Genomic DNA, 55,842 nt, shown 5'->3' with positions numbered 1-55,842 from the left:
AGATGAGCTTCTGTTCCTCGTAGTACCGCAGCAGCCGACGGGAGGCTCCGGTGCGCTCTGCCAGCTCTCCGATCCTCATGGGGCCGAGCCTATGACAGCGGTGACGGGGACCTCGCAGCCGCCGGTTTGACCTTCACATCGATGTGAGGGTCGGAGACTCGCAGAGCGGTTGGAACACAGCCGCTCACACCTTTGACGAGGAGTTCTCCCATGTCTTCGTTCGACGTTCCCGCCTTCTACGCGGAGTGGGCCACGCGCAGCGGCCAGATCTTCGACGCGGCCGCCGGGAAGGGGCCCGACAGCCTGGAAACCGTCCGGCTCGGCTACCGGAAGTTCTTCCAGGAGTCGTTCCCGCCGCCGGAGGGCGTGACCTTCGAGACCGTGGACGCGGACGGGGTGCCCACGGAGATCGCCGTCCCCGAGGACGCCGTTCCCGGCCGGCACGTGGTCTATCTGCACGGCGGCGGCTACGTCACGGGGGATCCGCAGGGCTACCGCGGCCTGGTCGGGACTCTCGCCCTGCGGCTGCGTGCCCGCGTCGTCGTGCCGGACTACCGGCTCGCGCCCGAAGCGGTCTATCCCGCCGCCGTCGACGACTCCGTGACGGCCTACCGCTGGCTGCTGGAGCAGGGGGTCGCGCCGCGGGACGTCGTGTTCGCCGGTGACTCCGCCGGTGGTGCGATGGCGGTCAGCGTCCTGGTCGCGGCGCGTGATCTGGGGCTCGCGCTGCCGGCCGCGTCGATAGCCGTCTCGCCCTGGGCCAATCTCGAACACACCGGGGCCACGATGGTCTCGCTCGACGGTGTCGACCCCTCCGTCAGCCGCGCGGGGCTGCGCCAGGCCGCGGATGTCGTCCTCGGCAACGCCCCGCAGAGCAGCCCGCTGGCCTCGCCGGTCTTCGCGGACACGCGCGGTCTGCCGCCGGTCCTGATCCAGATCGGCGGGCACGAGGTGATGCTCAGCGACGCGATCAGGCTCGCCGCCAAGCTGGCCGACGACGGCGTACCGGTCCGCCTGGATGTGGCACCGGGGATGGGGCACGTGTGGCATCTGGTCGTCGGCCACCACCCCGCGGCGGACAAGGCGGTCGCCGACGCCGTCGCCTTCGCCGAGGAGCACCTCGCGGCGGCATGACGCCCCGCGGCGGGAGGCCCGGCCCGTCGCCGTGCGGGCCTCCCGCCGGCCCTCCCCGTGAGCAAGCACGCCCGGGACACCGGGAGATGAGCACAACGCCTGGCACGCCAGGAGAGAGGCACACCGTTCATGACCGCCGTCCACGGCACCGCCCGGCCTCGTTTCGACGCCGTACGGGCCGCGTTGCAGGAGAACTTGGATTCCGGCGAGGAGCTGGGGGCCTCGCTGGTCGTCGACATCGACGGCGAGCGCGTCGTCGATCTGTGGGGCGGCCACCGCGACCGGGCCCGCACCCTCGCGTGGGACGAGCACACCGTCACCAACGTGTGGTCCGTCACCAAGACCGTCACCAGCCTCGCCGCGCTGGTGCTCGTCGACAGCGGCGACCTCGACGTCCATGCTCCCGTGGCCCGGTACTGGCCCGAGTTCGCGGCCAACGGCAAGCAGGACGTTCAGGTCCGGCACCTGCTCGCGCACACCTCCGGGGTCGCCGGCCTCGACGGGCCGGCCACGGTCACCGACCTGTACGACACGGAGGAGGCCACCGCCCGGCTGGCCCGGCAGGCGCCGTGGTGGCGTCCGGGCACGGCGTCCGGCTACCACATCTTCAGCTACGGGCATCTGATCGGCGAGCTGGTCCGCCGCACGACCGGCCGCTCCCTCAAGGAGTTCGTCGCCGAGGAGATCGCGGGACCGCTCGCGGCCGACTTCCGTATCGGGGCGGACGAGCGCGACCGGCACCGCATCGCCGAGGTGGTGCCGCCGCCTCCGCTCGCCCTGGATCTGCCGCCGGGCAGCCCCGCCGCCAAGGCGATGAACGGTCCGGCCGTGGACGCGGCCGTCGCCAACACCCCGCGGTGGCGGGCCGCGGACATCGGCGCTGCCAACGGCCACGGCAATGCCCGCTCCGTCGCCCGTATCCTCTCCGTCCTGGCCCGCGGCGGTGAGACCGACGGCTCCCGGCTGCTCGGCCCGAGGACCGTCGACACCGTCTTCAGCGTCCAGGCCGACGGCACCGACCTGGTGAACGGCCTCCCCCTGCGCTGGGGTGTCGGCTACGCCCTTCCCCGGTCGCAGGCCGTGCCCTGGATACCCGACGGGCGGATCGCGTTCTGGGGAGGCTGGGGCGGCTCCATGATCATCATGGATCTGGACCGCCGTATGACGATCTCCTACGTGATGAACCGGATGTCCGCGGGCATCCTCGGCTCCGCCCGCAGCGCCGCGTACGTCCGGGCCGTGTACGACGCGGTGGGCTGACGACCGCGGAGCGGGGCGGGCACGTGCCCGCCTCCCGCCCCGGCGCGCCCCGCCCGCACCGTGCCGGGGTCGACCGCGTCGGGGCCGCCCGGTGCGGGTCGTCGTCGACGTTCCCGCTACGGCCGCTCGCCCGTGGGCCAGACCACCGCCTGCGCGACGATGACGTTCTCCCCGTCGAAGGTGACGGCGGGCCCTTCGTGCAGTGTGTAGCCGAGGCTCAGCGCTTCGCTCACCCGGCGGCAGAACGAGGCGTCGTCGGGGCCGGTCAGGACGCGGTAGACAGGAAGTCCGTCGGGCGGTGTGCTCATGGGGAGAGAGTCTCAGATCGCGTGACCGCTCAGGTCGGCCGCCCCGGTCCGGCACCGTCCCCGCCGCGTTACGTTCGTAGCGTGAACACCACCCCGCCGCCCAGCTCCGCGCACGCCGCCGTCGGCCGTCTCGTCCTGCTCACCACCACGCACCGGGTCGCGCCCGGGCTGCTGTCCTGGCCGGCGTGGGAGGTGCTGCGCGCGGCGGACCGGGTGCTGTGTGCGGACGCCGCGCATCCGCAGTTGCCGTATCTGCGGGAGGCCGGGGTGCGGGTCGAGGTGCCCGACGGGGGGCTGCCGGACGCGCATGCGCTGGTCGCCGAGTGTGCGCGTGACGGGGGGCGCACCGTCGTCGTGGTGGCGACCGCCGAGGGGGAGCCGGGGCTGACCGACGCGCTGGCCCGGCTCGCCGGCTCCGGGCGGGCGGACATGCCGGACCTCGAACTGCTGCCGGGTTCCTACGATCTGCCCGGGGCACGCCTGCTGGATGTCGTCGAGGTCATGGACCGTATCCGCCTCGCGTGCCCGTGGAGCGCCCGGCGCACCCACCACGATCTGGTCAAGTACGGCGTGGAGGAGATGTACGAGCTGGTCGACGCCATCGAGGCGGGTGACCGCGGGGAGCTGCGCGAGGAGTTGGGCGACGTCCTGCTCCAGGTCGTCTTCCACGCCCGTATCGCCCAGGACGACGCGGACGAGCCGTTCGCGATCGACGATGTGGCCGGCACGCTCGTCACGAAGCTGGTGCACCGGCACCCGCACGTCTTCGGTGACGACGTGGCCGAGACCGCCGCCGATGTCGAGGCGCACTGGCGCCGCCGCAAGGCGGAGGAGAAGCACGAGCGCACCTCCGTCACGGAGGGGGTTCCGCTCGGGCAGCCGGCTCTCGCCCTCGCCGCGAAGCTGGCCTCGCGCGCCCGCGCGGCGGGGATCGCGGTGCGGCCGGAGGAGTGCGGGACGGGTGTCGGCTACCGGCTGCTGGAGATGGCGGTCGGCGCGGAGGCGGACGGCGTCGATCCGGAGTCCGCGCTGCGCGCCGCTGCCCACGTCTACCGGGACGCGATCCGCGCGGCGGAGGGCTGAGGCGGACGGTACGCCGGGGCCGAGGACCGGCCCCCTTCGGCAGGGCTGGCGGGTCACCACTCCCGGAGGCGGTCGCGGAGGCGGCGGGCCACCTGGGCCATGAGGGCCTCGGCGCCGGGCTGGCTGTCGGCCGGCACCTGGGACTCGGTGAGCACGGCGACGGCGAACACCTGACCGTCCGCGTGCTCGACGACGCCCACCTCGTGCCGCAGGTTGAGCAGGGTGCCGGTCTTCGACGACCAGGTCGCGGCGTCGGAGGCGAAGTCCGGGGCGAGACGGTGGCGCAGCAGGTTGGCGGCCATCAGTTCGCGGAGCCGCGCGGCGGGTTCCGGCGGGAGGGCGCGGCTCGTTCTGCCGGGCCGGGGTCCGGTGAGGACGGGCGCCCACAGCGCTTCGAGCAGGTCGACGAAGGCGCGCGCGGTGCCGGTGTTGGCGCGCGCGACGTCCAGTTGGGGGACGCGGTGGCCGCGTCCGCTGGTGCCGGCGCTGATCGCGAGGGCGTGTGCGAGGTGGGCGTCGGCGCTCTCGAACCGTTCGGCGGGTGTCTCGGACAGTTCCCGCATGGAGTGGCGGACGGTCAGATCACGGAACCCCCACTCCCTGACCATCTGTTCGACCTGGGCGGGCGGTGTGATCTCGAAGAGCGCGTCGGAGGCGGTGCCGTCGCTCACCGAGGTGCTCAGGTACAGCAGGTCGTCGACGGCGACGCGGGCCGGGTGCCGGAAGCGGCTGAGGCCCGTCGGGCCGGGGGTGGTGATCCGGCCGGGCGCGACCTCGATCTGCTGGGCGCCGTCGACCTCCCCGAGCCGGATGCGTTCCAGCGTGGCGAGGGCGAGGGGCAGCTTGACCAGGGAGGCGGTGGGCAGTTCGGTGTCCGGGTCGATGCCGAGTTCCTCGCCGGTGTACAGGTCGCGGACGAGGAACGAGCCGGTCAGACCGCCCTCGTGCAGCGCGTCGCGCAGTTCGCGCAGCAGACTCTCGGAGTTCAGCACGCCTGCGCCCCCTCTTCCGGGGCGCCGGGCTCGGCACGGGCGCCGGGCTCGGTCCCGGCGTCGGCCCCGGGCCCGGCTCCGGTCGCGGGATCGGGCCCGTGGTCGGCCGTGGCGCCGAGGGCCCGCGCGAGGTACGGCGCCAGCCGCCCGCGCAGACGTTCGGCGTCGGCCTCGACCGCGGCGTCCAGGACGTAGCCGCGGGCGAGCCGGAGTTCGCCGACGGGCCGCCAGTACAGGCCCAGTTCGGCGGCCTGCGCGGGGGAGCACAGCAGGAGGTCGTCGGAGGAGAGCACGTCGGCCGTGGCGGAGGTCAGGTCCGGTGCGACGGACAGCTGGGCGGGGCGCAGCCCGACGGCGTCGCGCAGCCGCGCCAGCCGGCCCTGGATGTGCGGAACATCGTCCTCCGGCTGGACCCGGATGCAGCGGGCGGGGCCGGGCTCGCCGCGGCGCAGGCGCAGCGACTCCACGAACACACGCCGGGTCTGCGGCTCGTCCGCCCCGGCGAGCCCGAGGGGGACGGCCCAGAGCGCCTGGTCGGGCGGTACGGCGAGCAGGCCGGCCCGCACCTCCTGGGTGCGGACGAGTTCGGCGCGCTGTTCCGGGCCGGCGGTCCGCACGTCGAGCCGGATGTCGCGTTCGCGGGAGTCGGCGACCAGGCGCGCGAGTTCGGCGGTCGTGCAGCTGGCGGGCACCGCGAGCCGCATGGGCCGGCTGCGGGCCGCCCGGGCCTCGTCCTCCAGTACGTCGGCGACGCGTACCAGCCGGCGGGCGGCCGGGAGCATGTCCCGGCCGAAGGGGGTGAGGGAGGGCCGCCGGGACGCCCTGTCGAACAGCCGCTCGCCGAAGTGCTTCTCCAGCGCCGCCACCCGCCGGCTCGCGACCGACTGCGACATCTGCGCCGCCGCCGCACCCACCGTGAAGCTGCCCCGCTCGCTCACCTTGACGAACGCGCGGCAGGCATTGACCACGTCCATGGCCCCGACTGTAAGCGGAGCCGCTCCCAGCAGGCATGTATTCCGTTTCCGCATGAACCGGCGCACTCGGGTCTTCGACCGTATGTCCGCACCGGGACGAGAGTGTTCTCGCAGCTCACGGCCGGGCCGCCCGCGTGCCCGGCCGTTCCGTCTTCCCGTGCGCCCCGGCGTACGGCACGGCACAGGAGGTCCGGACATGCGTATCCGTCCCACCCGTCGTCTTCTCCTCGGCGCGGTCGCGCCGCTCGCCCTCGTTCCGCTGGTGGCCTGCGGTCAGGCGTCGGGCTCCGAGAGCGCGGGCAGCAGCCCGGCCTCGGCGGTGCGGACGAGCGCACACGGCTCGGCGGACGCCCACGAGAAGGAGTTCCGGGCGCTGGAGAAGAAGTTCGACGCCACCCTGGGCGTCTACGCCATCGACACCGCCGACGGCCAGGAGATCACCCACCGGGCCGACGAGCGCTTCGCCTACGGCTCGACCTTCAAGGCCCTCCAGGCGGGCGCGATCCTGCGCAAGTTCTCCGAGACGGGCGCGAAGTCCGGCGGGGGCGCCGAGGCCGACGGCATGGACAAGGTGGTCCACTACGGGCAGGACGCGATCCTGCCCAACTCACCGGTGACCGAGAAGCACGTCGCGGACGGCATGTCCCTGCGCGAGCTGTGCGACGCCGTCGTGCGCTACAGCGACAACACCGCGGCCAACCTGCTCTTCGACCAGCTCGGCGGCCCGAAGGGGCTCAACGCGGTCCTCAAGCAGCTCGGCGACCACACCACGAGCATGGACCGCTACGAGCAGGAGCTGGGCTCGGCCGTCCCCGGCGACCCCCGGGACACCAGCACGCCGCGCGCGTTCGCCGAGGACCTGCGCGCCTTCGCCGTCGAGGACGGCGAGAAGGCCGCCCTCGCGCCCAACGACCGCGAGCAGCTGAACGACTGGATGAGCGGGAACGCCACCGGCGACGCGCTGATCCGGGCCGGTGTGCCGAAGGACTGGAAGGTGGAGGACAAGAGCGGCCAGGTCAAGTACGGCACCCGGAACGACATCGCCGTCGTCCGCCCGCCCGGCCGCGCGCCGATCGTCGTCTCGGTGATGAGCCACGGCGACACCCAGGACGCCGAGCCGCACGACGAGCTGGTGGCCGAGGCCGCCTCCGTCGTCGCCGACGGTCTGAAGTGAAACCCACGGTCGCGAACTGAGGCCGACGGCCCGGCAGATGTGGGGCCCGCGGCCCGACGCGTGGGCGAGGGGCGGCGGGGCGGGCCGTGGCAGCGGCCCCCTTGACCGCCCCTTACCCCTCGGTAACACTCCCGGTATGACGATCACGGGGCGGCGACTGCGCGAGGCGGCGGCGAGGGCGGCACGGCCGGGCGGCGGGCGGAGCGCGCTCGTCGGCTTCGGCGCGCTCGCCGCGGTGGACCTGTACGCGACGGCGAAGGCGCCCCGCGGCTGGAGCCGCGCCGCGAAGCCGCTGCTCATGCCGGCCCTGGCGGCGCACGTCGTCCGGGGCCGCACCGAGGCGGCGCAGCCCGTCCCCAAGGCCCTGCTGATCGGCCTCGCGTGCGCCACGGCCGGTGACACCGCGCTGCTGTGCGACGACCGCGGACGGCGCGAGCCCGCCTTCCTGACCGGCATGGCCGCCTTCCTCGGCACGCAGCTCGCCTACACCGCGGGGATGGCCGGCCGGCTCGGCGCCGTCGCCGGGCTGCGCGCCCGCCCGCGCCGTGCGGCGGCCGTCCTCGGCGGCTGGGCGGCGGCCAACGCCGTGCTCGCGCCCGCGCTGGAGCGGCGGCTGCGGCTGCCGGTGGCCGGCTACAGCCTCGCGCTGGCGGCGATGGGCGCCGCGGCGCTCGGCGTCGGCGGCAAGGTGGCGGCGGGCGCGGTGGCGTTCACCGTCTCCGATCTGCTGATCGGGCTCCAGGCCGGGGGCCGCGAACTCCCCGGCCAGGAAGTGCTGATCATGGCGGGCTATCTGCTGGGCCAGTACCTCATCACGGCCGGCTGGCTGGAGCGCATACCGTCGTAGGGTGCACGACCCGACCCCTGCGAACACCCCGACCTCTGCGGATGCCCCGGCCCCCGCGGACACCCCGACCCCTGCGGATGCCCCGGCCCCCGCGGACGCCGCGACCTCAGCGGACACTCCGGCCCCCGCGGACACCCCCGGGAACGCCCCGGCTCCCGAGAACGCGCGGACGCCCCCAGCGGCCGCCGGCTGCCCCGCGCACGGCGCCGCGCGCCAGCGGCCCCCGGCCCTCTTCGACCCGCGCTTCGCCGCCGACCCGTACCCCGCGTACGCGTGGCTGCGCGAGCACGCGCCGGTGCACCGGACGACGCTGCCGAGCGGTGTGGAGGCGTGGCTGGTCACCCGGTACCCGGACGCGCGCCAGGCGCTGGCCGACGCGCGGCTGAGCAAGAGCCCGCACCACCACCGCGAGCAGGGCGCACACGGCAAGGGCAAGGTCGGTATCCCGGGCGAGCGCAGCGCGAACCTGATGACGCACCTGCTGAACATCGACCCGCCGGACCACACCCGGCTGCGCCGGCTGGTCTCCAAGGCGTTCACCCCGCGCCGGGTGGCCGCCTTCGCCCCGCGGGTGCGGGAGTTGGCGGACGGCCTCATCGACGGGTTCGCCGCCCGCGGCACGGCCGATCTGATCCACGAGTTCGCGTTCCCGCTGCCGATCTACGCGATCTGCGACATGCTCGGCGTCCCCTCCCGGGACCAGGAGGACTTCCGGTCCTGGGCGGGCATGATGATCCACCAGCCGGGCAGCCCGCGCGGCGGTGTGGGCCGGGCGGTCAAGCGGATGCGCGGCTATCTCTCGGAGCTGATCGAGAGCAAGCGTGCCGGGCTGGCGGACGGCGCCCCCGGCGACGACCTGATCTCCGGCCTCATCCGCGCCTCGGACCACGGCGAGCACCTGACCGGCGAGGAGGCCGCCGCCATGGCGTTCATCCTGCTGTTCGCCGGCTTCGAGACGACCGTCAACCTCATCGGCAACGGCACCTACGCCCTGCTGCGCCACCCCGCCCAGCGCGCCCGCCTCCAGCAGGCCGTCACCGGGAACGCCGGGACCGCCGGGACCGACGGGCGCACCGACGCGTTCCTGGAGACGGCCGTCGAGGAACTGCTGCGCTACGACGGCCCGGTGGAGCTGGCCACCTGGCGCTTCGCGACCGAGCCGCTGACGCTGGGCGGACAGCGCATAGCGGCGGGCGACCCGGTGCTGGTCGTCCTGGCGGCGGCCGACCGCGACCCGGCGAAGTTCCCCGAACCGGACGTCCTGGACCTCACCCGCACCGACAACCAGCACCTGGGGTACGGGCACGGCATCCACTACTGCCTCGGCGCGCCCTTGGCCCGGCTGGAGGGCCGTACCGCGTTCGCCGCGCTCTTCGGCCGGCTGCCCGACCTGCGGCTGGACGCCGACCCGGACGAGCTGCGCTGGCGCGGCGGCCTCATCATGCGCGGCCTGCGCACCCTCCCGGTGGCCTTCACCCCGCACGGGGGCTCAACTTCCGTGTGAGAAAGGCGACATGGCGGCCGGGCGGCCCCGCACCGGCGCGGGAGTAACACCGCGACGCCCCCTGGCGCTGAATCAACGAAGGGCAGCTCAGGGGCGGTCCGGACTGACGTGGAGTCAGGTGCGTGACCGGCACGTGATGTCGGCGACACCGACTTGTGATGCCGGGGGTTCGCGGCTACTTTCGATCGCCAGCTTCTGCCCCCTACGAGAGGTCCAGCATGCGTTCCGGGAACGGTCGGCACCGCCGCCCTCGCCAGGCCCCCGCTCTGTTCGTCGCCGCGGGGGTGACCGGCGCCGGAATCGCCATCCCGCTGCTCGGTGCCACCGGCGCGCAGGCCGCCGACGCCGGCACCTGGGACCGCGTCGCGGAGTGCGAGAGCGGCGGGGTGTGGAGCGCCAACGAGTCCAACGGGTACTACGGCGGGCTCCAGTTGACGCTGGAGATGTGGGAGCAGTACGGCGGCACCGCCTACGCCGAGCGTCCGGACCTCGCCAGCCGCAGCCAGCAGATAGCCGTCGGCGAGAAGGTCCTGGCGGAGAAGGGCCCCGAGGCGTTCCCGCGCTGCGCGGCCTCCGCGGGGCTGACGGACTCGGCCGAGGACCCCGGCGTCGACCCGGGCGCCCTGCCCGGCCCCACCGAGGACGACCCGACACCCTCGCCGTCCGACGGCACCGACGGCACCGACGGCGCTGACGACACGGGCAGCGGGTCCGGCGGCACCGGCAACATCGCCGATCCGTCCCCGACCTCCCCGTCCGACGACTCCTCCCGGACGCCGTCCGACGACGCGTCCGGCCCGTCCACGCCCGACGAGGACCACGGCTCGCACCCGTCCGACCCCACCCCCGCGCCGGACGACTCCGGCAACTCCGACGGATCCGATGGTTCCGGCAACTCCGGCGAACCGGGGTACGGCAGCGGCACGGGCTCGTCCCACGACGGGCGGGGCGACGGCGACGGCGGTACCGGTCACGGCCGGGGCGAGGGCTCCGGCAAGCACCGCGGCAGCCCGGACGAGCGCGAGGACGCGGGACACCCCTCCCGCGACGACGGGCGCGAGGGCCTCGGCAAGCACCGCGTCCGCTCCGGCGACTCGCTCTCCGAGATCGCCGAGCGGCAGCACCTCCACGGCGGCTGGCCGTCCCTCTACGAGCGCAACAAGGACGTCATCGGCGACGACCCCGACCTCATCCTCCCGGGCCAGGAACTGCGCTACTGACACGGCTCGGCAACGATCTGCGGCGCGGCACCGCCCGCCGCTGTGACAAGGCTCTCCCGGTGTGCGGACCGGGAGAGCCTTCGCATTCCGGACGGGCGCGCGGGCGGCGGCACCCCCGACCGAGAAGGGCCGAGGCGGACCGAGGCGGACCGAGCCCTCGCCCCCGGCCCGGCCGGAAGCCCGCACCCTGTTCCGGCGGACCCGGCACCGCTTCCGAACACTCCCCGCGGCCGGAACCGTGTCCAGCGGCCCGGTGAGAAGCCGGGGCCGGGGCGAGAAGCCGGAGGCCGGACGAGAGGCCAGGGTCCGGACGAGAAGCCGGGGCCCCAACGAGGATCCGACGCACGCCCGCCCCACCGACCCCCGGAAGCACCCCTTCCGGTCCGTCGCACACACCCCTTCCGGGCCGCCGCGCCCGGCCCCGGCAGGCCCCCGCGCCCGGCCCCTCCGGGCCGCCGTGTCCGCCCCGTCCGGCCCGCTGCGGCGCGAGGACCCCGCGTCCGGCGCTCGGCCGACGGCACCGGACGGTTAGGCTCGGGTCCGAAAAGCCCGTCCACACGAAGGAGAACCTCGTGCCGTCCATCGACGTCGTCGTAGCCCGCGAGATCCTCGACTCGCGAGGCAACCCCACGGTCGAGGTCGAGGTCGGCCTCGACGACGGCAGCACCGGCCGTGCCGCCGTGCCGTCCGGTGCCTCCACCGGAGCCTTCGAGGCCCTCGAACTGCGCGACGGTGACGACGCGCGCTACGGCGGCAAGGGTGTCGAGAAGGCCGTCCTCGCCGTCATCGAGCAGATCGGCCCGGAGCTGGTCGGCTACGACGCCACCGAGCAGCGCCTCATCGATCAGGCGATGTTCGACCTGGACGCCACGGCCGACAAGTCCTCGCTCGGCGCCAACGCCATCCTCGGCGTCTCGCTCGCCGTCGCGCACGCCGCCTCCGAGGCGTCCGACCTTCCCCTTTTCCGGTACCTCGGCGGCCCGAACGCGCACCAGCTGCCGGTGCCGATGATGAACATCCTCAACGGCGGCTCGCACGCCGACTCGAACGTCGACATCCAGGAGTTCATGATCGCTCCGATCGGCGCCGAGTCCTTCTCGGAGGCCCTGCGCTGGGGCGCCGAGGTCTACCACGCCCTCAAGAGCGTCCTGAAGAAGCGCGGTCTGGCCACCGGCCTGGGCGACGAGGGCGGCTTCGCCCCGAACCTGGGCTCCAACCGCGAGGCGCTCGACCTGATCATCGAGGCCATCCAGAAGGCCGGTTACCAGGCCGGCCAGGACATCGCCCTCGCGCTCGACGTCGCCGCCTCGGAGTTCTACGAGGAGGGCGTCTACGCCTTCGAGGGCGAGAAGCGCTCGGCCGCCCAGATGACCGAGTACTACGAGCAGCTGGTGGCGGACTACCCGCTGGTCTCCATCGAGGACCCGCTGTTCGAGGACGACTGGGCCGGCTGGAAGACGATCACCGAGAAGCTGGGCGACAAGGTCCAGCTCGTCGGCGACGACCTGTTCGTCACCAACCCCGAGCGGCTCTCCCGCGGTATCGAGGAGGGTGCGGCCAACGCGCTGCTGGTGAAGGTCAACCAGATCGGCTCGCTCACCGAGACGCTGGACGCCGTCGAACTGGCCCAGCGCAACGGCTTCAAGTGCATGATGTCGCACCGCTCCGGCGAGACGGAGGACGTGACCATCGCGGACCTGGCCGTCGCCGTCAACTGCGGCCAGATCAAGTCCGGCGCCCCGGCCCGGTCCGAGCGCGTGGCCAAGTACAACCAGCTGCTGCGCATCGAGGAGATCCTGGACGACGCCGCCGTCTACGCCGGCCGCTCGGCCTTCCCGCGCTACAAGCGCTGACACCTGGCACCGGCCGGCGCGCGGCGGCACCCCCGCCCGCGCGCCGGCCGCCCGGTCCGGCAGCGTCCACGCGTCACACCGCCCAGCACGTTCACCTCGTGCGGTTCGGCACACCGACACCAGACCGACTGGCTCACCCGGCAGGGGAGAGGAATGGGAGCGGACCGGTTCTCCACGGCGACACGACTGCGCACGCTCGGTGCCCAGGCCGCGGCGCGGGTCTACCGCGCACAGAGCAGACGGGTGCGCACCCCGCGCAAGGGCCGGCTCACCGGCCGCGCCGCGCTGCTCGCCCTCGTCCTGTGCTCCCTCGTCGTGGCGCTGGCGTATCCGACGCGGCAGTACGTCACCCAGCGCTCGGAGATCGCCGACCAGAAGCGGCAGGCGGAGCGCACCCGCGACGAGGTGGACAAGCTCAAGGAGCTGCGTGCCCGCTGGCGCGACCCGGCGTTCGTCGAGCAACAGGCGCGCAGGCACCTGCACTTCGTACGCCCCGACGAGCGCGGCTACATCCTGCCGGACGGCACCGCCGACACCGGCCCGCGCCGTGACCGCGGCCCCGCGAACCGGGCGTGGTACGAGAACATGTGGGACGCCGTGGACGCAGCCGACGCAGCCGACGCAGCCGACGCCGCGGACGTCTCCGGCCGCGCCGACGCGAACATCGGCGCGGACGGCCACCGCCCGTCCACAGCGGCCCGCTGACACCCCGAGCCGCGCAGGACCGCACACCGCAGTACACCGGCCGCACCGCGCACCGCACACCCACCCCTGACAACAGAAGCGACGAAACTTCCCCTCATGGACACCCCACCGCCCAGGACCGAGCCGACCGAGCCCGTCCAGGAGGACATCGAGGCGTTCCGCCGGCAGCTGGGACGCCCCCCGCGCGGCCTGCGCGCCATCGCCCACCGCTGCCCCTGCGGACTGCCGGACGTGGTGGAGACCGCACCGCGGCTGGAGGACGGCACGCCCTTCCCGACGACCTACTACCTCACGTGCCCCCGCGCCGCCTCGGCGATCGGCACCCTGGAGGCCAACGGCGTCATGAAGGAGATGACGGCCCGCCTCCAGGAGGACGAGGAGCTGGCCGCCGCCTACCGGGCCGCCCACGAGGACTACCTGGCCCGCCGCGACGCCATCGAGGTCCTCGCTGGCTTCCCCAGCGCCGGCGGCATGCCGGACCGCGTCAAGTGCCTGCACGTCCTCGTCGCCCACTCCCTGGTGGCCGGCCCCGGCGTCAACCCGCTGGGCGACGAGGCGCTGGCGATGCTCCCCGAGTGGTGGCGCAAGGGCCGCTGCGTCCAGGTACCGGCGCCGGGCGAGGCCCCCGCCCCGGCCACGGCCGACGGCGGCACGGACTCCCCTGAGCACGCAGCCGCCGGGGACGGCACCCGGACCGACGGCGGCAGGGGCGGTGCCACGGACGGCGCCACGGACGGTGACGTGAACGGCGACACGGACGGAGAACGCGCATGACGGCGCAGCGGGTGGCCGCGATCGACTGCGGCACCAACTCGATCCGCCTGCTGCTGGCGGAACTCGACCCGGACACCGGCGACTTCCACGAGCTGGACCGCCGGATGGAGATCGTCCGCCTCGGCCAGGGCGTGGACCGCACCGGCCGGCTGGCCCCCGAGGCCCTGGAACGCACCTTCGGCGCGTGCCGCCGCTACGCCGCCGCCATAGCCGAACACGGCATCCGCTCCGACCATGTGCGCTTCGTGGCGACCTCCGCCTCACGCGACGCGGAGAACCGGGAGGACTTCGTCCACGGCATCCGCAACATCCTCGGCGTCGACCCCGAGGTCATCACCGGCGACCAGGAGGCCGCGTTCTCCTTCACCGGCGCCACCGAGGAGCTGGCCCCCGGCACCTTCGACCCGCCGTACCTCGTCGTCGACATCGGCGGCGGCTCCACGGAGTTCGTCCTCGGCAGCGAAGAGGTCGAGGCCGCCCGCAGCGTCGACATCGGCTGCGTCCGCCTCACGGAACGTCACCTCACCCAGGACGGCGCCCTCGTACCGACCCCCGCGCCCGCCCTGATCGAGGCCGTCCGCGCGGATGTGGCCGCGGCACTGGACGAGGTCGAGCGCACCGTCCCGCTGCGCCGGGCCCGCACCCTCGTCGGCCTCGCCGGGACCGTCACCACCCTCGGCGGCATCGCCCTCGGCCTGGACGCCTACGACCCGGCACGCATCCACCACGCCCGCGTGAGCCTCACCCAGGTCCGCGACATCACCCACCGCCTCCTGACCGCCACACACGACGAACGCGCCGCGATCCCCGTCATGCACCCGGGCCGCGTCGACGTCATCAACGCCGGCGCCCTGGTCCTCCTCGCGATCATGGAACGCACGGGAGCGGAGGAGGTCGTCGTCAGCGAACACGACATCCTCGACGGGATCGCGATCCACACGGCACTCGGTGCGCGGTAGGAGCGGAGGGCGCTACAGGTTCCGGTAGACATCCCGCCGGTCGCCCACCTTGACGACGAGGATGACGAGTTCGCCGTCGTTGACCTGGTACGCGACCCTGTAGCTGCCGACTCGGAGCCGGTAGAGCCCCGAGGGTCCGGTGAGCTTCTTGATGTCGGCGTCCTCGCGGTACGGATCGTCGCCGAGGGCGGTCAGTGCGGTCAGGATGCGCATGGCTTCGAGTCGGCCGAGGGCCCGGATCTGCCGCTGTGCTGCTGTGGTGAACCGGAACGCGTACTTCACGCGGCGCCTTCACCGCGCTCGCTGAACAGGTCCGCCAGCAGCTCGGCCATCGAAATTGTGGGCTCGCCGTCGGCCAGAACCGCTTCCGCTTCACGGGCCAGCAGCACGTCGGCCGCTTCTTCCAGCGCTTCGAAGTCGGCGATCGGCACGACCGCGGCAACCGGTGCACCGTTGCGTGTGATGACGGTCGGGGTGCCTTCCTCGGCCTGGTTGATGTGCTCCGCGAGGTGTGCGCGTGCGTCTCTGACGCTCGCGGTGTTCTCGGTCATGGAGCCAGTGTACGCATTCGCGTGTACACACTGCCAGGCGTAGGAGCCGCGCTCGCGAGCCCTCCTCGACGGGCATCGCCCGGACTGTGGCAGCGGCGGCGGGATCTGCTGCCCCAGGAACCCCGCTCCACCTGCTCGTGCCGCCCGGTAGCCGGGGGCTGCGTGGTCACTCCGCGTCGAGGAGAAGAGCGGGCAGCTCCTGGAGGCCGCTGATGGTCAAGTCCGGGCGCATGTCCGCGGAATCGGCCCACAGATGCCCCCAGGGGCCTCGCCGGATCAGGCAGGTGCGCAGCCCGGTGCGCGCTGCCGGGGCGATGTCGTTCGCGGGGTGGTCGCCCACGTACACCGTGTTCGACGGCGCGGAGCCCGTCGTCCTCAACAGCCGCTCGAAGAAGGCCGCTGCCGGTTTCGCCGTCCCCCACTCCTCGGAGGTGGAGACGCTGTCCACCGGCAGGCCGAGGCGGCGCAGAAGTGTGCCCGCGCGTGCGGTCTGGTTGCCCGCGACATGTACGGCGAAGCCCGCTGCGCGCAGTTGGGAGAGCCCGGTGCGTACATCCTCGTAGAGGTCGCTGTCGTCGAGCCGCTCGCCGAAGCCGGCGGCTGTCATGGCGGCCCGTTCGGCTGCGACGTCGACGTCGGGACGAATGAGCCGGATCGCCTCGGCGTTGTCCCGGCCCTGTGCCACGACGGCGCCCACGAGCGCGGAGAGCGTGTGCCGGGGGACACCGAGCTAGTCCGCCCACGACCCCCAGTACCGGTCGTCCCGGACCAGGGTCTCGCCGACGTCGAAGACCACGGTGGTAACCACCGTGGCAGCCTACGACCCGCGCTGCGCGACAGACCGCCCGCGCGGGAGCACACCCCTGCGTCCACGGCCAAGCGCCCACGCACGTCCGCGCTGGGTCCGTTCCTGGGCCTGCTGATGCCGTGCCGGCAAGCCGTGCACCCTGTCGGGCTCCCGCGCACCCGGGGCGCTGACCTGGCGATGCGCCCTCGCTCGGCCACGCGGCCGACGCGGCGCCACGGGGACGCTGCCCGGGACCTGTTGGAGGCGGAGAGGCGCGCGTCGGAGGAGGCGGCCCGCCCTTCCGTGGTGCGACTGGTCGGCCGGTTGCTGGAGCTGGTGCCGTCACCGGGGCCGGAGTTGCGCGGCCTCGCACAACGCTGTGGACTCCCCGCATGACGCGGCCCGCCCTCTATCTGATCGCCTGCGCGGCAGGCCCGGCCCAGTACGTCGACGACGGCGTCCGCGCCGCGCAAGCCGCGGAGTGGGACACCTGCCTCGTCCTCTCGCCGACCGCCGCGACCTGGTGGGGCCCACTGGTACAGGGACGAGCACCCGACTCATGTCCCTGCCGAGTCCATTTCCTGGCATGCTGATGCCGTGCTGAGGGGAGGGCGCGTCCGAAATGCCGGAGTCGCAGGAAGTGATGGAAATCCGCACTCCGGCCCCAGAAATCCCCAGGTCAGCAAGTGTGCTCCCCGCACGCGCGGGGATGGTCCCTGGCCCTCGGCCTTTTTGGCGAAGCGGAGACCGTGGTGCTCCCCGCACGCGCGGGAACGGCCCCCCGAACCGCCGAGGCCGGAGCAATACCTGCCGCGCTCGCCGGGCGCGTAGGTCGCCGGACCTTCCCTGGGAGCGCGGTGAAGGCTCCCAGGGAAGGGCTCCCGCCCCGACTCCCTTGCTCCGCACGGCACTTGAAACGCTCTCACTTGAGCGGCAGCGGACTCTGCTGATAGGTGTGGAGGGGGTCGCGGAGGGCGCCAGGGTCCTTTGGGGTAACTGTTTTCGTGAATTTCTTCACATGAGAAAGTGCCCGCTGGAGGGGTTCTCCGCCCCGGAATCCAAGGTTCCAGGGGGAGTTCGGGGGGTCGATTGCCCCGTCGGGTGGAGCGGCGCGAGGGAGAGGTGCGGTCGGCTCCGCAGTGGTTCAGTCGGGGGGTCCGGGATCCCTGCTGCTCAAGGGGTGCGTCAACGGCTCGTGGGGCCGAGTGGTTCCCCCGGCGCGCTGTGGGGTCGATCACGGGGCGGCGGAGTGTAGCAGAGGGTGGGGGCATCCTTGTGAAGGCCCTCACGAAGTGCGGTCGGGTCCTGGGTGGATACTCGATTCCATGAGCACCACGGAGCGTCCCCGAATCCTCGTAGTGGGTGGCGGGTACGTCGGTCTGTACGCGGCCAAGCGCATCCTCAAGAAGATGCGGTACGGCGAGGCGACCGTGACGGTCGTCGACCCGCGCTCGTACATGACGTACCAGCCCTTCCTGCCCGAAACCGCCGCCGGCAACATCTCCCCTCGCCACGTCGTGGTCCCGCTGCGACGCGTGCTCCCGAAGGCCGAGGTCCTCACCGGCCGTGTGTCCACGATCGACCAGGACCGCAAGGTCGCCACGGTCACGCCGCTGGTCGGCGAGGCCTACGAGCTGCCTTTCGACTACCTGGTGGTCGCGATGGGCGCGGTCTCCCGGACCTTCCCCGTGCCCGGCCTGGCCGAGAACGGCATCGGCATGAAGGGCGTCGAGGAAGCGATCGGTCTGCGCAACCACGTGCTGGAGCAGCTCGACAAGGCCGACTCCACGAAGGACGAGGAGGCCCGTCGCAAGGCCCTCACCTTCGTGTTCATCGGTGGCGGTTTCGCCGGCGCCGAGACGATCGGCGAGGTCGAGGACATGGCGCGGGACGCCGCGAAGTACTACCCGACGGTCAAGCGCGAGGACATGCGGTTCATCCTCGTCGACGCGGCCCCGGGGATCCTTCCCGAGGTCGGCCCGAAGCTCGGTGAGTGGGGCCTGGAGCACCTGAAGAAGCGCGGTATCGAGGTCTACCTCGGCACGTCCATGGACTCCTGCGTCGACGGTCACGTCGTGCTGAAGAACGGCCTGGAGGTCGACTCCAGCACCATCGTGTGGACGGCCGGCGTCAAGCCCAACCCGGTGCTCTCCCGCTTCGGTCTGCCGCTCGGCCCCAAGGGCCATGTCGACGTCGACGCCTCGCTCCAGGTCAAGGGCACGGACTACATCTGGGCCGCCGGTGACAACGCCCAGGTTCCGGACCTGGCGGCCGGCAAGGACGGCGCGTTCTGCCCGCCGAACGCGCAGCACGCGCTGCGTCAGGCGAAGGTGCTCGGGGACAACGTCATCTCCGGGATGCGCGGCTTCCCGCAGGGCAAGTACAAGCACGCCAACAAGGGCGCCGTCGCGGGCCTGGGCCTGCACAAGGGCGTCGCGATGATCGTCTTCGGCAAGAAGAAGATCAAGCTGAAGGGCCGGCTCGCCTGGTACTTCCACCGCGCCTACCACGGCATGGCCGTGCCGACCTGGAACCGCAAGATCCGGGTCTTCGCCGACTGGACGCTCGGTATGTTCCTCAAGCGCGAGGTCGTCTCGCTGGGCGCCATGGAGCACCCGCGCGGCGAGTTCTACGACGCGGCCGCACCGGTCACCGCCGCCGCCGCGGCGAAGGCCGAGGCCGCGAAGGCGGACAAGGACAAGGCCCAGACCGCCGACAGCTCGGCGGACGACCGGGCGGGCGCCAAGTCGGAGCCGGCGAAGGCGTCCTGACGGCACGTCACAACTGATCCGCGCACCGCAAGGGGCGTGAGCCATCCGTGGGGCTCACGCCCCTTCGGCGTGTCCGAGGGCCGGTGCGCTGGAAGGAGCCCGGGGCCCGGCCGGGCCGCCGCCGGTGCCGCAATCTTTCGGGAAACTCCGTCGGCCCGGTCCGGATTTCCGTGCACAGTGGGCATACAGCAGCCCCCAGATGCGTTACGTGTATGGGGAATCCACCCCTTCTTTCCACGGAGGTGTGTTCAATGTCCGGCGCAGCGCCACGGATCGTCGCACTCGCTGAGAAGGCGCTGGGAGCCCCGCTCCCCGTCCGCATCCGCGCCTGGGACCGCAGCGAGGCCGGGCCTCCCGGTGCCCCCGCTCTCGTCATCCGGCACCGCAGGGCGCTGCGCCGGGTGCTGTGGCGGCCCGGCGAGCTGGGTCTGGCCCGGGCCTGGGTGGCCGGGGAGATCGACGTCGAGGGCGATCTGTACGAGGCGCTCGATCTGCTGGCCGGAATGATCTGGGAGAAGGGCGAGGACCGCCCGGAGCGCGGCGTATTCGACATGGCGCGCGACCCGGCGGTCCGCGAGGCCGCCGTCGAGCTGGTGAAGCTCGCGGGGCCCGGCCTGCCGCCCCCGCCGCCGAAGGAGGAGGCCCGCCGGCGCACCGGGCTGCGCCACACCCTCGGCCGCGACCGCAAGGCCATCAGCCACCACTACGACGTGGGCAACGAGTTCTACGAGCTGGTGCTGGGCCCGAGCATGGTCTACTCCTGCGCCTACTGGCGGCCGGACGGGACGCTGGAGGAGGCCCAGCGCGACAAGCTGGATCTGATCTGCCGCAAGCTCCAGCTGCGCGAGGGCCAGCGGCTGCTGGACGTCGGCGGCGGCTGGGGCTCGCTGGTGCTGCACGCGGCGCGCGAGTACGGCGTGCGCGCCGTGGCCGTGACGCTCTCCCGCGAGCAGGCCGCCTACGGCCGCAAGCGGGTCGCCGAGGAGGGGCTGGCGGACCTGGTCGAGATCCGGGTGCAGGACTACCGCGAGGTGGACGACGGCCCCTACGACGCCATCTCCTCCGTGGGCATGGCCGAGCACGTCGGTGCGGCGCGGTACCGCGAGTACGCGGCCGATCTGTACGCGCTGCTGAAGCCGGGCGGCCGGCTGCTCAACCACCAGATCGCGCGCCGCCCGCTGGCCGACGAAGAGGGCTACGAGGTGGACGAGTTCATCGACGCCTATGTCTTCCCGGACGGTGAACTCGCCCCGGTCGGCCGCACCGTCGGCCTGCTGGAGGACGCCGGTTTCGAGGTGCGGGACGTGGAGGCGCTGCGCGAGCACTACGCCCGTACGCTGCGCGCCTGGGTCGCCAACCTGGAGTCGGACATGCCGCGCGCGGCCCGGCTCACCTCCCCGGGCCGCGCGCGCATCTGGCGGCTGTACATGGCGGCCTCCGCGCTCTCCTTCGAGCGCAACCGCATCGGCGTCAACCAGGTGCTGGCGGTGAAGACCCCGCAGGACGGCGCCTCGGGCCTGCCGCTGCGCCCGCGCGCCTGGACGGAGGAGGCCGGGAGCACGGGCGGCTGACGGCCGCGTACGGCGGCGCCCGGGGCGCGCGCCGCCCCGCCCGTACGACGAGGGCCCGCTCCGGAACCGTGCGTTCCGGAGCGGGCCCTCGACCGTGCGACCGTGCGGCGGCCGGCTACTCCGTCTTGATCGCGGCGAGCATGTTCAGCTTCGCCGCCCGCCGGGCCGGCCACAGCGCGGCGAGCACACCGACCAGGGCGGCCAGGGCGAGGAAGATCCCGATCCTGCCCCAGGGGAGCGTGAGCTGGTAGGTCTCCAGCCCGGAGCCGGCGATGAGTTCACCGGCGGCCCAGCCGAGGAAGACGCCGAGGCCGATGCCGAGCACCCCGCCGAAGAGCGAGATGACCAGCGACTCCAGCCGCACCATCCGCTTCACCGAGCGCCGCTCCAGACCGATCGCGCGCAGCATTCCGATCTCCTGGCCGCGTTCGAAGACGGACATGGCCAGCGTGTTGATCACGCCGAGGACGGCCACGATCACCGCCATCGCCAGCAGCCCGTACAGGACGTTCAGCAGCATGTTGATCATCTGCGCGACGCCCTCGGAGACGTCCTTCTTGTCCTCGACGAGGATCGCCGGGTTGTCGCCGAGCTGCTTGGTCAGCGCGTCCTTGACCTGGTCGTTCGCGCCGTTCTTCGTCTTGGCGAGCACCTGCATGTCGGCGGTCTTGGCCAGATGCGGGGTGAGGGCCGAGTTGTCGACCAGGATCCCCTTGAGCATCTCGTTGCCCTTGTACAGGCCGCCGACGGTCAGCCGGCCCTTCGCGCCGTCCTCGTAGGACACCTGGAAGGACGAGCCGAGCTTCCAGCCCTGCTGCTCGGCGGTCGTGGTGTCGACGACGACCTTCTTGCCGCCGCTCAGCCCGCTCCAGCCGCCCTCGGTGAAGTCCAGCGAGGTGAGCTTGCCGATGCTCTCGCCGTTGACGCCGGTCAGGTACTCGGTGCTGCCGCCGATGGTGGCCGGGCCGTTGCGCAGCGGGGAGGTCGCGGTGACCTCGTCCGAGGCGCGCAGCTTCTTGTCCACGTCCGGGGACAGCGGCGAGTAGTTCGCCATGGAGATCGTGTAGTCGGCCTTGAGGGAGTCCGTCGCCATCTTGTCGACGGCCTTCTGCACACCGGTCGCGATGACCGTCAGCCCGGTGATCAGCGTCAGGCCGATCATCAGCGCCGAGGCGGTGGCCGCCGTGCGCCGCGGGTTGCGGACCGCGTTGAGCCGGGCCAGCTTGCCGCTGACCTGGAAGAGCCGCAGGACCGGCGAGGCGGCGGCGATCAGCGGACGGGACAGCAGCGGCGTCAGCACGAACACACCGATCAGCAGCAGCGCGGCACCGGCGCCCATGGGGGCCTTGCCGTCGTCGACCTTGGTGCCCATGAGCACGAGGGCGACGCCGGCGGCCGAGAACAGGGAGCCGAGGGTGTTGCGCAGCACCAGCGAACGCGTGGAGGCGGGGGCGTGCACGCTGCCCATCGCGGCCACCGGCGGGATCTTCGCCGCGCGGCGGGCCGGCAGCCAGGCCGCCAGCACGGTGACGACGACGCCGACGACCAGCGAGGAGATCACCGCGGCCGGGGAGATCACCAGCGGCCCGTCCGGCATGGTGCCCATCTTCCCGATCAGGGAGCGCAGCCCGGCGCCGATACCGATACCGGCGGCGAGCCCGGCGACGCCCGCGACGGCGCCCACGAACAGCGCCTCGATCAGCACCGAGCGCGTCACCTGGCGGCGGCTCGCGCCGACGGCACGCAGCAGCGCCAGCTCCTTGGTCCGCTGCGCGACCAGCATGGTGAAGGTGTTGGCGATGATGAAGATGCCGACGAAGAGCGCGATACCGGCGAACGCCAGCATGCTGGTCTGCATACCGGACATGCTCGACTCGATCTGCCGGGACTGCTCGTCGGCGAGCTTCTTGCCGGTGACGGCCTCGCTGTGCGGCGGCAGGATCTTCTCGGCCTGCTCCTTGAGCGCGGCCTGCGAGACCCCGCTCTTCGCGGTGACGGAGATCTCCGTGTACTGGCCGGGCTTGGCGAACAGCTTCTGCGCCGTGGCGTTGTCGAAGAGCACGAGGCTGCCGCCGGCGGCGACGCTGCCGTCGTCGGTGGTGTAGACGCCGGTGACCTTCTCCTCGCGCACCGGGCCGTCGATCGACATCCGTACGGTGTCGCCGACCTTGTACCCGGTCCGCTCGGCGGTCTTGGAGTCCAGCGCGACCTCACCGGCGGCCCGCGGCGCCCGGCCGTCCTTCATCGGGTAGCGGGGGTCGGAGCTTTTGCCGTCGCGGCCCGCGTAGTAGTTGGCGCCCTGGGTGGAGAACCCGTTGCCGACGAGCTTGCCGTCCTTGTCGGCGAGCGCGGCGAAGCCGTTGACCTCGCCGGTGGCGGACTCGGCGCCGGGCAGGGCGGCGGCCCGGTCGAGGGTGGTCTGCTGGAGCGGGTCGACGGTGTCGCGGCCCTCGGGGGCGTCGCTGTTGTCCTGACGTATGGAGACGTCGACCTTCTCGAAGCCCTTCTCGGAGCTCTTGTGCTGGGCCTGGGAGATCGTCGAGGTGAAGACCAGGGTGCCGGAGACGAAGGCCACGCCGAGCAGCACGGCCAGCATCGTCATCAGCAACCGGGCCTTGTGCGCGAAGACGTTGCGCAAGGCGGTTCGGAGCATGTGGGGTGTCCTGGAGAATCCTGGGAAGTCCGGTGGGCGGTGGGGCGTGCGCCGGCGCAGTCCGCGCGCGGCCGGGCCCGGGTGCGGTTCAGCTCGTGCGGGCCCGGGCGTCGAACGCCTTCATCCGCTCCAGCACGGCGTCGGCCGTCGGGTTCCGCAGGTCGTCGACGATCCGCCCGTCGGCGAGGAAGACGACGCGGTCGGCGTAGGCGGCGGCCACCGGGTCGTGCGTCACCATGACGACGGTCTGGCCCAGCTCGCGCACCGAGTTGCGCAGGAAGCCGAGGACCTCGGCGCCGGAGCGCGAGTCGAGGTTGCCGGTCGGCTCGTCCCCGAAGATGATCTCGGGCTTGGCGGCGAGCGCCCGGGCGACGGCCACGCGCTGCTGCTGGCCGCCGGAGAGCTGGTTGGGCCGGTGCTTGAGCCGGTCGGCCAGGCCGACGGTGTGGATGACCTTGTCCATCCAGGCCCGGTCCGGCTTCCGGCCCGCTATGTCCATGGGCAGGGTGATGTTCTCCAGGGCGTTCAGCGTGGGCAGCAGGTTGAACGCCTGGAAGATGAAGCCGACGCGGTCCCGGCGCAGCTTGGTGAGCTTCTTGTCCTTCAGGTCCGTCAGCTCGGTGTCGCCGATCCGCGCGCTGCCGCTGGAGATCGAGTCGAGCCCGGCCATGCAGTGCATCAGCGTCGACTTGCCGGAGCCCGAGGGGCCCATGATCGCGGTGAACTCGGCCTGCATGAACTCGACGTTGATGCGGTCCAGGGCGACCACCTGGGTCTCGCCCTGTCCGTACACCTTGGAGAGGTCGGTCGCCCGGGCCGCCGCGACGCCGACGCCTCCGTGCGCTGCGGCGGGCATGCCCTGGTACGGGGCTCCCGCGGGGTTGTGGGGTCGGGTGCTGGTCGTCACGGCGCGGTGCTCCTCGGGACGGTGGCGGACGGAACTTCTTCGATGCCTCCATCGTTCCGGCTCGCTCCGCCACCGGGATCAGCCCCCGCTCCGGTTTCCGGGGGAGCCTTCGGAGGTACGCCGCCGTGCCCCGGTCCTCCTTGGGTATGACTGCGGACCCTGACCTCTCGGGCCGACGCCGTGGCTGCCGGGCCGGTCGGGCCGGCGGCCGGGGTGGTGAGGGGCGGCCGGGCGGGCGGGCCGGGCGCCCGTCGTCCGTACGCGCGCCGGGAACGGATGAGCGACCGGCGAGTTTCCGTCATTCCTGGACGAGCCGGGCGCCCGATGCCGGGCGCTCCGAAGTGGCAACCGGCGTGCTGATGCGCCGTCAGTCGCCAATAAAATAAGACAACATCGGTCTGTCGATCCGCTGTTCGGGGGATGACCCTGGATAGGCTCATCCCCGCGCCCTGGGGAGGGGCCCGCGTGCGCCCGCAGGGGTGCTCGCGGCGGTCCAGGAGCCGGTGCCCGGATGGTGGAATGCAGACACGACGAGCTTAAACCTCGTTGGCCTTCGGGCCGTGCCGGTTCGAGTCCGGCTCCGGGCACCAACCGGCCCAGGGCGCCGATCCGCCCGCCGGCCGTGCGGAAGCGTCCCCCGGGGTCCCACGGGCCCCGGCCGTCGGCCGGACCGGGCAGGACCCGTCTCACCCCCCGGGTATGTTTCGGGCGAAGTGGCTGCGGTCGGGTGGTCCGGGTGCTATGCGTGAGGGATGAGTCTCATGACGGATGGCACAGCGCCCGGACCGGTGCGGTTCTACCTCGCCTGTGACGCCCCGGACTGCCGCACGCGGGCCGTCTTCGACCTGGTGGTCGAGACCGCGCCGCCGCCGATGGACGAGGACGTCATCGGTCATGTCACCCACAACGGCGCCCAGGCCGCCGAGTTCATCAAGGCACAGGGCTGGGTCTTCATCCCGACCTTCGGCTACTGGTGCCCCACGTGCGCGACGCCGCGTGCCGAGCGTCCCGCCGTGCCCCCGCGCAGCCGTCGGGCCGACCCGCAGCGGCGCGCACGCCGCGACCCCAAGCGGCCGTAGCCGCCGCTCGCGGGCACGGCCGCCCGCCCGCACGGCAGCTCCCGCGGCCGGTGCGGCCGGTCACACGGACGGCTTCGCCGGGCGGCGGCGGCCGGGGACGCGGCGGACGGTGGGGGCATGAGAACGAAGCTCTCCCCGTGCGGGAGCCGCCGGGTGCGTGTCCGTGGCCGCCGCCCGGGTGCCGGGGCCGGCGCCGTGCTGCTCGTGGGCGCGGTGTGCGCGGGTCTGCCGGCGGCGCCCGTGCAGGCGGCGCCGCCCGGCGGGCCGGACGGCGGGCGGCGGGCGGCGGAGCGGGAGAAGCCGTGCACCGCCGGGACGGGGCCGTACCAGCGGCAGGTCGAGGCGTTCCTCAAGCGGCTGCCCGACGGGCGTCAGTCCACCGAGGACTGTGTGGCGATCCGGCGGTTCCAGCGCGCCCATCAGCTCGAACGGCAGGACGGCTACGCGGGGTTGGAGACGTACCGGCAGGTGCAGATCGAGCAGACCGGCGGGAAGCCGAACGCGGACGGCGCGTGCCCCGAGCGCTCGTACAAGGTCGTCTGCGTCGACCAGAAGCGCCAGCTGCTGTGGGTGCAGACGGGCAGCCGGACCGACTTCGGGCCCGTCCCGATGCGGACGGGCCGGTACGGGCAGGAGACCCGCCCCGGTATGCACCGCGTCGTGCGGCGGGTGCGGGACGACCGCTCGCAGATCTACGACAACGCGCCCATGCCCTACGCCCAGTACTTCGACCGCGGCCAGGCGATCCACGGGCGGCACGACAGCCTGTACGACGGCGGCGGCTCGGCCGGGTGCGTCAATCTCAAGCTCAAGGACGCGCGGGAGCTGTGGGAGCGGCTTCGGCTGGGGGACCACGTGTACGTGTGGGGCCGCAAGCCCGGGACGTGAGCCCGGGGCGCGGGGCGACGTGAGCCCGGGGCGTGAGGCAGGGCGTGCGGAGCGGGGAGCGCGCGGCGCTGCGGGCCCTGGTGGGCGCTGCGGGCGTCGGGGGCACGGCGGGCGCTGCGGGCGGTCCGCCGGGTGAGTGGTCCGGCGGGGCACCGGGGGCGGGCCTGCCGGGGCGGGGCCCGGGCGGTGTGACGATCCGTGCTGGATGTCGTGCACGCGGCTTGTGCACCGGTTCGCGGGAGCCCCGTCGAGGATCCGCGGGAGACCTCGCCACCGCCGCATCCGGCACCGTGCCGTCGCTCTCCCGCCCTCGTTCCGGCGGTCGCCCGCTCGCAGCCTCGCCGGTGCGGCGGCGGCCGGGCCGGAGCCCGTGCGGGCCGGTGGTGCGGGGACGGCGGCGGCGCGACGGGGCGCGCGGTCCTGCGGGGCCGCCGCGGGGCCGGTGGCGGCCGTACGGCGCGACGGACGGACCGTACCGCTGCGACCACCGGGAGGCCCCCTCCATGTCACCTCACCTCCGCGCCGCTCGACGAGCACCGCGCGGCGCGCTCGCCACCGCGGGCGCGGCCCTGCTGGGCGCCGTCGTCACCGCCGTGCTGCCCGCTGCCGGGGCGCACGCCGTGGACGGTGCGCACCCCGACACCCCGTCAGCTGCCCAACGGAGCGCGCCCCGGGCGCCGTTGCCCGGCGGGCTGGGCCCGTGCCAGGGCAGCGACTGCCCCGACGGCGACTACCCGCCGATCAACAACGGCGCCATCGAGCACCACGACGAGGCGGTCAACGTCTTCGTCGGAGGCGACTACCGGGTGCGCGGCCGGGCCGCCGAGGCCGAAGGGAAGATCGTCACGCTCGGCTCGTTCGACATGAACAAGGACACCGCGGGCGGGCAGGTCTACAACGTCGGCGAGGTCGGTGTCGGCTCGCGGGTGCCCCCGCCGCCCGGTTCGGACTGGCTGACGACCGGGGGCGACCTCACCGTCGCCCCCGGGCAGCGGCTGCTGGCGGAGAACGGCGTCGTCCGGCACGGCGGATCCGCGCGGGGCGACATCCGCGCCCGGCGCGTGGTCCAGGACGCGGACGCGGCGGCGCCCTACGAGCACCTGCGCGACGAGCTGAGCGACGCCGGCCAGTGCTACGCGCACCCCGAGGGCGAGGGCTCCCGGCGCGAACCCACGGGCACGGCCGTGCACTCGGGCGGGCAGACGACGTTCACCGGCGACGGCTCCTCCCGGCTCCAGGTCTTCAACGTCGACTTCGACATGGCCTCGGCGAGCGGCGGCCAGGAAGGACTCGTCTTCCGGAACATTCCCGACGGCGCGACCGTCCTCGTCAACGTGCTCGGCGACCGCCGTGTGCTGAGCACCTACAGCGGCGGCATCACCGACGACGACCCGCTCAACAAGCTGCGCAGCAGGCTGCTGTGGAACTTCCCCGACGCGACCGACGTGCGGCTGGCGGGCACCGGCCAGTTCCAGGGCAGCGTGCTGATCGGGAACCAGATGTCCGAGACGACCGTGTCCGTGCCCGGCGTCAACGGCCGGTTCTACGACACCGGATCCCTCACCCACACCTCCTCCGCCTCGGGCGGCGGCGGCCAGGAGATCCACGCCTATCCGTTCCTCGGCGACCTGCCCGACTGCGGGCCGGGGTCCCGGCAGGGCACGCTGCGCGTCGTCAAGAAGGACAGCGAAACCGGAGCGGCGCTGGCGGGCGCCGAGTTCGAGCTGTGGCAGGAGTCCAACGGGCGTCCGGGCCTCCAGACGGCCGGCGGCGAGCCCGACACGCTCGTCTCCCCGCCGTGCACCACCGACTCCGCCGGCGACTGCACGGCCCGGGTGGAGCCGGGCACCTACTACTGGCGCGAGACCAAGGCACCGGACGGCTACGAGCTGCCCGCCCGGCCGGTCCTCGGGCCGGTCACGCTCAGCGACGCCGACCTCGACGAGGGCGTCACCGTGACGGCGTCGAACAAGAAGGGGCGGGAGACCATCGGGAAGCTCACCGTCGCCAAGACGGACGACGCCGACGGGCAGCCGCTCGCCGGCGCCGTCTTCGAGCTGTGGCGGGAGACGAACGGAAGGCCGGGGTTGCAGACCGGCGGCGTGAGCCCCGACGAGCGGACCGGTCCCGGCTGCTCCACGGACGAGGCGGGGCGCTGCACCTTCGGGAGGCTGCCGCTGGGCACCTACTACCTGCGGGAGACGGCCGTCCCCGAGGGCTACCAGCTGCCCGATCCGGCGGTGACCGGGCCCTACCAGGTGACGGCGGGCAACGCGCGCACCGGTGTCACGGTGCCGCTCGGCAACCAGCGCGGCGAGCCGGGCAAGGGCGGTAAGTAGCCCGGGCGGACAGCGGGAAGGGGGCACAGCCGCGGTGGCTGTGCCCCCTTCTGTGCCCCCTTCTGCCGGTTCCCTGCCCGCTGCCCCTGGCGGCCTGCGGCCCGCGGCCCGCGGTCCGCGGTGCGGCGGTCGGGCCCGCGGCGCGCTGCGGGCCGGGAGCTGGGTGCGGTGGGCGGTGGGCGGTCCGTCGTGGGGGAGTGGGGGAGTGCGGGTGTGCGGAGGCCGGCTGCGGTGCCGGGGCCGGGCGGTGCGGCCGGGGTGTCAGCGGTTGCGGAGGCGGAGCTGGACCTGGAGTTCCTGGTCCCCGGCGACGACCATCTCCTCGCTGACGTGGAAGGCGTCACCGAGCACGGCCTGGAGCTTCCGCACGGCGCGCGGCGCGCCCTGCAACTCGGCGGCCACGTCCTGGGCCAGCTCCACCGGCTGCGCGGGCGGACTGTCCGGGGCCATGTCGAACTGCGTCGTCCATACACAGACCTCCCTGTGGCCCTGCCGGGTGGCTCCGGTCTCCCAGTCCGAGGGGTAGACGGCGCCGATCATCCCGAAGACCGCCTCGACGTCCTCGTCGACGCAGTCGCTGAGCTGCATCGACACTTCCATGTCTCCGTTCGCCATCTCTGTCACCACTGACGGGTCTCCGTTTCTCGCGAAGGCAATCCAGGCCCAATATCGGCCCGGGGCGCGCCGTCCGGCGTGAGCCCGACCGGCGATTCGGACGGGACGGCGGGGATTGGCGGGAATGGCGGATGGGGCGGCCGGCGTGTACCGGGCGGCCGGGGCGGTGGCGGTGGTCCGGCCGCCGGGGGCGGGCAGGGCGGTTCCGTCGGCAGGGGCAGCAGCTGGGTGCGGTCGTCCCGGCCGGCGGCCGGGACGCGGACGGCGGCGCGGACGGCGCTGCGTACCCGGTAGCGGGGCACCGCCTCGGGGTGCCGGGCGAGCCGGACGACGACGGGTCCGGCGAAGACGTAGCGGCGCTCGGCGGCGTACCGGCGGATCAGCGTGGCCAGTTGGAGGCCGAGCGTGTCCTGGTGCGGGGCGAGCAGGGCGTGGCTCTCGGGCGGCAGTTCGATGGTGAAGTGGTTGGGCACCATGGCCCGCGCGTGGCCCAGGATCATGGCCTTGTCGTCGCACTCCTTGCGCAGCACGTCCACCACTTCCAGGCGCGGGGGGCGCGGCCCGCGCACCGCCTCCCACACCCGGGCCGTCCAGCGCTCCATGGCCCGCTCGAATTTCCCGATCTGTCCCATTGCCGTGCCGCCGTCCGTCTGCCGTGCCGTGGTCGGTCGTCCGCGGGCTGTGCCCGTCCCCGGCTAACGGGCCGCGCCGTGCGCCGGGCACGCCGGCGGGCCGGATGGCGCAACGGCGCTGCGGGCCGGTGCCGCCCCGGAAAGGGGTGGAGCGGGGTGCGGTCGGATGCCAGGCTGCTGCGATGCGGACAGGACTGGAGGGCCGGACGGTCCTCGTGACCGGCGCCGTGCACGGCATCGGCGAGGCGACGGCACGGGCCTTCGCCCGGCTCGGCGCGCGGGTGGGCGTGCACTGGTTCCCGGGCGGCGACGGGGCGGACGGCGGTGGCGCGCGGGACAGCGGCGGCGGGGACGGCGGCGACGGCGGTGTGCCTGCCGGGGTGTCGTACGAGCACGTCACGGCGGACGCCGGGCGGGCCGAGCAGGCCGTGCGCGGGCTGCGGGCGGACGGCGCGGCCGATGCCGCGGCCTTCCCCGCCGATCTCGCCGTGGCCGGCGCCGCCGGGGAACTGCTCGACGCCGTCACCGCCCGGCTCGGCCCCGTCGACGTGCTGGTGAACAACGCGGCGCACTGCGAACTTCCCGACGCGGTGGACGAGTTGACCTTCGGCACGCTGGAGCGCACCTACCGCGTCAACGCCTTCGCGCCCGCTCTGCTCACGGCCGCGCTCGCCCGCGCGGGCGGACCGGCGGCCGTGGTCAACATCTCGACCGATGCGGCGCGGGCCTTCCCCGGGCAGTCCGCCTACGGCACCTCGAAGGCCGCGCTGGAGGGCTTCACCCGGGGCGCCGCGCTCGACCTGGGGCCGCGGGGCATCCGCGTCAACGCCGTCGCGCCGGGGCCGGTGCAGACCGGGGTCATGCCGGACGACCTCGTCGAGCGGGTGCTGCCCGGCATTCCGCTGCGCCGGGTCGGGACGCCCGAGGACATCGCGGACGCGGTCGTCTTCCTCGCCTCCGACCGGGCTGCCTGGATCACCGGCCAGGTGCTCCAGGTCGCCGGCGGCCACGCGCTCTGAGCCGCCGGGGCGCAGGCCGTCAGGGTGCCGGGAGCCGTGCACGGCGACCGCCGGGCTCAGTCCGGTGTGCGGGTCCGGGGCAGCAGGAGAGCGAGCGCGGCGGTGGCGAGCAGCAGGGCCGCCATGGCGAGGAAGACGGCGGTGTGGTCGTCCGGGCGGGCGGCGTCGCCGGACAGGGAGAGCAGGGCGGCCAGCCCCAGGGCGCCGCCGAACTGCTTGGCGGTGTTCATCAGGCCCGCTGCGGCGCCCGCGTCGGCGGCCGGGACGCCGGAGGTGACCTGCGCCGTCGCCGGGGTGCTGAACAGCGCGCCGCCGAGGGAGAAGACGACGGCGGGGCCGAGAACGCCGCCCGGGTAGCCGTCGCCGGCACCGGCGCGGCTCTGCCACAGGAAGCCGGCGGCGCAGACGAGGGCGCCGGTCACGATCAGCGTGCGGTGCGGCAGCCGTCGCATCAGATACGGCGTGACGCGGACGCCCACCACCACGGCGACCAGCGTGTGCGGCAGGAAGCCGAGGCCGGTGCGCAGCGCCGAGTAGCCGAGCACGTCCTGCATGTAGAACGTGAGGAAGTACCAGACGGGGGTCTGTAGACAGGCGCCCGCCAGCAGCATCAGGGCGTTGCCCACGGCCACGGCGCGCAGCCGCAGCAGCCGGGGCGGGAGCAACGGCCGTGCGGCGTACCGGATTTCGACGAGCGCGAAGACGGCGAGCGCCACGGCCCCGCCGAGCAGGGCGCACAGCGTCCCGGGCGCGCCCCAGCCCGACTCCTGCGCGCTGCTGAGGCCGTAGGTGAGCGCGGCGGCCCCGGCGGTCGCGGTGACCGCTCCCGGCACATCCAGCCGGGCCGGACGGCCCGGGCCCGGTGCCGGAGCCTCCGGTGCCGGTGCGGTGCGAGGGCTGCGGGGGGTGCGAGGGCTGCGGGGGGTGCGGCCGGTGCGTGCCGCGACGAGCAGGGCGAGGCCGGCCGGGACGTTGACGAGCAGGACGGAGCGCCAGCCGAGGGTCTCGGTGAGCAGCCCGCCCAGCACGTTCCCGGCGGCGCCGCCGGCGGAGGAGACGGCCGTCCACACCGCCAACGCCCGGGCGCGGCGGGCCCCTTCGGGGAAGGCGGCGGTCACCAGCGTCAGCGTGGCGGGTGCGAGGACGGCGGCGCCGAGCCCCTGGCCCGTGCGGGCGGCGAGCAGCGCCGCGGGGGTGGTGGCCAGCCCGCCGGCGAGGCTCGCTCCGGTGAACAGCGCGAGACCGCGGGCGAACACCCGTCGGTGCCCGTACAGATCGGCGAGGCGCCCGCCGAGCAGCAGGCACCCGGCGAAGGCCAGGGCGTAGGAGTTGGCGACCCAGGCGAGGCCGCCGGAGCGGAAGCCGAGGGAGTCCCGGACGGCCGGCAGCGCGACGTTCACGACGGACACGTCGAGCACGACCAGGAACTGCGCCGAGCAGGCCAGCGCCAGCACCCGCCACGGCGCGCCGCCCCGCCGCAGCGAGCCTCTCGGGCGCCGCCCGTCGGCCCGCACGCTTCCCGGCACAGCAACCCTCCCATTTCGATGTGCTCACATCGTAAAGCCGGAGCCCTTTCTTTCCAATGCGGACGCATGGGTAAAGTGCGTCCCGGTCGGCGAGGCGCGCCCGTCGGCCGGTGGCCGACCGGAGGAGCCAACCGATGCCGAACCGACCCGCACGCCCCCGTGGACCGGGCCGGCACCACGACGAGCGGCGGGCGGAGATCGCCGACGCCGTGCTGGCCGTCGTCGTCGAACTCGGCCTGGACGGCGTGTCGTTGACGGAGGTCGCCCGGCGGGCCGGTGTGTCGCCCGGCCGGGTGCAGCACTACTTCCCGGCGAAGCAGCGGCTGATCGAGGCCGCGTTCGACCGGGGCAACGAGCTGAGCGAGGCACGCATCCGGGAGCGCGCCGAAGGGCCCCTGGAAGAGGCGCGCCCGGCCGAGGTGCTGCGCATCGTCCTGGACGAACTGATCCCGTACGACGCGGCGTCCACCGCGCATCTGCGGGTGCGCCAGTCGTTCATCGCGCGGGCGCTGGCGGACGAGGCCATCGCCGCCAAGCTGCGCGCCCTCTACGCCGGGTTCCACGACCGGATGGCCGCGCTGCTGTCCGCCGAGCAGCGGGCCGGCACCGTCCCCGAAGGGCTCGAACCGCGCGCGGCCGCCCGGGCGTTGGTCGCGCAGGCGGAGGGGCTCGCCTCATATGTGCTGCTCGGTGTCGTGGACGCGGCCGAGGCGCGCGGACAGCTGGAGCGGAGCCTGGCGGAGCTGTACGGCTGACCCGCGCCCACCGGTGCGGGACCGCTGCTGCCGCGCCCGGCTCTTGACGGCCCCGGGTGCGCCGACTTCAATGACCCCTCGTGTCGCGTGACATCGACCGGGAGGACGGCGATGGCATGGAGGCACCGGACCCGAGGAGCGGCCTGATGAAGACAGCCGCCATCTGACGCAGCGCAGCACGGAGCCGAGCGACACCGGCCGGCCCGCCCGCTGACCCGCACACCGCGAGCACGCCCTTCTCGCGTGCTCTTCTCCGTTCCCTGCTTTCTTCCCTTCCGGGGTGCCCGCTCGGCACGCGCCCGTGCCCTGCCGAGCCGCCGTGCGCCGAGGAGCGCCGTGCCGCGCCACGCAGTGCCGCGCCGCTCCGTGCCGTCCGGGCCCCCGGCCTCGACCAGGAGGTTCTTTTTGCCCTTCAGCCATCCGCCCGCCCGCGTCAGCGACGTCAACCGGCCCGTCGTGGAGGAGTTCCGGGCCAACGCCGGTCGCGTCGGCGGCATGTTCGAGGGCGGCGATCTGCTGCTGCTCACCACCGTCGGAGCCCGTACCGGGCGGGAGCAGACCGTGCCGCTCGGCTTCGTCCGCGAGGAGCCGGAGAGCGGGGATCCGGGCCCCGGCCGGCTGCTCGTCGTCGCCTCGGCCGGCGGTGCCCCGCGCCACCCCGACTGGTACCGCAATCTGCTGGCCCATCCGATGGTCCGCGTCGAGGTGGGCGAGGACGACTTCGGCGCCGTCGCCGTTCCCCTCGAAGGGGCGGCGCGCGAGCGGGCGTTCGCGCACGTGGTCGAGCGCGCGCCCGGCTACGCCGACCACCAGGCCGCGACCGCACGCGCCCTGCCCGTCGTCCGGCTCGAACGCCCCTACGTGGACGCACCGTTCACCGGTTTCGGGGACAAGCTGCGGGAGGTGCACACCTGGCTGCGCACACAGCTGCGGCATGTCCGGGACGAGACGGAGGCGTACTTCGCCGCACGGGAACGGGGCGGCACGGCGGCCCCGCCGGCGGTTCCGGGGCTGCGGATCCGGCAGCACTGCCTCGCGTTCTGCGAGTCCCTGCACACCCACCACACCCTGGAGGAGCAGGGCGCGCTCCCGGCGATCCTGCGCGCCCATCCGCATCTGGCGCCGGCCGTGGAGCGGCTGCGTGCCGAGCACCGGGTCGTCGACGCGCTCCGGGCCCGCCTCGTGGCGCTGCTGGACGGCGTGGCGGAGAGCGACCCGGAGCGCTTCCGTGCGGAACTGGTCCGGATGACCCGGGAGTTGGAGGCGCACCTCGACTACGAGGAGGAGGTGCTGATCCCGCCGCTCGATCTGCTGCCCCCGCCGCCCGGCTGAGCCGGGCCGTGTGCCCGCAGCCCGGCCGCGTCCGGCGGTCGCGCCGGGATCCGGTGCGGCTCAGTCGGCCGGGTGCGGGCGCAGCCGGCCGCCGACGCGTCCGAGGGCGCGCGCGAGGGCGTCGAGCTCGTCCGGCTCCAGGACGTCGATCAGCGCCTCGCGCACCGCCGCCACGTGCCCGGGCGCGGAGCGGCGCAGGGCCTCGCGGCCGGCGGGGGTGAGGACGGCGAGGACGCCCCGGACGTCGGTGGGGCAGGAGCGGCGGTGCACCAGCCCGCGCTTCTCCAACTGCCCGATCTGGTAGGTGAGTCCGCTCTTGGAGGTGAACAGGCCCTCGGCGAGTTCGGTCATGCGCAGTTCCCCGCCCTCGGTGGCGGAGAGCCGCACGAGGATCTCGTACTGCGCGTGGGACAGGCCCGCGTCCTCCTTGAGCTGGGTCTCCACATGCCGGGAGACCCGGCTGGTCGCCTCCAGGAAGCCGTGCCAGGCCGCCATCTCCCGCTCGTCGAGCCACCTGGTCTCAGCCATGCGGCCCATTGTACGGGGTTGTTCAAATTCGAACCTGCTGTGTACCGTCTGCTGAGTTCGAATTTGAACTACTTGGCTCGTACACGTTGCCGGTCCGCCGGTCTGCCGGTTCGCCGGTCCGCACTCAGGAGGCTCGCGCTCATGTCGTCCCCCCACACCGCTCCGCCCGTCGATCCCCCCGTCGCCCGGCCCGGCACGGCGCCCGCGGGGGAGGGGGCCGCCACCGAACAGTCCGGGATCGACGCCGGGCTGCTGGTGCTGCGGCTCGTCGTCGGGCTGACCATGGCCGCGCACGGATCGCAGAAGCTCTTCGGCTGGTTCGGCGGCGGCGGGCTGGACGGCACCGCCGCGTTCTTCGGCTCGGCCGGCTACCCCTCCGGCAAGGCGATGGCCGTGGTGGCCGGGCTCACCGAGACGCTGGGCGGGCTCGGCCTCGCCGTCGGGCTGCTCACCCCGCTGGCCGGTGCCGCCGTGTTCGGGACGATGCTCAACGCGCTCGCCGTCAAGTGGGGCGGCGGCTTCTTCGCGCCCGATGGGGTGGAGTACGAGGTGCTGCTGACGGTGGCCGCCGCGGGGCTCGCGCTCACCGGGCCGGGGCGGCTGGCCGTGGACCACGCGCTGCCGGTGCTGCGGGTCCTGCGCGCGCGGCGGCTGGCGTTCGGCGCCGGTGCGCTGGTGCTGGGCGCGGTGCTCGCCGGGGCGGTGCTGCTCGTCCGCTCGTGACCGGCCGCCGGGAGCGGCGGCTCGGGGGCCGGGAAACCGGGGGGCCGGGAGTTCCAGGGGTTCCGGCGGCGGGGTCTCGCCCGGCGCCGGAACCGGAGGCCCGGGCCGCACGCACCTGGATGCGCCGGGCCCGGACCATGGGGAGTGCCCGGGCCGACGGGTGCCCGGCCCGGGCGCACTGCTGTACGGGGATTACTACAGCAGTGTAGAAAGTAACACGATGGGGGCGTTCCCGTCTGCCCCTCCGGCGCACCGGTTCCCGGACGCGCCGACGGTGCGCGCCACCCGGGGGAACGGGAACGATCCGTGCCTTTCCTCCGTTGTTGTTTCTGCACTAGCGTGCTGTTTTTACTGACGCATTACGCTGGAGCGGAGGCCGTGCCGTGCGGCCCATGGAGGAGTGAGATGAGGAGCAGCAACCCGGTCTTCTCGCGTCGGGGGTTCAGCCGCGACAACGGCTATGCCGGTTTCCAGGCTCAGCAGCAGCCGCAGGCCGGGAACCCGTACGCCACGAACCCTTACGCGCAGCAGGCCAACCCGTACGCCCAGCCGCAGACCGCGGGCAGCCCCTACGCAGCGCCGCCGGCGGCCCCGCCGCAGGCCGGCCGGATGACGATGGACGACGTCGTCGCCCGTACGGGGACGACCGTCGGCCTGGTCATCGTGGCCGCCGCCGTCGCGTGGGTCACCGACATGTCGCTGGGCCTGGCCGTCGGTGCCGCGCTCGTGGCGATGGTGCTGTCGCTGATCCAGGCGTTCAAGCGCAAGGCGGTGCCGGCGCTCATCCTGGCCTACGCCGTCTTCGAGGGCCTCTTCCTGGGCGCGCTCAGCAACTTCGTCGACGGATACGTCAACGGCGCCGCGATGCAGGCGGTGATCGGCACCATGGCGGTGTTCGCCGCGGTGCTGGTGCTCTACAAGACGCGGATCATCCGTGTCACCCAGCGGTTCTACCGCTTCGTGATGGCCGCGGCGATCGGCTTCGTGCTGCTGATGGCGGTCAACATGCTCTTCGCCGTGTTCGGCGGCGGTGACGGCCTCGGCTTCCGCAGCGGCGGCCTGGGCATCCTGTTCGGCGTCATCGGCATCGTGCTGGGCGCGCTGTTCCTGGCCCTGGACTTCAAGCAGGTCGAGGACGGCATCGCCTACGGCGCCCCCAAGGAGGAGTCCTGGCTGGCCGCGTTCGGCCTGACGCTCACCCTGGTGTGGATCTACATGGAGTTCCTGCGGCTGGTCGCCATCCTGCAGGGCGACAACTGACCGCTGCGCCACCGGCCCCGGCCGGGCGGCGCGGAGACGGGAAGGGCCCGGAAGGCGATGCCTTCCGGGCCTTTCGCTGTCCGGGGGTTCACACCCGGCGGTTCATCTCCTCGGTCCGGGGTTACAGATTGCGGGCGGCGCGGCGCAGGTCGTGCTCGTGGATGATGGCCTTCGCGTGTCCGTAGGCGAGGTTGTGCTCGCCGCGGAGCCAGCTCACCTTCTCTTCGAAGCGGAGAAGGGAGGGCCCTTCGTCCACGGCGCGCAGCCATTCGGAGACTTCGCGGCCCGTGCAGTGGGGAATGCGGGAGAGCAGGTTCCGGTGGGTCTCTTCCGAGAAGACTTGGGACATCGGCGCCTCCGGACGCTTCGGTGAGTCCTTGACGCCACGTTGCCTGAGCGTGACGGCGTTGGCAACAGCCCGGAACGGGCGCATAGGCTTACCGGATGCCCTCCGTCGACACAACGCCCCTGATCACCGCCGTGGAACGGCTCGCCGACCGGCTACGGGCGCTGCCGCAGAGCAGGTTGACGCGGGGTGCCGCGCAGGAGGGATTGACGCTGGCGCAGGACCTCGCGTACCGCGCGCAGCGGCTGGAGTTCGCCGGGGGCGGCCCCGGCGGCGGGGAGCCGAGGACGCTCCCGGACGCCGGGATCTTCGCCGTGGGTGATCAACTCGCCGTCGCGGGGCACGATCTGGCCCAGGCGCTCGCCGGGGCGCCGTCCGCCGGCGCGGCCGGCGAACTGGCGGAGGCGCTCGCCGAGGTGCGGGCGGCGGACGCGCGCATCCACTGAGGCCGCCCGGCCGCGCGCCGGTTCACACCGAGGTGATGACGCGGTCCGCCAGCAGATAGGCCGTCCTGCCGTCGGCGAAGCCGAAGGTGAGGGCATAGGAGCCGGCGACGCCCGAGCCGCCCAGCAGGACCGGCGGGTCCCCCAGCCGCAGCGCGTCCGCGAGCGCCTCGCTGGTGGCCCGGTGGCCGGGCGAGAGGCACACGGTCGTGCCGTCCTCGAAGACGTAGACGTCCAGGGTGCCCAGCGGGCCGGGCCGGACATCGGCCAACGGGGTGCGGGCGTCCGCGAGTTCGGCCAGGCGCTCGACGGTGCGCTCGTGGTCGGCGACGGTCGGTGCGTGCGAGGGGGCGTGGCCGGGGACGACGGGCTCTCCGGAGAGCGTGAAGTCGGGCTGCGAGGGGTGCCGGCGCCGGGCGGCGGCCAGCTCGGCGGACTCCTCCTCGGGGCCGTCCTCGTCCCGGCCGCGGGGGCTCGTGGGCTCCTCGGCGGGCGCGTGGGCCGGGTCGTCGGCGCCGGGCTCACCGGGGGCATCGGCGTGCGGGCCCGAGCGGCACGGCGGGACGGCGCCGGAGGGCTCACCGGACTCCGGCGGCTCGGGGGAGCCCAGGGACTCCAGGGATTCCAGCGACTCCAGCGTCTCCAGGAACGACTCGGGGACGTCGATGTCGCGCTCGTCGGGGCCGGCCTGGCGGGGGATGAAGACCTCGCCGGTGTCGCCCGGCGCCGGCCACTCCTCGCCGTCGCCCAGCGCGTCCAACGAGTCGGCGAAGTCGGACAGTTCGCTGTCGACGATCTCGTACTCGGTGCCGTGGCCGGCGAGCAGGGAGCCGGAGCCGGGCCCGGTGTCGCGGGCCTCCTGTGCGGCCCAGAAGGCGCGTGCCTCGGCGAGTTCGCGCTCCCGTTCGTCGGCGAGCGCGGCGGCGACCGCGGCGCGGATCTCCTCGGCGAACGGTCCGGACACCGGCCGTCCGCCCGCGGGTTCCGCGGCGGCGGGCTCCGTGCGGCCGTCCCGCGCGTGCGGCACGGCCGAGGTCTGCCCGGCGCGCTCGGCCGACAGCTCGTGCAGCTGTGTGCGCAGCTGCGTCAGCTGGCGGCGCAGTCCGCGCGCGGTGTGCAGTGCCGCTCCGCCCAGCGCGGTGGCCGTGGCCGCGGCGCACAGCAGGATGAGGGATATGGCGCTCACTGACGTACTCCCGATTCCTGTTCCGGTCCCCCTGACCCCTGATGACCCCCTGAATTCCTACAACAGCGTTGTCGCGGGCGCTCTTCGACGTTAGAGCAAACCACCCTGAAGTGGACAGGTGGGAAAGGAACCGTCGTTCCGTCGCACCGCTGTGACCTGCACAGGAACCGCGGCCCCAGGGTGTATGTCACATCCTGGGGCCGCTTCGGTCTCGCCCTTGTTATCGCATCCGGGCGCCCCGGCGCACCCGGCGCGGGCGCCTGTGCGGCCTCAGCTGAGGCGTTCGAGCACCATGGCCATGCCCTGGCCGCCGCCCACGCACATGGTCTCCAGGCCGAACTGCTTGTCGTGCCACTGGAGCGAGTTGAGCAGCGTCGTGGTGATGCGCGCGCCCGTCATGCCGAAGGGGTGGCCGACGGCGATGGCGCCCCCGTTGACGTTCAGCTTGTCCAGGTCGATGCCCAGGTCCCGGTAGGAGGGGATGACCTGGGCGGCGAACGCCTCGTTGATCTCGACCAGATCGATGTCGCCGATCGACATGCCTGCCCGGGCGAGCGCCTGGTTGCTGGCCTCGACGGGGCCGTAGCCCATGATCTCGGGGGAGAGCGCGGAGACGCCGGTCGAGACGATGCGGGCGAGCGGGGTCACACCCAGCTCGCGTGCCTTCGTGTCGGACATGATCACCAGCGCCGCCGCACCGTCGTTGAGCGGGCAGCAGTTGCCCGCCGTGACCAGCCCGTCCGGCCGGAACACCGGCTTGAGCCCCTCGACGCCCTCCAGCGTCACACCGGGCCGCGGCCCGTCGTCCTTGCTGACGACGGTGCCGTCGGGGGTGGTCACGGGCGTGATCTCGCGCTCCCAGAAGCCGTCCGCGATGGCCTGCTCGGCGCGGTTCTGCGAGCGGACGCCGAACTCGTCCATCTCACGCCGGGTGATGCCCTTGTGACGCGCGAGGTTCTCCGCCGTCTGCCCCATGGCGATGTAGACGTCCGGGAGTTCCCCCGCCTCGCGCGGGTCCTGCCAGCCCTCGCCGCCCTGCTCGGCGCGGGCCGCCGTGCGGGCCTCGGCGTCCGCGAAGACGGGGTTGTGGGTGCCGGGGATGCCGTCGGAGGAGCCGTTGGCCAGCCGGGAGACGGACTCGACGCCGGCGGAGACGAACACGTCGCCCTCCCCGGCCCGGATCGCGTGCAGCGCCATCCGCGTCGTCTGGAGGGAGGAGGAGCAGTAGCGGGTGATGGTGCAGCCCGGCAGATGGTCCATGCCGAGCTGGACGGCCACCACGCGCCCGAGGTTGTGGCCCTGCTCACCGCCGGGCAGGCCGCAGCCGAGCATCAGGTCGTCGATGTCGCGGGGGTCCAGCTCCGGGACCTTGTCGAGGGCGGCGCGGACGATCCCGGCCGTCAGGTCGTCGGGGCGCACATCCTTCAGGGAGCCCTTGCCGGCGCGTCCGATGGGGGAGCGGGCGGCAGAGACGATCACTGCTTCGGGCATCACGGCTCCAAGGGAGGTCGGTGTCTCCTCGCCGGCCGGGCGCGGAGGACCGGGGGCGAGCGCGAACGGGGGTGTGCGCGGTGCCATGCCGCGTACGCTGCGGAAGCTACCCGCCCGTAGCAAGCGGGTCACGGTTCCGCGGGTGTGATGCGGGCCTCTTTCTAAGCGTACGCTTGTCAGGTCCGCAGCGGGCCGTCCCGGCCGGTCACCGCCCCCGGGTGTGCTCGCGCTTCTCGTCGCCGCGGCGGCGTTTGCGGTCCGTCGCGCGGGGCCCGTCGGCGCCGTCCTCCGGCGGGGGCAGCCGGCGCCTGCGGCGGTGCTTGAGCAGGGCCCAGGGGCCGCGGATCGCCGCGACCTCCGTGCCGCCCTCGGCCGCCGCCTCGGCCGCCGCGCGCGCCACCGGCAGGATGCCCTCGCGGCGGCGGGCGTCCGGGCGTTCGTCCTCCGTCGGCCACAGGCCCAGCGCCGCGCACACCGTGGGCAGGACGGCCATCGCCGCCGTCGCGTAACCCTCGGCCGAGGGATGGTAGTTGTCCGGTCCGAACAGCTCGCGCGGGTTGGCGGAGAACTCCGGGCCCAGCAGATCGCCCAGCGAGACCGTACGGCCGCCCTCCTCGACGACGGCGATGGTCTGTGCCGCGGCCAGCTGACGCGACAGCCGCCGCGCGATCCAGCGCAGCGGCTGTGCGACGGGCTCGACGCTGCCCAGGTCGGGGCAGGTGCACACCACCACCTCGCAGGCCGCGGTGCGCAGCCGGGCCACCGCGTCGGACAGATGGCGCACCGAACGGGCCGGGGGCATGCGGTGGGTGACGTCGTTGGCGCCGATCATCACCACGCAGACGTCCGGCGCCTCTCCCGGCGGCTGTTCGCCGAGCAGCAGCGTGACCTGGCGCTCCAGGTCGTCGGACTGGGCGCCCGGCACCGCCACGTTGCGCAGCCGCACCGGCCGTTCGGCGATCGCCGCCAGCGCCGAGGCCAGCAGCGCGCCGGGTGTCTGCCGGGCCCGGTGCACGCCCTGGCCCGCGGCCGTGGAATCGCCCAGCAGGGCCAGGCGCAGCGGGCGTTCGGGCGCGGGACGGGCGAAGGCGGTGCCGTAGAGCCCGTCGGCGTGCGGTGGTTCGTCCGCGCCACCGACCTTGCGTTTCGCGAGCTGGATCTCGGTGAAGAGCAGGCCGATCGCCGCCCCGCCGAGCAGGCCGACTCCGCCGCCTCCGTAGGCGGCGGCGGTCGCGATCCGCCGGGCCACTCTGGCGCTCGACGCCTTCGACATCGGCATTGTGGTGTCTTCGCCTCCTGGGGGTCGCAGCGGGGCATCCGGTCCGTGCCCTCAAGACTGTGGTGCCCGGCCCGGCCCTGTGTGCAACGCGCCCCCGGCGTGCACGTGTTGCCCAATATGGTGGCGGCACCGGGCCGTAACCACGCGGCCCCCACGACGACGCGCGGAGACCACGGTGCAGTATCACGAGTCGATGATCGAGCTGGTCGGCAACACCCCGCTGATCAAGCTGAACAGCGTGACGGACGGCATCCGGGCCACGGTTCTGGCCAAGGTGGAGTACTTCAACCCGGGCGGTTCGGTGAAGGACCGGATCGCCCTGCGGATGATCGAGGCCGCCGAGCGCTCCGGAGAGCTCCGCCCCGGCGGTGTGATCGTGGAGCCGACCTCCGGCAACACCGGTGTGGGGCTGGCGATCGTCGCGCAGCAGAAGGGCTACCGCTGCCTGTTCGTGTGCCCGGACAAGGTGTCCATGGACAAGATCAATGTGCTGCGTGCCTACGGCGCCGAGGTCGTCGTCTGCCCGACGGCCGTGGATCCCGAGCACCCGGACTCCTACTACAACGTCTCCGACCGGCTGGTGCGCGAGACCCCCGGCGCCTGGAAGCCCGACCAGTACAGCAACCCGGACAACCCCCGCTCGCACTATGAGACGACGGGCCCCGAGCTGTGGGAGCAGACGGACGGGCGCATCACCCACTTCGTCGCGGGGATCGGCACCGGCGGCACCATCAGCGGAACGGGCCGCTATCTCAAGGAGGTCAGCGGCGGCCGGGTCAGCGTCGTCGGCGCCGACCCCGAGGGCTCGGTGTACTCGGGCGGTTCGGGCCGGCCCTACCTCGTCGAGGGCGTGGGCGAGGACTTCTGGCCGGAGGCGTACGACCGGGGCGTGGCCGACCGGATCGTGGCCGTCTCCGACAAGGACTCCTTCCAGATGACGCGGCGGCTGGCCAAGGAGGAGGGGCTGCTGGTCGGCGGCTCGTGCGGGATGGCGGTCGTCGGCGCGCTGGAGGTGGCGCGTGAACTCGGGCCGGACGACGTGGTGGTGGTGCTGCTGCCGGACAGCGGGCGCGGCTATCTGAGCAAGATCTTCAACGACGAGTGGATGAACGACTACGGCTTCCTGGAGGAGGGCGGCTCCGCCGTCGCGCGCGTCGGCGACGTGCTGCGCTTCAAGGAGGGGCCGATGCCCTCGCTGGTGCACATGCACCCGGAGGAGACCGTCGGCGAGGCGGTCGAGGTGCTGCGCGAGTACGGCGTCTCGCAGATGCCGGTGGTCAAGCGGGGCGCCGGGCATCCGGATGTGATGGCGGCCGAGGTGATCGGCTCCGTCGTCGAACGCGAGCTGCTGGACGCGCTGTTCGCCCAGCGGGCCTCCCTCGGCGACGCGCTGGACAAGCACATGAGCGCGCCGCTGCCGCACGTCGGCGCGGGGGAGCCCGTCTCGGATCTGATGTCCGTGCTGGAGGGGGCCGACGCGGCGGTCGTCCAGGTCGAGGGCCGTCCCTCGGGCGTCGTCAGCCGGCAGGACCTGCTGGCGTTCCTGGCACAGGGCGGCAAGTAGCCGGCCGGGCCGGGCCCCGGGCGCGTTCCGGGGCCCGGCCCGGTGCGGTGTCAGTTCCAGTCGCCGGAACCCCGCTCCCGTGCGGCAGGGCCGCCGGAGGGGCCGGCGAACCAGGAGCGGCTGGCCTGGAGGGCGTTGACCGCGACGATGCCGCCCCAGCAGGCGAACAGCCCCGTCATGCCCGCGTTGACGGCGGCGATGGCCGACAGCGGGATGGCCAGGACCAGCGAGGTGATGGCCAGGCCCAGCCGGGCGCCGAGTCCGTCGTAGCCGGCCGGCGGCGCGGGCGGGCGGGTGCTGCCGCGCGCGACGACCATCTGCTGCTCGGCCATCTGCCGGCGGACCCGTTTGTCGACGACGGACTCCAGGCGCTGCTCCACCTTCTCCAGGAAGGAGTCGACCAGCTCGTCCTCGTACTCGGGGCCGAGTTCCCTGCGTGCCTGCACGGACGCGTCGAGTTCCTTCTTCAGCTCCGGGTCCCGCTTCAGCTCCGGGTCACGCGCGCTCATGCCGCCACGGTACGGCCGCCGGTTCCGGCGGGCAGGGGGGCTAGCCCCCCTCTTGGCCGGTGGCCCGGCCTCCGGATCCGCCGCCGGACGGCCGCCCGTCGGCCGGGCGGGGCCAGCTGACGCCCTCCAGGTTCTCCACGCTGCGGTTGAACCGGGACAGCAGCGCGACCAGTTCCTCGACGTGGTCCTCCGGCCAGTCGGCGACGACGCGGCGGGTGCCGGCCCGGCTGTGGTCCCGGTCGGCCGCCAGCCGCTCCAGGCCGTGCGGGGTGGGCCGGAACTTGCGGGCCATGCCGCCCTCCGGGTCGGGGATGCGCTCCACGAGGCCGTTGCGGAGCATCGCGGCGACCTGCCGGTTGATGGTGGAGACGTCGACGCGGAAGGTCTCGGCCAGCTGCTTGAGGGTCAGCGGCTCGTCGGCTTCGAGCCGGGTGAGCAGGACGTAGGCCGAGCGGTCCAGCGTCTGGCCGTCGCGGGGTTTGCGTGCGGAGACGTAGTGCCGCGCGAGCAGGGTCAGTTCGCGCTCCAGGTCGTTCAGTGCCCGCTGCTGGTCACTCACGGCTCCGCTCTCCACGTCGTCCCCATGTTCCTCGGTCTCTCCTCTGCTTCCCCGGGCTCTCCCGGCTTCCCCGGCTTCCCGGCCGTTCCGGCGTTCTCGGCTTCCGCGCTCCCGGCCCGCTGTGCCGTTGGCCCGCTGAGCCGTTGGCCTGCTGTGCCGTTGGGCCGTTGGGCCGTCGTGCCCCGAGTCTTCCATTTTCGCCGCCGGACTCCCTCCCCGGGGTTGTGCGTGATGCATAGGAAATGTAGCGTGCACATTCATTGCATCGTGCACATCAGCTGTTCCGGGGTGCCCGCCGTCATCGGCCCGCACATCCGCCGCGCCCCGGTCGCGCATCCGCTGTGCAACCGCTCCCGTCCGCACCGCACACGAGGAGACCCGTGCCCGCATCCGACACCGAACCCGGTGACGGCGCCGCGCCGCCGCCCGCGCTCGGCTACCCGACCGAACGGACCTGCCCCTTCAGCCCGCCGCCCGAGTTCGCGCGGCTGCGCGAACAGCCCGGGCTGCCCGCCGTCGAGGCCCTGGAGGGCGGGCGCCCGTGGCTCGTCACCCGGTACGCCGACGCCCGCGCCGTGCTCGGCTCGCCCGCCTTCTCCGCGCGCTTCGACACCCCCGGCTTCCCGCTGATGAGCCCCAGCGACGTCCAGCAGCGCGACGACCGCACCGAGAGCCTCATCCGCACCGACGACCCCGAGCATCTGCGCCAACGCCGCCGCCTCACCCGGGACTTCACGGTCAAGCGGATCGCGGCCCTCCGCCCGGAGATCCAGGGCGTCGTCGACGGTGCCCTCGACGAACTGCTGGCCCACGACGGCTCGGCCGATCTCATCGCCACCGTCGCGCTGCCGATCCCCTCCCGCGTCATCTGCCTGCTGCTCGGCGTCCCCTACGCCGACCACGGCTTCTTCCAGCGGGCCGCCGCCCGCGCTCTGGCCGGCGACTCCTCGCCCGACGAGGTGCGCACCGCGCTCGGCGAACTGGGCGACTACCTGGCCGCGCTCGTGCGCGAGAAGGTCCGGGACCCGCAGGACGACATCCTCTCCCGGCTGGCCACCGCCTATCTGGTGCCCGGCGAGATCGACGAGCGCGAGATGGTCACCATCGCCATGACGCTGCTCGTCGCCGGGTTCGAGACGACCGGCAACATGATCGGCCTCGGCACCGCGCTCTTCCTCACCCACCCCGAACAGCGCGCCCTGTTCACGGCCGGGGACGAACAACTCCAGCGCAACGCCGTCGAGGAACTGCTGCGCTATCTGTCGATAGCCCACCACCCGCGGCAGTTCGCCGCCACCGAGGACGTCACCGTCGGCGGCCACACCGTCCGCGCCGGCGAGGGCGTGCTCATCTCGCTGCCCGCCGTGAACCGCGACGCCGACGCCTTCGACGACCCCGACACCTTCGACATCACCCGCCCCGCACAGCAGCACCTCGCCTTCAGCTACGGCACCCACCAGTGCCTCGGTCAGGCGCTGGCCCGTATGGAACTGCTGCTGTACTTCCGCACGCTCTTCGCCCGGGTGCCCTCGCTGCGACTGCTGGACGCGCCCGAGGACTTCGACCTCAAGCAGCGCTCGCGGGCCCACGGTTTCCGCTCCCTTTCCGTCGCCTGGCAGGAGGACGCACGATGAGGATCACCATCGACCAGGACAGGTGCGTCGGCGCCGGGCAGTGCGTGCTCGTCGGCCCCGACCTCTTCGACCAGCGGGACGAGGACGGCGTCGCCTTCGTCCTGACGGACGGGCCCGAGGGCGCGGCCGGCGGTCCGGGTGAGGAGCACCGGGCGGCGGCCGAGGAGGCCGCCCGGGTGTGCCCGGCCGCGGCGATCACGGTGGCCGGAACCGAACGGTGAACCTGCCACCCGTACCGCCCGAACTGCCCGAACCGCCCCTGCCCTCCCCGGCAGCCGGGCCCTCGGACGCCCCGCTCCCGGACGCCCCGTCCCCGGGCGCACCGCTTCCGGACGCCCCGCCCTCCGGCGCCCCGTCCCCGGACTCCGTCTCCTCGGACTCCGCCTCCCCGGGCGGTCCCGCGCCGGCGGATTCCGGTGGCGCGCGCCCCCGGGTGCGCCCGCCGCGCCGCCGCATTCTCGTCGTCGGCGCGGGAGTCGCCGGTCTGACGGTGGCCGAGGAGCTGCGGCGGCGCGGCTACGACGGCGAGTTGACCCTCGTCGGGGACGAGCCGCATGTGCCCTACGACCGGCCGCCGCTCACCAAGCGGTTCCTGGCCGGCGGGCTGCCCGAGGAGCGGCTGCACCTCACCTCGTCCGCCGCACTGGCCGCCGCGGACATCGCCTGGACACCCGGCCGGCGTGCCGTGGCGGCCGATGCCGGCGCGCGCACGGTCACGCTCGACGACGGCCGCGTCCTGCCGTACACCGACCTCGTGGTGGCCACCGGCGTCGCCCCGCGCCCGCTGCCGGGCACCGCCGGGGTGCCGCACGTGTGCACGGTGCGGACGCTGGACGACGCCCGCGCCCTCGCCAGACGGCTGACACCCGGCCACCGGCTGGTGGTGGCCGGCGCCGGTTTCCTCGGCTGCGAGGCGGCCTGGACGGCGCTGTCGTTGGGCTGCGCCGTCACCCTCGTCGGCCGGGAGCGGGAAGTGCTGCCGGTGCTCGGCGCACGGGTCGGCGCCGCCGTCGGCGGCCGGCTCCGGGCGGCCGGCGCCGAGGTGCGCACCGGGCGGCGGGTGGCCGCCGTCCGCGAGGCCGGGCCCGGCGACGGGCTCACCGTCACGCTGGACGACGGCGCCGCGGTGGCGGCCGGGACGCTGCTGGTCGCCGTCGGCTCCGCGCCGGACACCGCGTGGCTGGCCGGCACCGGGCCCGATCTGTCCGACGGCGTCCGCTGCGACGCGGGCGGCCGGGCGGCCCCGGGCATCCACGCCGCCGGCGACGTCGCCGCCTGGTACCACCCGGGACGGGGCCGGCATCGGCGGCTGGAGCACCGGATGAGCGCAGCCGAGCAGGGCCGGGCCGTCGCCGCCGATCTGCTGGGCGCCGGGGAACACCCGGCCTCCGTGCCGTTCTTCTGGACGGACCAGGGCCCGCACAAGCTCACCGTGTACGGACTGCCGGGCCCCGGCGCCCGGTTCGAGCCGGACACCGGGACGGTGGGCGACGACCGGTTCGCCGGCCGGTACCGGGAGCACGGGCGCACCACCGCCGTACTGGCCTGGAACGCGCCCCGGGAGGCCCTGCGGCTGCGCCGCGAACTGACGGACGAGAGTGCTCGGTCGGGCCCACGCGCCGGTGCTGCCCCTGCCGGTGCGGCCCCCGGCGACTCCGCCCCTGCGGGTGCCCGGTGACCGGGGCGGCCGGGGGCGGCCCGGAACGGCCGGGGGCGCGCGCTTCCAAGGGCAGCGCGCGGCTGGTCGCGGTCATCGCGCTGAGCGGGGTCGTCGTCTCGCTGATGCAGACGCTGGTCGTCCCGCTGGTGCCCCGGTTGCCGCGGCTGCTGGGGGTGCCGGCCGACGACGCCTCCTGGGTGGTCACCGTGACGCTGCTGGCCGCGGCCGTCGTCACACCCGTCTCCGGGCGGCTCGGCGACATGTACGGCAAGCGGCGGATGCTGGCGCTGAGCCTGCTCGCGCTCGTCGCCGGTTCGGTGCTGTGCGCGGTGTCCGACACGCTGGTGCCGGTCGTCGCCGGGCGGGCGCTCCAGGGGCTGGCGACGGGCGTCATCCCGCTCGGCATCAGCATCCTGCGCGACGAACTGCCCGCCGAGCGGGTCGGGTCCGCCGTCGCGCTGGTCAGCGCCACGCTCGGGGTGGGCGGCGCGGTGGGGCTGCCGCTGGCGGCGGCGCTCGCCCAGTACGCGGACTGGCACGTCCTCTTCCAGGTGTCCGCCGGGCTGGGCCTGGTGTGCCTCGTCGCGACGGTGGTGTGGGTGCCGGAGTCGCCGGTGCGCTCCTCGGGCAGGTTCGACGTGCTCGGCGCGCTCGGCCTGGCCGCCGGTCTGGTGTGTCTGCTGCTGCCGGTGATCAAGGGCGGTACGTGGGGCTGGACCAGCGCGACGACCCTGGGCCTGTTCGCTGCGGCGGCCGTCGTGCTGACGCTGTGGGGGTTCGCCGAGAGCCGGATCCGGCAGCCGCTGGTGGATCTGCGGACGACGGTGAGCCGGCCGGTCCTGTTCACCAATCTGGCGTCCGTCATGGTCGGCTTCGCGATGTACGCGATGTCGCTGACGCTGCCCCAGCTCCTCCAGGCCCCGGCCGCGACCGGGTACGGACTGGGCCGGTCGATGCTGGAGGCCGGGCTGGCGCTGGCGCCCGGCGGGCTGGTGATGATGCTGCTCTCGCCCGTCTCGGCCGCGGTCACCCGCCGGTGGGGCGCGCGGACGGCGCTGCTGGCGGGGGCCGTGGTGATCGGCGCCGGCTACGGGGCGGGGCTGCTGCTGATGTCCCAGGTGTGGCAGATCGTGCTGACCGCGGTGCTGATCAGCGCCGGCGTCGGTATCGCGTACGCGGCGATGCCCGCTTTGATCATGGCCTCCGTCCCGGCCACCGGCACCGGGGCCGCCAACGGGCTCAACGCCCTGATGCGGTCCATCGGCACCTCCGTCTCCAGCGCCGTGACGGCCGCGGTGCTCGCCGGGGCGACGACGCGGGTCGGGCCGGCGGAGGTACCGGCCGAGGGTGCTTTCCGGGCGACCTATGTCGTCGCCGTGGCCGCCGTCGTCGTCGGTATCGTCCTCACGCTGCTCATTCCCCGGCCCACCGGGACCGCCTTGCCCCGGGACGCCCGTTCTGCATAGCCTTATGCAGGGGAGGAGCGGGCTGAATGGCCAGGGGTCCGGGCGGGGCCCCGCCGCCGGGTCGAGCACGGGGAGAGGCACGGGATGGGTGGCGCGAGCGCACGGCTGACGAAGATGTTCGAGGGGCACCGGCTCACGCCGACCCAGCGCCGGATCGCCCACTGCATGGTGCGCCGCGCGGACGACACACCGTTCCTCTCCAGCGTCGAACTGGCCGAACTCGCCGGGGTGAGCCAGCCCTCGGTCACCCGGTTCGCCGTCGCGCTCGGCTTCGACGGCTACCCGGCGCTCCGCCGCCATCTGCGCGAGAACCAGCCGGAACCGGCGGCGGGCGGCGAGCCCCCGGCGGAGGCGGGCGGCGCCGCCAACCCCTACCAGCAGGCCGTCCACGCGGAGATCGAGAACCTGCGCAGGCTGGCCGCGCTGCTCGCCGACCCGGAGCCCGTCGAGCGGGCCGGCGCGCTGCTCGCGGGATCCCGGCCGCTGCCGGTGCTCGGGCTGCGCGCCGCCGCGGCCCAGGCCACCGGCTTCGCCTACTTCGCCGCCAAGGTCCACCCCGATGTGCGGCTGCTGAGCGAGGGCGGCTCCATGCTCGTCGACCGCATCGACGGCTGCGTACGGGCCGGAGCGAGCGCCCTGCTGTGCTTCGCGCTGCCGCGGCACCCGCGGGAGACGGTCGCGGCCCTCGACCACGCGCGGGAGGCGGGGCTGTCGCTGGTGACCGTCGCCGACAGCGCCTTCGCGCCCGTCGCCCAGACCGGCGACCTGCTGCTGCCCGCCGGCGTCGGCACCGGCCTGACCTTCGACACGGCCTGCGCGCCCATGCTGCTCGGCCGGATGCTCCTGGAGGCCATGTGCGACGGCCTGCCCGACGCACAGGCCCGGCTGGAGGAGTTCGACGCCCGCGCCGGCGAACGCGGCCTGTTCGCCGACTGGATCGACTGAACGCCGGGCGGGGCGGGCGCCCCGGCCTCGGCCCGTCCGTCGCCGGGCCCCGCGGTCACTCCCGGACGGCGCCGGAGAGCATCCCGCTGATGAACCGCCGTTGCAGCAGGACGTAGACGGCCAGCACCGGCAGGGCCACGAGCACGGCGGCGGCCGAGGTGACGCCGGGGTCGCTGGTGCGGCGGTCGCCGGTGAAGAAGGAGAGCGCGAGCGGGGCCGTCCGCAGGCCGGGGTTGTCCGGCACGAGCACCAGGGCCAGCAGGAACTCGTTCCAGGCGTACAGGAACAGCAGCGCGGCCAGTGTGGTGAGCGCCGGCACGGAGAGCGGGAGCAGCACCTTGCGCAGTGTCTGGAGGCGGGTGGCGCCGTCGAGTTCGGCGGCCTCGCGCAGGGAACGGGGCACGGCGGCGAAGAAGTTGCGCATCCAGAAGGTGCCCAGCGCGAAGGACAGCCCGACCTGCGGCAGGATCAGCGCCCAGTAGGTGTCGAGCAGGCCCCACTCGCGCATCTGGTAGGAGAGCGGGATCACGGTCGCCTCGTAGGGCAGCACGAGCCCGGTCATGAGGAGGGCCAGCAGCGGCCCGCGCAGCGGGAAGCGGAAGCAGGCGAAGGCGTAGCCGGCGGGCACGCAGATCAGCAGCGTCAGGGCGACGACGGCGGCGGCGACGAGCAGGCTGTTGGTGAGCGCCTCGGAGAACAGGCCCCTGCGCCAGGCCGTGGCGAAGTTGTCGAGATGCACGGACGACGGGATCGACAGGCCCGTCGCGCGGGCGCCCGGCTCGTGCAGGGCGACGAGCAGGATCTGGACGAACGGGTAGAGCGCCACGAGGGAGGCCAGCACCAGCAGCGCGTGGCCGAGCAGCGACTCGCGTCGGCTGCCGTCGGCCACCGCACGGCGGCGCGGCGGGCGGTGCGGCGCACCGCGGCGCGGCCGGCGGCGGTACGGCGGACGGACCCGCGGCCGGTTCCGGCGCCCGGGGCGTGCGGTGGAGTCCGCGGTGTCAGCGGTGCCGGCGGTGCCCGTGGTGCCGGTGGTGTCCGTCATCCCCGGCTCACCCCTCCCGCTCGCGCAGTACGCGGGTGATCAGGCCGCAGACGGTGAGCGTCAGCAGGGTGAGCGCGATCCCGATGGCCGCCGCGTCGCCCACCTCCCGGGAGACGAACGCGTCCTGGTAGAGGAAGACGCTCGGCACGGTGGTGCTGTGGCCGGGGCCGCCCGCCGTGGTGTTCCAGACGATGTCGAAGTTGCGCAGCGCCTGGGTCACGGTCAGCACCAGCGCCAGGCCGGTCTCCCCGCGCAGCGCCGGGACGATCACGGTGCGGAACTCGCGTACGGGACCGGCCCCGTCCAGCCGTGCGGCCTCGAAGAGTTCGCGGGGGATGCGCAGCGCGCCGGCGAGGAACAGCACCAGGCACAGCCCGCACATCACCCAGGAGCCGATGAGGCCGACGGCGGGCAGCGCGGTGGCGTTGTCCCCCAGCCAGGACCGGGCGAGCGCGTCGAGCCCGACGGCCCGCAGCAGCCCGTTGAGCGGCCCGTCCGGGTCGTAGATCCAGCGCCAGGAGACGGCGACGACCACGGTGGAGAGCACCTGCGGGACGAACAGCAGCGCGCGGAAGACGCCGAGCCCGCGGATGCGGACCCGCACCATCAGCGCCGTCAGCACCAGCCCGGCCGCGACCGGCACCAGCGCGTAGAAGAACAGGAAGACCAGCGAGTGCAGCAGTGCCTCGCGCAGCCGCGGATCGGTCAGCAGCGCCGTGTAGTTGTCCGGCCCGACCCAGGTACCGAGGGTGAGGCCGTCCCAGTCGAAGAGCGAGATCCAGGCCGTCATCAGCAGCGGGCGCAGCACGAACAGCACATAGACGACGGCGCCGGGCAGCAGATACAGATACGCGGGCCAGTACTGGCGCCGCGCCCAGGCGCGCAGCCGGGCGCGGGAGGCCGTCACGAACCGCCCCCGCGCCCACGTGTCTTCGCCTCCTGCTCGGCGAGGAAGCCCGCCCTGTCCCGTTCGATCCGCCGCAGATAGGCGCCGACGGACAGCCGGCCGGTCAGCAGGTCCTGGGTGGCCGAGCCGATCGTCGCCAGCATCGAGTGGGACGCCCAGTCGAAGTAGTAGGTCTGCCCGTCGCCCAGCAGCAGCCGCTTTCCGGTCGCGGCCTGCTGCCGGCCCAGCCGGTCCGGCATGTCCACCCCGTCGGTGACCACCGGCAGCCGGCCCGCGTCCGCCATGGCCTGTGCGCCGGTGCGGCTCTGCATCATGCCGAGGAAGGCCACGGCGGCGTCCGTCGCGTCGCTCTTCGCCGAGATGTGCCACGGCAGTCCGAAGGCGCCGGCCGCGACGGTGCGGCCGTCAGCGGTGCGCGGCACGGTGAAGCCCGCGTCGTCGCCCAGCTTTCCGCCGACGGCCGGCGCGTTCCAGGAGCCGGCGATCATGAACACCCCCTTCCCGGCGGTGAACTTGCTGACCGCGTCGTCCGCGCTGACCCCGTTGTAGCCCGTGCCGAGATAGCCCTTCCGGGCCCAGCCGCGCAGCTCGCGCGCCGCCTCCCGGTTGCCCGCCGTGGCGAACGTGGTGCCGGGCACCCCGTTGATCCACGCCCGGCTCTCGTTCACGGGCACCTTCTGCGCCTGGATCGTGCCCAGCAGCTGTTCGGCCGGGTACTGATCGGCGTTGCCCAGCTGGAGCGGCAGCTCCCCGGCCTCCTTCGCCTTCCGCAGCCCGGCGGTGAACTCCGCCCAGCTGTGCGGTGGCCGGATGCCCAGCTCGGAGAGCTTGGAGCGGTTGTAGAAGACGCCGATGTACTCGTTGGACTGGCTGATCCCGTACAGGCTGCCGGAGCCGAAGAGCGTGCCGTCCGGTGTCCAGCGCAGCTGGTCGGTGGTCCCGCCGGGGTGGTCGAGGTCCCAGCCGTAGGCGTGCGAGACGTCGTCCAGGGGACGCAGCAGCCCGGCGCGCACCAACTGGCCGTCGACGCCGTAGCCCTGGTTCCCCTGCACCAGGTCGGGCGGGTGCTCGCCGGACATCGTGGTGACGATCGTCTTGAAGAAGTCCGTGGACGCCTTGGTCTCCACCTCGACCCGCACGTTCGGGTACTTCTTCTCGAACCGGGCCACCAGGCGCTTCAGGAACTCCCGTTCACCCGAGTCCGCCAGCACCCGCAGCGTCGTACGGCCGTGCTCCGCCACCCGCTCCGGGCCGACCGGCCGCAGGATCCGCCCACCCGGCAACTCCTGCCCCGCCGCGGCCCCGCCCGCCCCCGGCACACTGCACGCCCCCAGCGCCAGCACACACCCGAGGGCGGCCAACACGCCCACGCCCCGGCGCGGTTCGCCCCCGCGCCCACCCCGCAGCCACCACCCCATCCGCCGCCCCCTCCCACCGTCCCCGCCCGAACCCAGCCGACGATGACACAGCGCCCCGCCACCGGACCATATGCGCGCACACGCCGGTCCGGAGCGGGGTGGGAAGGGGCCGGGCCGGGCTGCGCGCGGACGGCGTCAGGAGGACGGTGCGGTGCCGCCGAGGTGATGGATGTGCCGCAGATAGACCCGCCGGACGGGCGGGGCCGTGATGACGACGAGGCTCACCACCGTGTGCCGGAGCGTGAGCAGCCGTGCGACATCGTCACGTTCGCCGCCCCGGGGTTCCGACCGGGCGAACGGATCGTGGCAGAGCTCGACGAGCGCGCCGTCGAGCTCCGCCCGGGCTTCGTCGGGGAGCGCGTCCCAGACCGCTTCGACTGCCGGAGAGTAACGGAGCTTGTACACCCGGACAGCCTGTCAGCTCAGGCGACGCCCCGGGAGCGGATCTCTTCGGTCGCCTGCCGCATCCGCTCGTCCCCGTCGAGCCATTCGCCCGGGGGGTCCTCCCCGCGCCGGGCGGCCGCGACGAATTCGTCCTTGTCGGCGAGGGACGACTCGATGTCCTTCGCGACCCGCTCCCACTTCGCGAAGACCGGCAGCAACTCGTGCGCCGGCGCCTTGTTGATCTCGGTGAGAAAGCGCTGGGTGAGCGTCGGCGCTCCGAGGGACGCGCAGATCCGCTCGATGGTCCACGGCTGCTCGCTGCTCATTGCCGTCCTCCTCGCGCTGCCATGTTCCCGCGACTCCTGCCGGAGCCCCGGGCCTCACTGAACCGGTCGGTGAAGCGGCTTCACAAGCGGCTTGTCAACCGGCTTGTCAAACGGCTTTACAGACGTTCGGCGTCCGAGGCTACCTGGCCACCCACCCACCCGGCCGGGGAACGGACCGGGACGGGCGGGCGGCCTCCGAAGGCGCGGAGGGTCGTCCCGCTCTCAGTGCCTTGGCCCCCGGCCCGGGTTCGGGGTCAGGGTGAGGGAGGTGAGCTTCAGGTCGAGGCTCTGGCCCTGGTGGGTGGGGTGGGCTCGGGTGATCGTCACGGGGGTCACGGTGTCGCGCGGGATCCGGAACGGGCCCAGGGCGCCGGAGGTGAGGCGGGCGCCGGAGACGGTGCGGGTGCGGTGGCCGACGGTGACGCGGTAGCGGGCGTTGGGGTCGGCCGTGCCCGCGACGCGCAGCCGGGCGGCGGGAACGGTCCGGCGGGGCGAGACGAGGTAGGCGCTCTCGCGTACGGTCGTGCGCTTCTGGGTGGCGTAGTTGCCGGTGTCCGCGTAGCCGTGCCCGGTGTGCAGGGCGTCGCCGCGGGCCGTCCAGTCGCCGTCGGCGCCGGGGCGCACGGTGTGCGCGGGGATCACCCGCAGGGCGCCGTCGAGGCGGGCGCGCAGCACGGGCAGCACCTCGTCGGTCGGCTTCTCGGGCAGCCGCACCACCAGGTCGGCGCCGTCCTGCCGCCACCGCAGCCGCTCGCCGCCCTCGGCGGTCACGCTCCGCACCCGGGTGGCCAGGCCGGGCAGCCGCAGTTCACGGTCGGCCGGCCACTTGGTGACGTGCAGGAACAGATCGCGGTCGTGGACGGTCACCTCGCCCCAGGGCTGTCCGCCGAACCGGGTGGCGTCGGCGCCGAGGACGGCGCGCGGATGCCTCTTGAGCCAGGCGCCGATGCCGCGCAGTACGTCCGCCTCGAAGCCGACGATCGAACCGTCCCCGCGCGGGCCGATGTTGAGCAGATAGTTGCCGCCGCGTGCCCGCACGCTCAGCAGCCCCTGCACGAGGTCGCGGATCTTGCCGGGCTTGTCCTCCCGCTTCTGCCAGCTGCGGTAGCCCCAGGTCTCGTGGTAGACGGACGCCGGGGTCTGCCACGGCCCGTCGAGCGCGACATCGGGCACCTCGTTGTCGCCCATCACCCGGAAGTCGCCCGCGTTGTTCCACACCCGGCTGCTGACGGTGGCGCCGGGCTGGAGCCGGTGCACGAGCCCGGCGAACCTGCGGCTCTGCTCGGCCGTCGGCGAGGACATGTCGAACCACACCTCGGAGATCGGGCCGTAGCCGGTCATCAGCTCGCGCAGCTGGCCCTCGATCAGCGGCTCCATGGAGGCGGGGATCGGGTTGTTGTTGTCCGGGTCGAAGCCGTGCCCGGCGTGCCAGTCGACGAGGGAGAAGTAGACGCCGAACTTCAGGCCCTGCGCCCGGCACTCCTTCGCCAGCAGCTTCAGCGGGTCCTTGCCGTAGGGGGTGCGGTCGGCGATGTCGTAGTCGGTGGTGCCGGTGTCGAACATCGCGAAGCCGTCGTGGTGCTTGCTCGTGATCACCACGTACTTCATCCCGGCGTCCTTGGCGAGCCCGCAGATGGCCTTCGGGTCGAACCGCTCGGCCCGGAAGCGCTCGGCGACCTCGCCGTACTCCCGGTCGGAGATGTTCGCCCACATCTGGATCTGCTCGCTGTAGCCCTTGGTGACGGGCTTGCCCTTCCAGACGCCGCCCAGCTCGGAGTAGAGCCCCCAGTGGATGAACATCCCGTACTGGAGCCGCTGCCAGGCGGCCACCCGGGGATCGTCGGACCGGGGGACGGCGCCGGGTATGCCGCGCGGCACCCCGTCGGCGGCGGACGCGGCACCGGCCGTCCCGCCGGACGCCGGGGCGCCGCTCCCCGCACCGGCGCCCGCCGCCGCC

52 protein-coding genes, 1 tRNA gene and 2 pseudogenes (1 of these 55 only partly in view) are annotated in these 55,842 nt (G+C 73.7%); 30 read left to right on the top strand and 25 right to left on the bottom strand.

The window, feature by feature from the left end; genetic code table 11:
• On the bottom strand, positions 1–79 hold the 5' portion of the coding sequence (locus SCA03_RS09370) for a MerR family transcriptional regulator (protein WP_086815781.1). The gene continues 314 nt to the left of window position 1, outside the view; only the first 79 of its 393 coding nucleotides appear in the window; its start codon is at positions 77–79; its stop codon lies beyond the left edge, outside the window.
• Positions 80–210: 131 nt separating this feature from the next.
• Here SCA03_RS09370 and SCA03_RS09365 point away from each other — a divergent pair, with 131 nt between their 5' ends.
• The gene (locus SCA03_RS09365; protein ID WP_086815779.1) at positions 211–1,134 is read left to right on the top strand and encodes an alpha/beta hydrolase; all 924 of its coding nucleotides are present in this window, start codon (positions 211–213) and stop codon (positions 1,132–1,134) included.
• 129 nt (positions 1,135–1,263) lie between these two features.
• Complete coding sequence (locus SCA03_RS09360; protein WP_141275297.1) at positions 1,264–2,394, top strand: serine hydrolase domain-containing protein; 1,131 nt, start codon at positions 1,264–1,266, stop codon at positions 2,392–2,394.
• A 116-nt stretch (positions 2,395–2,510) separates the two neighbouring features.
• Here the strand turns inward: SCA03_RS09360 and SCA03_RS09355 are convergent, their stop codons facing one another.
• Entirely contained in the window at positions 2,511–2,702 is a 192-nt protein-coding gene (locus SCA03_RS09355; RefSeq protein WP_030877504.1) for a DUF1737 domain-containing protein, read from the bottom strand.
• Between the two features lie 81 nt (positions 2,703–2,783).
• Between SCA03_RS09355 and SCA03_RS09350 the strand changes: the two genes are divergently transcribed.
• A complete protein-coding gene (locus SCA03_RS09350) occupies positions 2,784–3,785 on the top strand; it encodes a nucleoside triphosphate pyrophosphohydrolase (protein ID WP_030877507.1) in 1,002 nt (333 codons plus the stop codon).
• Positions 3,786–3,838: 53 nt separating this feature from the next.
• Here SCA03_RS09350 and SCA03_RS09345 read toward each other — a convergent pair whose 3' ends face one another.
• Both SCA03_RS09345 and SCA03_RS09340 read right to left on the bottom strand, forming a co-directional pair.
• Positions 3,839–4,774 carry a serine hydrolase gene (locus SCA03_RS09345; protein ID WP_030877511.1) on the bottom strand — a complete coding sequence of 312 codons (936 nt, stop codon included), beginning with the start codon at positions 4,772–4,774 and terminating at the stop codon, positions 3,839–3,841.
• Complete coding sequence (locus SCA03_RS09340; RefSeq protein ID WP_086818080.1) at positions 4,771–5,751, bottom strand: LysR family transcriptional regulator; 981 nt, start codon at positions 5,749–5,751, stop codon at positions 4,771–4,773. Before SCA03_RS09340 ends, SCA03_RS09345 begins: the two co-directional genes overlap by 4 nt.
• A 196-nt stretch (positions 5,752–5,947) precedes the next feature.
• On the opposite strand from SCA03_RS09340, the gene SCA03_RS09335 reads away from it, so the two are divergent.
• The 8 genes from SCA03_RS09335 (at position 5,948) to SCA03_RS09295 (ending at position 14,787) form a co-directional block, all read left to right on the top strand.
• On the top strand, positions 5,948–6,925 hold the full coding sequence (locus SCA03_RS09335) for a BlaL family class A beta-lactamase (RefSeq protein WP_086818079.1): 978 nt from the start codon (positions 5,948–5,950) through the stop codon (positions 6,923–6,925).
• Positions 6,926–7,061: 136 nt separating this feature from the next.
• Positions 7,062–7,772, top strand: coding sequence for a lysoplasmalogenase family protein (locus SCA03_RS09330; protein ID WP_051855949.1), 711 nt, complete (start codon positions 7,062–7,064; stop codon positions 7,770–7,772).
• A 277-nt stretch (positions 7,773–8,049) separates the two neighbouring features.
• A complete protein-coding gene (locus SCA03_RS09320) occupies positions 8,050–9,276 on the top strand; it encodes a cytochrome P450 family protein (protein ID WP_107061389.1) in 1,227 nt (408 codons plus the stop codon).
• Positions 9,277–9,494: 218 nt separating this feature from the next.
• Positions 9,495–10,496, top strand: coding sequence for a LysM peptidoglycan-binding domain-containing protein (locus SCA03_RS09315; protein WP_141275296.1), 1,002 nt, complete (start codon positions 9,495–9,497; stop codon positions 10,494–10,496).
• A gap of 572 nt (positions 10,497–11,068) precedes the next feature.
• Positions 11,069–12,349: a phosphopyruvate hydratase gene (gene eno, locus SCA03_RS09310; RefSeq protein ID WP_030877527.1), complete on the top strand. Its 1,281-nt coding sequence runs from the start codon at positions 11,069–11,071 to the stop codon at positions 12,347–12,349.
• A 153-nt stretch (positions 12,350–12,502) separates the two neighbouring features.
• Positions 12,503–13,054, top strand: a complete 552-nt coding sequence (locus SCA03_RS09305) for an FtsB family cell division protein (protein ID WP_086814360.1) — start codon at positions 12,503–12,505, stop codon at positions 13,052–13,054.
• Between the two features lie 96 nt (positions 13,055–13,150).
• Positions 13,151–13,828, top strand: a complete 678-nt coding sequence (locus SCA03_RS09300) for a DUF501 domain-containing protein (RefSeq protein ID WP_230988558.1) — start codon at positions 13,151–13,153, stop codon at positions 13,826–13,828.
• A complete protein-coding gene (locus SCA03_RS09295) occupies positions 13,825–14,787 on the top strand; it encodes a Ppx/GppA phosphatase family protein (protein ID WP_086814358.1) in 963 nt (320 codons plus the stop codon). Before SCA03_RS09300 ends, SCA03_RS09295 begins: the two co-directional genes overlap by 4 nt.
• A gap of 12 nt (positions 14,788–14,799) precedes the next feature.
• Here SCA03_RS09295 and SCA03_RS09290 read toward each other — a convergent pair whose 3' ends face one another.
• The 3 genes and pseudogenes from SCA03_RS09290 to SCA03_RS09280 all read right to left on the bottom strand — a co-directional run bounded on the left by SCA03_RS09290 (position 14,800) and on the right by SCA03_RS09280 (position 16,146).
• Positions 14,800–15,069 (bottom strand): type II toxin-antitoxin system RelE family toxin, encoded by a 270-nt coding sequence (locus SCA03_RS09290; RefSeq protein ID WP_030877535.1) that lies wholly within the window; start codon positions 15,067–15,069, stop codon positions 14,800–14,802.
• Complete coding sequence (locus SCA03_RS09285; RefSeq protein WP_030877538.1) at positions 15,066–15,338, bottom strand: type II toxin-antitoxin system Phd/YefM family antitoxin; 273 nt, start codon at positions 15,336–15,338, stop codon at positions 15,066–15,068. Before SCA03_RS09285 ends, SCA03_RS09290 begins: the two co-directional genes overlap by 4 nt.
• Positions 15,339–15,504: 166 nt before the next feature.
• Positions 15,505–16,146, bottom strand: a pseudogene (locus SCA03_RS09280) (HAD family hydrolase).
• A 371-nt stretch (positions 16,147–16,517) separates the two neighbouring features.
• Between SCA03_RS09280 and SCA03_RS36020 the strand changes: the two are divergent.
• The 3 genes and pseudogenes from SCA03_RS36020 to SCA03_RS09265 form a co-directional block, all read left to right on the top strand.
• Positions 16,518–16,652, top strand: a pseudogene (locus tag SCA03_RS36020) (flavoprotein); the annotation flags it as partial.
• 798 nt (positions 16,653–17,450) lie between these two features.
• Positions 17,451–18,896 carry an NAD(P)/FAD-dependent oxidoreductase gene (locus tag SCA03_RS09270; RefSeq protein WP_037851429.1) on the top strand — a complete coding sequence of 482 codons (1,446 nt, stop codon included), beginning with the start codon at positions 17,451–17,453 and terminating at the stop codon, positions 18,894–18,896.
• 251 nt (positions 18,897–19,147) lie between these two features.
• The gene (locus SCA03_RS09265) at positions 19,148–20,467 is read left to right on the top strand and encodes a class I SAM-dependent methyltransferase (RefSeq protein WP_030877545.1); all 1,320 of its coding nucleotides are present in this window, start codon (positions 19,148–19,150) and stop codon (positions 20,465–20,467) included.
• 115 nt (positions 20,468–20,582) lie between these two features.
• Here the strand turns inward: SCA03_RS09265 and SCA03_RS09260 are convergent, their stop codons facing one another.
• Together SCA03_RS09260 and SCA03_RS09255 are read right to left on the bottom strand one after the other, a co-directional pair.
• Positions 20,583–23,120, bottom strand: coding sequence for an ABC transporter permease (locus SCA03_RS09260; protein ID WP_030877547.1), 2,538 nt, complete (start codon positions 23,118–23,120; stop codon positions 20,583–20,585).
• Between the two features lie 88 nt (positions 23,121–23,208).
• Positions 23,209–23,976 (bottom strand): ABC transporter ATP-binding protein, encoded by a 768-nt coding sequence (locus SCA03_RS09255; protein ID WP_037851463.1) that lies wholly within the window; start codon positions 23,974–23,976, stop codon positions 23,209–23,211.
• A gap of 556 nt (positions 23,977–24,532) precedes the next feature.
• Between SCA03_RS09255 and SCA03_RS09250 the strand changes: the two genes are divergently transcribed.
• The 4 genes from SCA03_RS09250 to SCA03_RS35040 all read left to right on the top strand — a co-directional run bounded on the left by SCA03_RS09250 (position 24,533) and on the right by SCA03_RS35040 (position 28,333).
• Positions 24,533–24,617, top strand: a tRNA-Leu gene (locus tag SCA03_RS09250).
• Between the two features lie 171 nt (positions 24,618–24,788).
• Positions 24,789–25,106: a hypothetical protein gene (locus SCA03_RS09245; protein WP_174864486.1), complete on the top strand. Its 318-nt coding sequence runs from the start codon at positions 24,789–24,791 to the stop codon at positions 25,104–25,106.
• Between the two features lie 117 nt (positions 25,107–25,223).
• Complete coding sequence (locus SCA03_RS09240; RefSeq protein ID WP_170298334.1) at positions 25,224–25,994, top strand: L,D-transpeptidase family protein; 771 nt, start codon at positions 25,224–25,226, stop codon at positions 25,992–25,994.
• Between the two features lie 503 nt (positions 25,995–26,497).
• Positions 26,498–28,333 (top strand): choice-of-anchor A family protein, encoded by a 1,836-nt coding sequence (locus SCA03_RS35040; RefSeq protein ID WP_086818346.1) that lies wholly within the window; start codon positions 26,498–26,500, stop codon positions 28,331–28,333.
• Between the two features lie 261 nt (positions 28,334–28,594).
• Here the strand turns inward: SCA03_RS35040 and SCA03_RS09230 are convergent, their stop codons facing one another.
• Entirely contained in the window at positions 28,595–28,948 is a 354-nt protein-coding gene (locus tag SCA03_RS09230) for a hypothetical protein (RefSeq protein WP_030877560.1), read from the bottom strand.
• Positions 28,949–28,953: 5 nt separating this feature from the next.
• Positions 28,954–29,580: a DUF3662 domain-containing protein gene (locus SCA03_RS35705; protein WP_051846667.1), complete on the bottom strand. Its 627-nt coding sequence runs from the start codon at positions 29,578–29,580 to the stop codon at positions 28,954–28,956.
• Between the two features lie 182 nt (positions 29,581–29,762).
• On the opposite strand from SCA03_RS35705, the gene SCA03_RS09220 reads away from it, so the two are divergent.
• Positions 29,763–30,599, top strand: coding sequence for an SDR family NAD(P)-dependent oxidoreductase (locus SCA03_RS09220; protein WP_141275295.1), 837 nt, complete (start codon positions 29,763–29,765; stop codon positions 30,597–30,599).
• Positions 30,600–30,655: 56 nt separating this feature from the next.
• On the opposite strand, the gene SCA03_RS09215 is transcribed toward SCA03_RS09220, so the two are convergent.
• On the bottom strand, positions 30,656–32,125 hold the full coding sequence (locus tag SCA03_RS09215) for an MFS transporter (RefSeq protein ID WP_230988557.1): 1,470 nt from the start codon (positions 32,123–32,125) through the stop codon (positions 30,656–30,658).
• Positions 32,126–32,259: 134 nt separating this feature from the next.
• Between SCA03_RS09215 and SCA03_RS09210 the strand changes: the two genes are divergently transcribed.
• Entirely contained in the window at positions 32,260–32,880 is a 621-nt protein-coding gene (locus SCA03_RS09210) for a TetR/AcrR family transcriptional regulator (RefSeq protein ID WP_086814612.1), read from the top strand.
• A 405-nt stretch (positions 32,881–33,285) separates the two neighbouring features.
• Complete coding sequence (locus SCA03_RS09205; RefSeq protein ID WP_268932837.1) at positions 33,286–34,212, top strand: nitroreductase/quinone reductase family protein; 927 nt, start codon at positions 33,286–33,288, stop codon at positions 34,210–34,212.
• A gap of 60 nt (positions 34,213–34,272) precedes the next feature.
• Here the strand turns inward: SCA03_RS09205 and SCA03_RS09200 are convergent, their stop codons facing one another.
• On the bottom strand, positions 34,273–34,740 hold the full coding sequence (locus tag SCA03_RS09200; RefSeq protein WP_037865728.1) for a MarR family winged helix-turn-helix transcriptional regulator: 468 nt from the start codon (positions 34,738–34,740) through the stop codon (positions 34,273–34,275).
• A 141-nt stretch (positions 34,741–34,881) separates the two neighbouring features.
• On the opposite strand from SCA03_RS09200, the gene SCA03_RS09195 reads away from it, so the two are divergent.
• Positions 34,882–35,463 carry a DoxX family protein gene (locus tag SCA03_RS09195; RefSeq protein ID WP_030877580.1) on the top strand — a complete coding sequence of 194 codons (582 nt, stop codon included), beginning with the start codon at positions 34,882–34,884 and terminating at the stop codon, positions 35,461–35,463.
• Positions 35,464–35,868: 405 nt separating this feature from the next.
• Positions 35,869–36,723 (top strand): Bax inhibitor-1/YccA family protein, encoded by an 855-nt coding sequence (locus SCA03_RS09190; RefSeq protein WP_030877583.1) that lies wholly within the window; start codon positions 35,869–35,871, stop codon positions 36,721–36,723.
• A 121-nt stretch (positions 36,724–36,844) separates the two neighbouring features.
• On the opposite strand, the gene SCA03_RS09185 is transcribed toward SCA03_RS09190, so the two are convergent.
• Positions 36,845–37,072, bottom strand: coding sequence for a DUF4287 domain-containing protein (locus SCA03_RS09185; protein ID WP_030877586.1), 228 nt, complete (start codon positions 37,070–37,072; stop codon positions 36,845–36,847).
• Between the two features lie 95 nt (positions 37,073–37,167).
• Between SCA03_RS09185 and SCA03_RS09180 the strand changes: the two genes are divergently transcribed.
• A complete protein-coding gene (locus tag SCA03_RS09180; protein ID WP_030892485.1) occupies positions 37,168–37,515 on the top strand; it encodes a hypothetical protein in 348 nt (115 codons plus the stop codon).
• Between the two features lie 22 nt (positions 37,516–37,537).
• Here SCA03_RS09180 and SCA03_RS09175 read toward each other — a convergent pair whose 3' ends face one another.
• The 3 genes from SCA03_RS09175 to SCA03_RS09165 form a co-directional block, all read right to left on the bottom strand.
• Positions 37,538–38,698 (bottom strand): hypothetical protein, encoded by a 1,161-nt coding sequence (locus SCA03_RS09175; RefSeq protein WP_086814611.1) that lies wholly within the window; start codon positions 38,696–38,698, stop codon positions 37,538–37,540.
• A 270-nt stretch (positions 38,699–38,968) separates the two neighbouring features.
• Positions 38,969–40,189 carry an acetyl-CoA C-acetyltransferase gene (locus SCA03_RS09170; protein ID WP_030892490.1) on the bottom strand — a complete coding sequence of 407 codons (1,221 nt, stop codon included), beginning with the start codon at positions 40,187–40,189 and terminating at the stop codon, positions 38,969–38,971.
• A gap of 205 nt (positions 40,190–40,394) precedes the next feature.
• On the bottom strand, positions 40,395–41,468 hold the full coding sequence (locus tag SCA03_RS09165; RefSeq protein WP_063764705.1) for an SGNH/GDSL hydrolase family protein: 1,074 nt from the start codon (positions 41,466–41,468) through the stop codon (positions 40,395–40,397).
• Between the two features lie 175 nt (positions 41,469–41,643).
• Between SCA03_RS09165 and SCA03_RS09160 the strand changes: the two genes are divergently transcribed.
• Positions 41,644–43,032, top strand: coding sequence for a cystathionine beta-synthase (locus SCA03_RS09160; RefSeq protein WP_030892493.1), 1,389 nt, complete (start codon positions 41,644–41,646; stop codon positions 43,030–43,032).
• 50 nt (positions 43,033–43,082) lie between these two features.
• On the opposite strand, the gene SCA03_RS09155 is transcribed toward SCA03_RS09160, so the two are convergent.
• The gene (locus SCA03_RS09155) at positions 43,083–43,541 is read right to left on the bottom strand and encodes a hypothetical protein (RefSeq protein WP_086814610.1); all 459 of its coding nucleotides are present in this window, start codon (positions 43,539–43,541) and stop codon (positions 43,083–43,085) included.
• Between the two features lie 40 nt (positions 43,542–43,581).
• On the bottom strand, positions 43,582–44,100 hold the full coding sequence (locus SCA03_RS09150; RefSeq protein WP_030877605.1) for a MarR family winged helix-turn-helix transcriptional regulator: 519 nt from the start codon (positions 44,098–44,100) through the stop codon (positions 43,582–43,584).
• A 380-nt stretch (positions 44,101–44,480) separates the two neighbouring features.
• Between SCA03_RS09150 and SCA03_RS09145 the strand changes: the two genes are divergently transcribed.
• The 5 genes from SCA03_RS09145 to SCA03_RS09125 all read left to right on the top strand — a co-directional run bounded on the left by SCA03_RS09145 (position 44,481) and on the right by SCA03_RS09125 (position 49,805).
• Positions 44,481–45,734: a cytochrome P450 gene (locus tag SCA03_RS09145; protein WP_051846670.1), complete on the top strand. Its 1,254-nt coding sequence runs from the start codon at positions 44,481–44,483 to the stop codon at positions 45,732–45,734.
• Positions 45,731–45,955 (top strand): ferredoxin, encoded by a 225-nt coding sequence (locus tag SCA03_RS09140; protein ID WP_030877611.1) that lies wholly within the window; start codon positions 45,731–45,733, stop codon positions 45,953–45,955. The genes SCA03_RS09145 and SCA03_RS09140 overlap by 4 nt, the downstream gene beginning before the upstream one ends.
• Entirely contained in the window at positions 45,952–47,412 is a 1,461-nt protein-coding gene (locus SCA03_RS09135) for an NAD(P)/FAD-dependent oxidoreductase (protein ID WP_141275294.1), read from the top strand. The genes SCA03_RS09140 and SCA03_RS09135 overlap by 4 nt, the downstream gene beginning before the upstream one ends.
• Positions 47,409–48,860 carry an MFS transporter gene (locus SCA03_RS09130; RefSeq protein ID WP_051855961.1) on the top strand — a complete coding sequence of 484 codons (1,452 nt, stop codon included), beginning with the start codon at positions 47,409–47,411 and terminating at the stop codon, positions 48,858–48,860. Before SCA03_RS09135 ends, SCA03_RS09130 begins: the two co-directional genes overlap by 4 nt.
• Before the next feature lie 84 nt (positions 48,861–48,944).
• Positions 48,945–49,805 carry a MurR/RpiR family transcriptional regulator gene (locus SCA03_RS09125; protein WP_030877620.1) on the top strand — a complete coding sequence of 287 codons (861 nt, stop codon included), beginning with the start codon at positions 48,945–48,947 and terminating at the stop codon, positions 49,803–49,805.
• 55 nt (positions 49,806–49,860) lie between these two features.
• Here the strand turns inward: SCA03_RS09125 and SCA03_RS09120 are convergent, their stop codons facing one another.
• The 6 genes from SCA03_RS09120 to SCA03_RS09095 form a co-directional block, all read right to left on the bottom strand.
• On the bottom strand, positions 49,861–50,850 hold the full coding sequence (locus tag SCA03_RS09120; RefSeq protein ID WP_086817932.1) for a carbohydrate ABC transporter permease: 990 nt from the start codon (positions 50,848–50,850) through the stop codon (positions 49,861–49,863).
• 7 nt (positions 50,851–50,857) lie between these two features.
• Entirely contained in the window at positions 50,858–51,757 is a 900-nt protein-coding gene (locus SCA03_RS09115; protein WP_086817931.1) for a carbohydrate ABC transporter permease, read from the bottom strand.
• Positions 51,754–53,121 carry an ABC transporter substrate-binding protein gene (locus tag SCA03_RS09110; protein WP_158933444.1) on the bottom strand — a complete coding sequence of 456 codons (1,368 nt, stop codon included), beginning with the start codon at positions 53,119–53,121 and terminating at the stop codon, positions 51,754–51,756. Before SCA03_RS09110 ends, SCA03_RS09115 begins: the two co-directional genes overlap by 4 nt.
• 189 nt (positions 53,122–53,310) lie before the next feature.
• Positions 53,311–53,580: a type II toxin-antitoxin system RelE family toxin gene (locus SCA03_RS09105; protein ID WP_141275293.1), complete on the bottom strand. Its 270-nt coding sequence runs from the start codon at positions 53,578–53,580 to the stop codon at positions 53,311–53,313.
• A 17-nt stretch (positions 53,581–53,597) separates the two neighbouring features.
• Positions 53,598–53,885: a hypothetical protein gene (locus tag SCA03_RS09100; RefSeq protein WP_030892517.1), complete on the bottom strand. Its 288-nt coding sequence runs from the start codon at positions 53,883–53,885 to the stop codon at positions 53,598–53,600.
• A 222-nt stretch (positions 53,886–54,107) separates the two neighbouring features.
• Positions 54,108–55,842, bottom strand: a 1,735-nt coding sequence (locus SCA03_RS09095) for an alpha-L-fucosidase (protein WP_141275292.1), incomplete at its 5' end; no start/stop codon positions are given.

Source organism: Streptomyces cacaoi, from assembly GCF_006539165.1.
Lineage (GTDB): Bacteria > Actinomycetota > Actinomycetes > Streptomycetales > Streptomycetaceae > Streptomyces > Streptomyces cacaoi.
Note: the sequence above shows the minus strand (reverse complement) of the source record. Positions and strands in the feature narration are given on the sequence as shown.

Bases quoted from the DNA above. Each gene is read 5' to 3' on its own strand.
- SCA03_RS09365 (WP_086815779.1), top strand. From the start codon at position 211: ATGTCTTCGTTCGACGTTCCCGCCTTCTACGCGGAGTGGGCCACGCGC.
- SCA03_RS09360 (WP_141275297.1), top strand. From the start codon at position 1,264: ATGACCGCCGTCCACGGCACCGCCCGGCCTCGTTTCGACGCCGTACGG.
- SCA03_RS09355 (WP_030877504.1), bottom strand. From the start codon at position 2,702: ATGAGCACACCGCCCGACGGACTTCCTGTCTACCGCGTCCTGACCGGC.
- SCA03_RS09340 (WP_086818080.1), bottom strand. From the start codon at position 5,751: ATGGACGTGGTCAATGCCTGCCGCGCGTTCGTCAAGGTGAGCGAGCGG.
- SCA03_RS09335 (WP_086818079.1), top strand. From the start codon at position 5,948: ATGCGTATCCGTCCCACCCGTCGTCTTCTCCTCGGCGCGGTCGCGCCG.
- SCA03_RS09330 (WP_051855949.1), top strand. From the start codon at position 7,062: ATGACGATCACGGGGCGGCGACTGCGCGAGGCGGCGGCGAGGGCGGCA.
- SCA03_RS09315 (WP_141275296.1), top strand. From the start codon at position 9,495: ATGCGTTCCGGGAACGGTCGGCACCGCCGCCCTCGCCAGGCCCCCGCT.
- SCA03_RS09305 (WP_086814360.1), top strand. From the start codon at position 12,503: ATGGGAGCGGACCGGTTCTCCACGGCGACACGACTGCGCACGCTCGGT.
- SCA03_RS09300 (WP_230988558.1), top strand. From the start codon at position 13,151: ATGGACACCCCACCGCCCAGGACCGAGCCGACCGAGCCCGTCCAGGAG.
- SCA03_RS09295 (WP_086814358.1), top strand. From the start codon at position 13,825: ATGACGGCGCAGCGGGTGGCCGCGATCGACTGCGGCACCAACTCGATC.
- SCA03_RS09285 (WP_030877538.1), bottom strand. From the start codon at position 15,338: ATGACCGAGAACACCGCGAGCGTCAGAGACGCACGCGCACACCTCGCG.
- SCA03_RS09270 (WP_037851429.1), top strand. From the start codon at position 17,451: ATGAGCACCACGGAGCGTCCCCGAATCCTCGTAGTGGGTGGCGGGTAC.
- SCA03_RS09265 (WP_030877545.1), top strand. From the start codon at position 19,148: ATGTCCGGCGCAGCGCCACGGATCGTCGCACTCGCTGAGAAGGCGCTG.
- SCA03_RS09260 (WP_030877547.1), bottom strand. From the start codon at position 23,120: ATGCTCCGAACCGCCTTGCGCAACGTCTTCGCGCACAAGGCCCGGTTG.
- SCA03_RS09255 (WP_037851463.1), bottom strand. From the start codon at position 23,976: ATGCCCGCCGCAGCGCACGGAGGCGTCGGCGTCGCGGCGGCCCGGGCG.
- SCA03_RS09245 (WP_174864486.1), top strand. From the start codon at position 24,789: ATGACGGATGGCACAGCGCCCGGACCGGTGCGGTTCTACCTCGCCTGT.
- SCA03_RS09240 (WP_170298334.1), top strand. From the start codon at position 25,224: ATGAGAACGAAGCTCTCCCCGTGCGGGAGCCGCCGGGTGCGTGTCCGT.
- SCA03_RS35040 (WP_086818346.1), top strand. From the start codon at position 26,498: ATGTCACCTCACCTCCGCGCCGCTCGACGAGCACCGCGCGGCGCGCTC.
- SCA03_RS09230 (WP_030877560.1), bottom strand. From the start codon at position 28,948: ATGGCGAACGGAGACATGGAAGTGTCGATGCAGCTCAGCGACTGCGTC.
- SCA03_RS35705 (WP_051846667.1), bottom strand. From the start codon at position 29,580: ATGGGACAGATCGGGAAATTCGAGCGGGCCATGGAGCGCTGGACGGCC.
- SCA03_RS09220 (WP_141275295.1), top strand. From the start codon at position 29,763: ATGCGGACAGGACTGGAGGGCCGGACGGTCCTCGTGACCGGCGCCGTG.
- SCA03_RS09210 (WP_086814612.1), top strand. From the start codon at position 32,260: ATGCCGAACCGACCCGCACGCCCCCGTGGACCGGGCCGGCACCACGAC.
- SCA03_RS09200 (WP_037865728.1), bottom strand. From the start codon at position 34,740: ATGGCTGAGACCAGGTGGCTCGACGAGCGGGAGATGGCGGCCTGGCAC.
- SCA03_RS09195 (WP_030877580.1), top strand. From the start codon at position 34,882: ATGTCGTCCCCCCACACCGCTCCGCCCGTCGATCCCCCCGTCGCCCGG.
- SCA03_RS09190 (WP_030877583.1), top strand. From the start codon at position 35,869: ATGAGGAGCAGCAACCCGGTCTTCTCGCGTCGGGGGTTCAGCCGCGAC.
- SCA03_RS09185 (WP_030877586.1), bottom strand. From the start codon at position 37,072: ATGTCCCAAGTCTTCTCGGAAGAGACCCACCGGAACCTGCTCTCCCGC.
- SCA03_RS09180 (WP_030892485.1), top strand. From the start codon at position 37,168: ATGCCCTCCGTCGACACAACGCCCCTGATCACCGCCGTGGAACGGCTC.
- SCA03_RS09170 (WP_030892490.1), bottom strand. From the start codon at position 40,189: ATGCCCGAAGCAGTGATCGTCTCTGCCGCCCGCTCCCCCATCGGACGC.
- SCA03_RS09165 (WP_063764705.1), bottom strand. From the start codon at position 41,468: ATGCCGATGTCGAAGGCGTCGAGCGCCAGAGTGGCCCGGCGGATCGCG.
- SCA03_RS09155 (WP_086814610.1), bottom strand. From the start codon at position 43,541: ATGAGCGCGCGTGACCCGGAGCTGAAGCGGGACCCGGAGCTGAAGAAG.
- SCA03_RS09140 (WP_030877611.1), top strand. From the start codon at position 45,731: ATGAGGATCACCATCGACCAGGACAGGTGCGTCGGCGCCGGGCAGTGC.
- SCA03_RS09125 (WP_030877620.1), top strand. From the start codon at position 48,945: ATGGGTGGCGCGAGCGCACGGCTGACGAAGATGTTCGAGGGGCACCGG.
- SCA03_RS09120 (WP_086817932.1), bottom strand. From the start codon at position 50,850: ATGACGGACACCACCGGCACCACGGGCACCGCCGGCACCGCTGACACC.
- SCA03_RS09100 (WP_030892517.1), bottom strand. From the start codon at position 53,885: ATGAGCAGCGAGCAGCCGTGGACCATCGAGCGGATCTGCGCGTCCCTC.